Here is a 57,671-nt window from a genome sequence, read left to right on the forward strand (position 1 = left end):
CAATACAATGACGGGATACCGCCAGCAAAAGCCGAGGTTCGGCCTAACCAAGTGTCCGGATTTAGTTGACCACTACAGTTGGCGCTGAAGGGTGCCAAGGTAGAGGGGCAGCAAGCTTCACTGGCTGGTTCGCTGGAAGGAACGCTCAAGGGACGGCTCGATAAAGAGATGAAGCTTGCCGAACTCTCCGATATGGTGCTGACCGCAGCGCTGGAAGGTGATGTGCTGCCGCGCTCGCAGATGAAGCTGAAACTGGCCGGTTTTGCCCGTGCCGAGCTCGACAAGCAGTTGATTACCCTGAGCAAGCTGGTGATGAGTGCTGATGAGGCGCTGTTGAGTGGTGATGGAACCGTGCAGCTTGGCGCTGTCCCCGTAATCACCTTCGATCTCAAGGGGGAGAAGCTGGATTTCGACAAGTGGCTCGCCAAATCGGTACCGACCACGACCGCACAGGCGAAAGAGGACAAACCGGCGGCCGGTGCTTCCAATACCGCTGCAAGTGACAATAAAGCGGTAACCGGCAAGAGCGAAGCCCTCTCCGCGGTTGAACCGGATCTGGGCGCGCTCAAGGGACTGGATCTGGATGGCCGCTTGCAACTCGGCAGCCTGCGTCTGAAAGGGCTGGATCTCGGCGCAGTCGATCTGCAGGTGGCTCTGGCCAAGGGACTGCTGACGCTCAAACAGTTCAGCGCGACCGTGGCGGGCGGTCAGGTAAACGCGAAAGGAGTTCTCGACGCGCGCCAGCAACCCGCCACCTACAAGGTGCACAATCAGGTGACCGGAGTGAACATTCGTCCCTTGCTGCAGACTCTGGCCCAGAGTGATCTGCTGGAGGGCAAGGGCGATCTCGATGTGCAGGTGCAGGGGCGTGGTCTCTCTCCTCTGGCACTGCGCAACGGAATGCAGGGCAAGGTGACCTTGAAGCTGAGCGACGGCGCCCTGCATGGCATCAACCTGCCGGAGATGATCCGCGAGGCGCGGGCCACCCTCACCGGCAAGGGGGCCGAGCAGGTGAAGGAGGCGCGCAAGACCGACTTCAGCGCCCTCACCGCCAGCTTCCAGATTGCCGACGGCATCGCCCGCAGCAACGACATCCAGCTCTTTGCCCCGGCTTTGCGGGTCAAGGGGGAGGGGCAGACGGCGCTGGTGCCGGAGAGCCTCGACTTCCTGTTCCTCACCTCCATTGTCGAGAGCAGCAAGGGGCAGGGAGGCAAGGATGTGGATGAGCTCAAAGAGATAACCATTCCGGTGCGGATCGGCGGTCACTGGCAGGCCCCCAGCTACCAGCTCGACGTAAAGGCACTGCTCAGCAACAACAAGCTGCTGGAGGATAAGGCGCGCAAGGAGGCCGAACGCGGCCTCAAGAAGCTGCTGGGTGACAAGGCCGACAATGAAGCCGTCAAAGGGGTAGCCGACCAGCTGCTCAAGGGGCTGTTCAAATAGGTGACGGTTCATATGGGCTGGCGGGAGCCGCGCCAATGCCGTTAGCGGTTGACCGGATGTCAGCGCCATTGAAAAATGGCGCTGACATTTTTTATGGCGCAGTGACCTGCTGCGCCTTGATCCGGAGTCATCTCGAGTTGAACCCATGCGCCTGATCCTGCTGCTCTGCTCCCTGATCTGCTGCGGCATGGCATATCCCGTGCTGGCCGGGCCGCTGGCGGATCGTCTGGCTGGCGAGCTGGCCAGGCAGGCTCCCGAACAGGCGCTGCCCCTTGACGAGGTACAGCGGCTCGACCGTCGCCTGATTGCTCCCGACTCCCTCTATCCCGCCTGGCAGCGCTATCCGCTGCGCCAGCTGCAGGCCATCTATCGCTACCAGCAGGAGTGCGGGACAGAGAATGACTTGCCCGCCGAGTGGCTGCCGCTGCTGAGGGCGCTTTGTGGCCAAGGAGCTAAGCCCTCGACCAGCTGGTTTGCCGCTCACCCCGTCTATCCGTTGGGTGGCTCCAGCGCTGCCCGCTGGCTGGCAGGTCATCCGGCGGCCGGGCTCGACGCTCTGCTCCATGTGCGGGAGCGGCGAGATCAGTTGGGGCAGCTCGGTGAGCTCGGCGATGACAACCTCGACGCCCTGCTGCGGGGGGATCGCTGGCTGCTGCAATCGGGTCAGCTCTGGCTGCTTGCCGATGGGCAGTGGCGTCGTTATGGCGCAGGGCAGTGGCAACCGCTGGCCGAGCGGCTTGGTGTAACGCTGGATAGTCGTACCGCTGGTACTTGTGAAGAACGAGTCGGAGCGGTCTGCTTCAATACTCGCCCCACGCTTGGCTGGCAGTGGCTGGCGCTGGCCAGCACGCTTGGCTTTATCCTGCTGCTCGGGTGGGCCAGCTGGCAGCGCTGGCGCCTGCTGCGGGAGCGGCGCGTCGCGTTGCAGATGCTGACCCACGAGCTGCGCACTCCCATCATGGCGCTCTCCGGCATCAGCGAGGAGCTGCGCCACGATTTCGACCGGCTGCCCGCTTCCGCCCAGCAGAGCGTGGGGCAACTGCTGGGCAGTGTCGCCCGCCTGCATCAGCTGGCGCAGGCCAGTCGCCACTATCTGGCGGCAGAGACTCTCGAAGATGAGCGGGTGGCGGTTAGTCTCACCGAGTGGCTCACCCTGGCTTGCGAGCGGCATGACGCCATCTTCTGCCTTGAGCGGGAGATGACTCTGGCGCTCCCCTTCTACTGGCTCGATCTTGCCCTCGACAACCTGCTGCGTAACGCCAGCCAGCATGGCCGCGCGCCGGTTCGGATCTGTGCCAGCTGGCAGGCGGGGCGTTTGATCCTCGCGGTCAGCGATGGCGGCGAGCTGCCAAATTACCGGCTCGCCACCTTGCTGCACCGCGGTGCCCGCGCCGAGGGTTTGGGGCTGGGGCTTGCCATCGTGCGCCATCTGCTGCGCCGTCTTGGCGGGCGCCTCACCCTATCCGGCCCGCCCACTACCTTTACCCTGACGCTGCCCTGCCAACTCTGGAGCGACCCCGAATCATGAAGACCATCTTGCTTGTCGAAGACGAGGCGCTGCTGGCGGAGAACCTGCAACGCTATCTGACCCGGGAAGGGTATTGCTGCCTCTGGTGCGACACCCTGACTGCGGCGGAGCAGCAGTGGCTGGCGGCGGATCTGGTGCTGCTGGATCGCACCATGCCGGAGGGGGATGCCCTCGACTGGCTACCCCAGTGGCTGGCGCGCAAGGCGCTGCCGGTGATCGTGCTCACCGCAAGGGTGGAGGTGAGCGATCGGGTGGCCGGGCTCGATGCGGGGGCGCGCGACTACCTGACCAAACCCTTCTCCCACGACGAGCTGCTGGCGCGGATCCGGGCCCAGCTGCGCCAGTTGGGGGATGGCACTCAGGCGCTGGGCGGCTTGCAGCTTCATCCCGCCCGAATGCAGGCGAGCTGGCAGGATGCGGAGGTGAGCTTTACCCCCACCGAGTTTGCCCTGCTCACCCTGCTGGTGCGGATGGCGGGGCGGGTGCTGAGCCGGGAGGAGATCCTCAACCGGGTATGGGGCTATCAGGCGTTTCCCTCCACTCGCACGGTTGATACCCATATTCTGCAACTGCGCCAGAAGCTGCCCGGACTGGCCATCGAGACGGTGCGCGGCATCGGCTACCGGCTGGAGGTGCCAACGTGATGCATGCAACGCGGGCTGGACTGCTGTTGGCTCTAAGCGTCGGCTTGCTAAACGCAAGCTGTGTGATGGCAACCGGTCGCCTCTTGGAAACCGATCGCGCCGACCCGCTGCAACCGGCTACGTTGGCGCTGTTGCAGGGGGATAACCGGCACGCCTGGCAATCTTTGCAGCAGGCATGGCCTGGCCTTAACAGCGATGCCGAGCGCCGTAGTTGGCAGGGGATGCTGGCTGCGCTCAGTGCCCAGCACTGCGGCAAGGATTTCCCGCTCACTCTGCCTGATGGGGTGAGGGAGCTGCGCCTTGAGCTGATCCAGCGCGATGCGCCGCTGTTGCGGGACTATCGGGTGCAGTTGACCGGAGAGGGGTCCATCACCGCCGCTGAACTTGTCGATCCCGCTGGCCACAACCGGTTGGCAGGTGCCCAGTGGGAGGCGGAAGGGAGTGAGGGGGTCAGGGTCGTGGGGGCCGATCTGCCGATGCCTTTACCAGCCGGACTCTATCAGCTGCGGCTGACGGTGGCGGGCCAGCGTTGGCAGGTGGCGCTGCCACTGCCTGCGGTGCAGGATCTGGACTGGCTCTCCCGCTCGCCGCAGGCGGTAGCCAATCCCCCCGCCAATCCCGCTTCCTGTACGCCGCTCTGGCTTGAGCAGACGGTGCTGGCTCGCCCGCAATACTCCCTGCTCTGGTGGAACCGCCTGCCTCTCGATGGCAAGGTGGGTTGGCCTGCCGCCACGCCCGACAGCTGGCGTACCCTTTCGCTGGTGCAGACCCGCCAGCGCGGCCAGCTGGTGTTGCAGCTAAGCCACAGTCAGGCGGGGCCGGTTGAGTAATGGTCGTCGTGATGGTCAGTTGCACGCAATCCTGACATTGGCCTGACAATCGCAGGCGGCCAATCTGCTGAAATGGCGATTCCCGTGTGTTATCAGGAATCACAGACCATGACTCTTCTTTCCGAATTAGCGAGCTGGATCCGCCCGCTGCTGCTGTTGGCACCGCTGTTCTCCCTGCCTGCCGAGGCGCTGACTCTGGCCAACGATCAGTGGCGCATCGAGCTGGATCCCGCCACCCTGGCGGCCGAGGCTGTGCTGCCCTCGGGCCAGCACCTTCTCATCTCCTCTCCCGGCCCGCGTCAGCCGGTCACCGCTCTGCAGCAGGAGGGGGAGCGTGTCAGCTGGCTGACCCGCGCCGATGGCGAGGTACGTGCCTTGGCTCGCCTTGAGGGTAACCGTCTGATCCTTACCCTCAGCCGTGCAACTGCTGGCGAGCTGGTGTGGCCGCGGGTACCGGCAGGGGCGCAGGCGCTGATGCTGCCGATCCACGAGGGATTTCGCATTCCGGCTACCCACACTGCGTGGCGCAAGGCGCTGGCGCAGGAGTATCAGGGGATCAACACCACGGATAATCTGACCCTGCCGGTGGTTGGGCTGGATCACGGCGATCAGCAGCTGGCGATCCTCTTTGCCAACCCCTTCAACAACCGGCTCACCTTTGCCCCCAAGCAAGATGGCATTGCCCTTACGGCGACCCACAGCGTCAATCGCCTCAATCTGGCTGACCCCTATGAGGTGGCGGTGTCGCTGCAACCGGGCAATGACTGGCTGGCGGCGGCCAAGGCCTATCGCAGCTGGTTGCAGGCCCGGGGCGAGCTGGTCTCGCTCGAGAGCAAGCTGGCGGCGGTACCGGATGGCAAGCGGCTGATCGGCGCCTCTCACCTCTATCTCTGGGGCGAGCGACTGCTGGTGCCACAGGATGTGAAAAGCTGGTCCGCGCTGCGCCGCCTGATCCCTGCCGACTGGCTCAAGGGGGAGAGCAAAACGGCGCTGCAAGCGCCCGATCTGGCCCGCAACCGCTACCTGCAAAACCGGGTGCTGTCCGGCGTGGAACAGGCGCTTGCGCAGCGCCATCCGGGTCAGCAACCGGCCGATTTCGCTGCCCGGCGCGCACTGGCGGCCAGACAACTGGGCGCTGCGCTTAACGAGCCGCAGAGTTGGGGGGATGGCAGCTCGGCCAAGATGATCGCCGCTCTCAAGCAGGCTGGACTACCCAGACTCTGGCTGGGGCTGCCCCAGTGGACGGCGGGTTTTGCTGCGCCAGAGGGGATTGAACTTGCCAAAGAGGCGGGTTATCTCATCGCTCCTTACGACTCCTACGATACCGCGCTGCCGGAGGGGAATCGCCAGCCGAGCTGGCTCACCGCCCAGATGGGGCAGGATATTTACCTGCGCTGCGGCATCATGCAGGAGAACGGGCGGCGCAAGAGCGGCTTTCAAAACAGTGGCGTCTACACCAATCAAGCCTGTGTGCGCCCGGTGATGGAGCAGCGAGTGCCCAAATTGCAGCAGGCGAGCCACTACAACAGTTGGTTCCTCGATGTGGCGGCGACCGGCATGGTGTTTGACGATTTCGACTCGGCCAAGCCGACCACTCAGGCGCAGGATGCGCAAAACCGGATGGCCGGGATGGCGTGGATTGCCAAGAGTCAGGGGGTGCTGGTGGGCTCCGAGGAGGGCGGCTCGGTTGCCAACCGCACCGCGGCCTTTGCCCACGGCCCCCAGACCAGCGGCTTTGGCTGGCAGGATCCCGATATGCGCCGCAACAAGCGTTCTCCCTACTATCTGGGGGCCTGGTATCCCGACTATCAGCCTGCGTTCTTCTTTCGCCAGAGCCGCCTCAAGCCCGAGTATCAGGGGCTCTACTTCGATCCGGCGCTGCGGTTGCCGCTGTTCCAGAGCGTCTTTCACGACAGCATAGTGACCACCCACCACTGGACGATGGATAGCCTCAAATTCAGGGAGAGTCGTCAGGTCACCGAACTGTTGCAGCAGCTCTACAACGTGCCGCCCCTACTCAACCTCAGTCTGGATAGCGCCAGTGCGCGCATTCCCTACCTCAAGGGGCTCGATGCCTTCTTCCTCCCGCTGCATGAGCGGCTCTACAACCAGCCCCTCACCGGTTTTCGCTGGCTCGACAAACGAGGAGTGGTGCAGCAGAGCGAGTTTGCCGATAGCACTCGACTGATAGCCAACTTCGGCCCAGCCACCGAGCAGGCGGGGATAAAACTGGCCGCTCAAAGCGTGCTGGCGCTGCTGCCCGATGGCAGCCAGCAGCAGTTTGTCTCGCAACCGGATGGCGCCCGCTAATCTGGCGTTCTGGCTTTTATTTCATTAGAGGATGATGTGGCGGAAATTTTTATGTATAGATGAACGTTCTGCAAAATAAATGAGAGGTAGTTCTGATGATTGAGAGTGAGATGATTAGAGAGGTAAACCATCCGGCGTGGCCGCTGGTCTGGCAGATCTATGGCGAGAGTTTTCCCCGCTACGAGCAGCGCCAGTCACAGCATCAGCCCCAGAAGATGCGGGATCCTCGCTATCACTGCCAAATCTTTTATCAGGACGGCCTGCTGCTCGGTTTCATCTTCTGGTGGGCGTGCGGTGAGCAGATCTATATCGAGCATCTGGCCATCAATCCGGCGCTGCGCGGCCGCAAATACGGCAGCCGCCTGCTGGCCGAATTTTGCGAGCGGGCACGCAAAACCGTCATTCTCGAGATCGATCCGCCAGAGGATGAGATTGCCATTCGCCGTCTGCGCTTCTATCAGGGGCTGGGCTTCTGTCTCAACGACTATGCCCATCTCCACCCGCCCTATCATTCTGATTATCAAGGACATGCGCTGCGGGTATTGAGCTATCCGGGGCTTCTTGAGGAAGAGGCATATCAGCGTTTCAACCAGATGCTGGTGGAGACGGTGATGGATCACGGCTGAGCAACCGTAAGGATGCCGACTTGCCGATAATAGAGGAGCCCGCCTGAAGCAATTCAGGCGGGCCCTTTTTCATTGCCGCTGGCGGTAATTACTCCCCCAGCAGCAGTTGCCAGACCGCCAGCACATGGCCTCGTTCGGTCAGTAACTGATCGTCGCTCACCTTGCGGGAGATCTCCGAGAGGTTGAGGCGATGGCCGAGGTTGCGGATCTCCAGATAGGCCTGCTTCAGCCCCTCCGCCTGCTCCAGGGTCAGCACCCCCGCCATCACGCACTCATCGAAGATGCGCACGTTATCGGACCAGCGGGTGAGGGCATCGGGCTCGCCGCAGGCGTGGGCTAGCACCAGATACTGGGCGATAAACTCGATATCCACCATGCCGCCGGGGGACTGCTTGAGGTCGAACTCGCCAGCCCCCGCTTTCAGCAGGTGATCCCGCATCTTGTGGCGCATCTCGCGCACCTCGCGGGCCAGGGTCGGCAGCTCCCGCTCCTTGGCCAGCACATCGCGGCGGATGCGTGCAAATTCGGCAATGATGGCATCGTCGCCATAGATGGGGCGAGCCCGCACCAGCGCCTGATGTTCCCAGGTCCACGCCTCGTTTTGCTGATACTGCTCGTAGGCCGACAGCGACGAGACCAGCAGGCCGGCGTCGCCGGAGGGGCGCAGCCGCATATCGATCTCGTAGAGAATGCCGGAGGGGGTGCGGGTGCTGAACAGGTGCAGGATCCGCTGGGCCAGGCGCAGGTAGAACTGGCGGCTGTCGATGGGCTTGCGGCCATCTGTGTAGCTGTTGGGGTCGCCGCCGTGCAGGAATACCAGATCCAGATCCGAGCCGTAGCCGAGCTCGATGCCGCCCAGCTTGCCATAGGCCACCACCGCAAAGCCGCGCTGGCCGCTCACTGCCACCTCGGACGGCAGCCCGTAGCGCTCGCTCATCTGGGCCCACGCCTGATTGACCACCTCTTCGGTGATCGCCTCCGCCAGCCAGGTGAGGTGGTCGCTCACCTTCATCAGCGGCAGGGCGCCGGCGATGTCGGCCGCCACGATGCGCAGCAACTGCACCTGCTTGAACTGGCGCAGCGCCTCCATCTGCTGTTCCACATCCTCTTCGGGGATGCGCAGCAGGAACTGCCGCAGCTGGGGCTTGTACTGATCGAGCGGGGTGGGGTGGTAGAGGTGCTGGGGATCGAGCAGCTCATCCAGCAGGATAGGGTAGCGGGCCAGCTGTTCGCTCACCAGATGGCTGGCGTCGCACAGCCGCACCAGCTGGCGCAGGGCGCCCGGATTTTCCGCCAGCAGTTGCAGATAGGCGCTGCGGGTGAAGATGCGGGTCAGCAGCTCGCATACCCGCTCGAACAGGCGGGCGGGTTGCTCACTGGCGACCACCAGCCGCAGCAGCTCCGGCATCAGCCAGTCCAGCGCGATGCGCCCCTGCGGCCCCACCTGACGGCGCTTGTACTCCTCCTTGAAACGCAGCAGGGCACCGCAGAGCGGGGCTGGCTCGACGACCCCTTGAGCAGTCAGCAATTTTTCCAGCTCGGCGGCGTCGAGCTCGGTGCGCCAGAGATCGAGCCAGAGCTGCTCCAGATGGGCGGGTGCCTCTTTCTCTTCCCCCACCACGGCGGCGAACTCCTGATGGACGGCGGCCATCTCCTCATCCAGATAAGCCATAAAGGTGCCCCAGTCGGCAAAGCCGAGGGCGGCGATCAGCCGCTGGCGATCCCGCTCCTCGGTGGGCAGGGTCTGGGTCTGTTGATCGCCGATCTCCTGCAGGATGTTTTCGACCCGGCGCAGGAAACGATAGGCCGTCAGCAAGCGGTCGCAATGGGCGGATTCGAGGGCGCCACATTGGGCGATGGCGGCCAGCGCCTCCGGCAGGTGACGCACCCGCAGTGCCGGTTCACGACCGCCGCGAATAAGTTGCAGCGCCTGGGCGATAAACTCCACTTCACGAATGCCGCCAGCCCCCAGCTTGATGTTGCCCTCCAGCCCCTTGCGGCGCACCTCGGCGGCGATCATCGCCTTCATCTGGCGCAGGCCGTCGATGACGCCAAAGTCGATATAGCGGCGAAACACGAAGGGGCGCAGCATCTCGGCGAGCTCCACGGCGTGCTCGCACTGGGGCCCCAGTACCCGCGCCTTGACCATGGCGTAGCGCTCCCAGTTGCGGCCGTGGTGCTGGTAGTAATCCTCCATGGCGGCAAACGAGATGGCGAGTGGCCCCGCATCGCCAAAGGGGCGTAAGCGCATATCGACCCGGAACACCTGACCATCTTGCGTGGGCTGGTGGAGAGCGTTGATGATGCGCTGGCCCAGCTTGATAAAGAACTGCTGGTTGGCGAGCTCGCGCCGCCCGCCGACCGTGTAGCCGTTCTCGGGGAAGGTGAAGATAAGGTCGATATCCGAGGAGAAGTTGAGCTCGCCACCGCCCAGCTTGCCCATACCGAGAATGAGCAGCGGCTGCGGGTTGCCATTGCCGTCCATCGGGGTGCCCAGCTCGCCACACTGTTTGGCGTAGAGCCAGTCGCGAGCAGAGCAGATGAGGGCATCCGCCAGCTTGGTGAGGTGGATAAAGCTCTCTTCCACCGCCGCATGGCCCAGCAGCTCGCGCCAGGCGATCACCAGCATGCGGCTGCGGCGGAACTGGCGCAGGATACGCTTGAGCGCCTCTTCATCGCTTACCTCGGCGAGCAGGGCAGTCAGATCGTGCTGGTAGGCGGGCCAGCGCTCGGCCTGATCCAGTTCACCCGAGGCGAGCAGCTCGGTCAGCAACGCCGGCTGTTTGAAGAGGGAGTCGGCGACAAAATCGGAGAGACCAAGCAGGGTCAGCAGGGGTTGGCGAACGGGCTCGGGCAGCGAGCCATAGTCGGGGGCCAATTCGATCAGCCGCTGCCACTGACGTTCGGCCTGTTCTTGCAGCAAGGGCGGGAAAGAGTTGATAGACGCAGAGATTGATGCGGAGGGAGAAGCAAAATGCTGGGCCACGGTTGCCGTCCTTGTGGTTCACGACAGGCGGTTAACGACTCGGGGTTAACAAAACTGCCGGTTCAAAATGGTGGCTGCCAATCTAGCACTGTCAGGCCCCCGCGTCACAGCGCAGGGGCGAGAAGCATGATCCGGCAAATAAAAATGGGCTCCCTGTCGGGAGCCCATCGGATTGCGCTGGTCATTATCAGTGGCTATCGACCCAGAAGAACTTGAGGACGAACAGCAGGGCTACCACCAGCACGCAGGGGTTGATCTCGCGCCAGCGGCCGGTACCTGCCTTCATCACGCAGTAGGAGATGAAGCCCACGGCGATCCCCTCGGTGATGGAGAAGCTGAACGGCATCATCACCGCGGTCATAAAGGCCGGTACCGCTTCGGTCAGATCTTCCCACTTCACCCGGGTCAGCTCGGAGCACATCAGCACACCCACATAGATAAGGGCGCCAGCGGCGGCGTAGGCCGGCACCATGGCGGCGACCGGAGAGAAGAAGATCGCCAGCAGGAACAGCAGGCCGACCACGATGGCAGTCAGACCGGTACGGCCGCCGACGGCGACGCCGGAGCTGCTCTCGATAAAGGCGGTGACCGAGGAGGTGCCCATGAAGGCGCCGCCGACGGAACTGACGCTATCCACCATCAGCGCCTGTTTCATGCGCGGGAAGTGGCCCTTGTCATCGGCCAGCTTGGCGCGGTTGGTGACGCCGATCAGGGTGCCGGAAGAGTCGAACAGGTTGACCAGCATAAAGGAGAAGATGATCCCGGCGAGGCTGATATCGAGCGATCCCATCAGATCCAGTTGGCCGAACACCGGCTCGATGCTGGGGGGCATGGAGACAAAGCCCTTGAAGGTTACATCGCCAAACAGCCAGCCCAGACCCGTGGTGACCACGATGGCGATCAGCACGGCGGAGTGGACGCCGCGAGCGGAGAAGATGCAGATCAGGAAGAAACCGAGCAGACCCAGCAGGCAGGGCAGGGAGGTGAGATTGCCCACGGTCACCATAGTGGCCGGGCTGGCCACCACGATCCCGGCGTTGTGCAGGCCGAGCAGGGCGATCAGCAGACCGATACCGGCGGTGATGCCAACCCGCAGGGTGAGCGGGATGTTGCCGATCAGCCAGTAGCGCACCCGCAGCAGGGTGAGGATCAACAGACCCATGGCGCCCCAGAAGATGGTGCCCATACCCACTTGCCAAGAGTAACCCATGCCCGCGACCACCACGAAGGCGAAGAAGGCGTTAAGGCCCATGGCGGGGGCCAGGGCGATCGGCAGGTTGGCCAACAGGCCCATCAGGATGCTGCCGATACCGGCGATGAGGCAGGTGGTGACGAACACGGCCTGGGTGTCCATGCCCGCCGCAGAGAGGATCTGCGGGTTGACGAACACGATATAGACCATGGTCAGGAAGGTGGTGATACCGGCAATCACTTCGGTGCGGGCGGTAGTGCCATGGCCTTGCAGGGCAAACAGGCGCTCAAGCAATCCTTGCCCGGCGGCCTGATTGGCAGCTTGGTGTTGTTGATTCATGTTGGATTCCAATAGGTGACGTGAAATAAGCAGCAGGGGAACGGGCTATCCCATCCATGCGGGGTAAATTGCCCTGTTTCTGGTGGTTAAGTAACCAGACTCGTCCTGATACCGTGACAGCGCGCACATTTTTACACAGGCGGCGCCGTTTACAAACCCCGGATCTGCGAAGCAGATCAATGAATAGAGCAAAAATTCAAACGTTTGCTTTTGGAGCGTGAAAAAAGGTTCTCAGCAGAGAACCTTTTATCGAAAATTGGGGGCTTAAAGGGTCTTGAAGTAGCGCTCGACCAGCTGGGCCAGCACTGAGTCGAGCCGGTCTTGGACTTCACCCAGCTCGCGGCCGAAGCGGCGCAGAAAGAGGCTGGCCTGCTCTTCGGTCAGTTTGCGCCCCTCGATAAAGAACTCCTGCTCCGGCAACTGTTTGTCGTAGCGGGGGATCAGCTCCCAGCTCACCAGTTCGGGCTCCACGGCGGCAAAAATCTTGGCGGCAGCGGCACAGAAGGTCTCTATGTGCTCCTTGCCATCCGGCCCGAGGCAACCCGGTTCAACCCGGATCTGGATGGTGAGTTTTTTCTCTATGGGGGTCGTCATCGTGCTACATCCATGCAAAGGCATCCGTCTAGGATTGTAAGTCAAAAGGCAAGAGAAAGGGGAGCCGAAGCTCCCCTCAACACGCAGTCAGCCTTATTTGGCGATGCGCTTATATTTAGCGCGATGGGGCTGGATCGCCTCGGCGCCGTAGGTCTTCTTCTTCCACTCTTCGTATTCGGTAAAGTTACCTTCGAAGAACTCGATCTTGCCCTCATCCTGATAGTCCAGGATGTGAGTGGCAATACGGTCGAGGAACCAGCGGTCGTGGGAGATGACCATGGCACAACCCGGGAACTCCAGCAGGGCGTTCTCGAGGGCGCGCAGGGTTTCGATATCCAGATCGTTGGTCGGTTCATCCAGCAGCAGTACGTTGCCGCCGGTCTGCAGCAGCTTGGCCAGATGCAGACGACCGCGCTCACCACCGGAGAGTTCGCCAACCCGCTTCTGCTGGTCGGAACCCTTGAAGTTGAAGCGGCCGATATAGGCGCGGCTCGGGAACTCGTAGTTGCCGATGCGCAGGATATCCTGACCATCAGCGACCTCTTCGAATACCGTCTTCTTGTCATCCATGCTGTCGCGGAACTGATCGACAGAGGCCAGCACCACGGTTTCACCTAGCGTGATGGCGCCGGAATCCGGCTGCTCCTGACCCGACATCATGCGGAACAGGGTCGACTTACCGGCACCGTTCGGGCCGATGATGCCGACGATGGCACCCTTCGGAATGGCAAACGACAGATCGTCGATCAGCACCCGATCACCATAGGATTTGCGCAGATTGGCCACTTCCACCACCTTGTCGCCGAGGCGTGGTCCGGGCGGAATGAACAGCTCGTTGGTCTCGTTGCGCTTCTGGTAGTCGTTGGTGTTGAGCTCTTCGAAGCGAGCCATACGGGCCTTGGACTTGGCCTGACGCCCTTTCGGGTTTTGACGAACCCACTCCAGCTCCTTCTCGATGGACTTGCGACGGGCCGCTTCGGAACTTGCTTCCTGCGCCAGACGGGCGTCCTTCTGCTCCAGCCAGGAGGAGTAGTTGCCTTCCCACGGAATACCTTCGCCGCGGTCCAGCTCCAGGATCCAGCCTGCCACGTTGTCGAGGAAGTAACGGTCGTGGGTGATGGCCACAACAGTGCCTTCGTAGTCGTGCAGGAAGCGCTCCAGCCAGGCCACGGATTCCGCATCCAGGTGGTTGGTCGGTTCGTCCAGCAGCAGCATGTCCGGCTTTTCCAGCAGCAGACGGCACAGCGCCACACGGCGGCGCTCACCACCGGAGAGGTGCTTGATCTTTGCATCCCAGGCCGGCAGGCGCAGGGCATCGGCCGCACGCTCCAGCTGGTTTTCCATGTTGTGGCCACCCTGGGCCTGGATGATGGCTTCCAGCTCGCCCTGTTCGCGGGCCAGCTTGTCAAAGTCGGCATCCGGGTCGGCGTAGGCCGCATAGACCTCGTCCAGACGGGCCATGGCGCGCTTCACTTCGCCAACGGCCTCTTCGACCGCTTCGCGTACGGTCTGCTCCGGATCCAGCTTCGGCTCCTGCGGCAGGTAGCCGATCTTGATGCCGGGCTGCGGACGGGCTTCCCCTTCGATCTCGGTGTCGATGCCTGCCATGATGCGCAGCAGGGTGGATTTACCGGCGCCGTTCAGACCTAGCACGCCGATCTTGGCGCCCGGGAAGAAGCTCAAGGAGATGTTCTTGAGAATATGACGCTTGGGCGGCACTACCTTGCCGACCCGGTTCATGGTGTAAATAAATTGAGCCATTGGCTAATTCTCTTCCTTTTCAGCAGGTTAATGTCTTGGCATTAACAGACTGATGTCGTGGTGGGGCCAGGTCGACACAGGTCAACCGGGTTCCAAAAAACCCGTCGATTGTAAACCAACGGACGAGGGGGGGCAAAGGCGGCACCCGGCTATGTCCCCCCTTTGCCAACAGGGTCACGCCTTGCTGCATCAGTCGTGCAATTTGGGCATGATGTGGGCTGCCGTTTTGTTCCGGAGCCCTCATGAACCCATCTCCTCAAGCCCCCCTGCTTGCCACCTTTTTGTGTGCCATGGGATTGGACGGCGCCCTGAGCGAAGCCCTATGCCAACGCTTGCCACGGCAGACGCTGCGCGCCGGTCAGGTGCTGTTGGCGCAAGGGGCAGAGCAGGAAGCTGCCTTCTATATCGAAACGGGCATCGCCCGTGCCTGCCATTACACCCGGGACGGGCAGGAGCGCTGCAAGGAGTTCTACTTCGAGGGGGAGCTCTGCCTGCTTTACGACAGCTGGCTCACGGGGTCGCCCGCTACCAGCTGGAGGCGCTGACGGAGTTGCAGGTGGTGCGGGTGCCAATCGCCCTGCTGGATGAGCCCGTCTGGCAGCCGGTCTGCATGGCCCTGCTGCGTCAGCAGCTCGGTTACAAGGAGCGCAAGGAGGCGTTTTTGCTGCTCCACTCGCCCGAAGAGCGTTATCGGGAGCTCTGCCACACCTTCCCCCACTGGCCTGCACGACTGACCCAAATACAGCTCGCCAACTACATCGGCATCAGCCCGGTCACCCTGTCACGGATCCGCACGCGCATTAACACGGGTTAATGCCGCTCTCCGGCCATCCCCTCATGCTGCGCCATCCAAATGACGGACGAGGGGTGGATGATGTCGCTGTTTCTGTGGTCGCAACTGGTGGTGAGCCAGGCCTTGTTGCTCGATCTGTTGTCGTTTCAGTTGCGGGATCGTCGCAGGATCCTGGCCTGTCTGGCCCTCTCCTGCGCGCTCAATGCCGGTCACTTTGCCCTGCTCTGGCAGTGGTCGGCCGCCTGCCTGTTGCTGCTGGCCAGCGTGCGCTTTCTGGTGAGTATCTGGCTGGTTAGGCGCATCTTGATGTGGTTTTTCATGGGGTTGGCCTGTGCGGCTGCGCTGGCGACCTATCAGGGCGTACTCTCATTGATCGGGCTGCTGGCCAGCCTGCTGCAAACCCGGGCCGCGTTTTGCCCGGATGATCGCCAACTGCGGCGCTGGATGCTGCTCGGCACCCTCTGCTGGCTGGTCAACAACCTGCTGGTGGGCTCACCGGTCGCCGCACTGATGGAAGGGCTGTTTCTGGTCAGCAATCTGGTGGGCTACTACCGCCACTATGGCTTCTATTATTGGGGGCGTGGCCGCCACAGTGAGCGTAGAAAGATAAGTGTGCCACCTTCCGATCGGGCGAGCTCCTGATTTTCCGCTCAGGGCTGTTTGTGACCAGCGAAGTAAAGCACCCGTTTCACATACTCCTGCGTCTCATCATAGGGTGGGATCCCGCCATAGCGCTCCACCGCTTTTTCCCCGGCATTGTAGGCCGCCGAGATCAGTACCCAGTCGCCATCGAAGCGGCGGTCAAGCCACTTGAGATAACTGACGCCGCCCTTGATGTTCTGGGCCGGATCGAATGGACGTGTCACCCCGAATCGTTGCTGAGTTTCGGGGATCAGCTGCATCAGCCCCTGAGCATTCTTGGGTGAAACGGCGCGGCTGTTGAGATTGGATTCGGCGATGGCAATCGCCAGTACCAGCCGGGCATCCACCTTATGGTGTTTGGCGGCGTGACGCAGCATGGTGACCAGCTTTTGCTTGGCGGGGGGCTGGCGGGCAACCCAGGAGTCGACATTGAAGGGGGGGGAGGGGAGCTGTGCCAGATAGCCACCCTGACCGCCACGGATCCCCATGCCACACCTATCCCCCATAGGGGCATTGCCGATGCGGGCGTTGTAGTAGCGGGCAGCCTGTTGGTTACCCAGGCGCATCGCCATGGCGAGATAACTGTTGGCCAGCTTGGCGCTGCGCACCGAGGCTGGGCCGGTGGCGAGCAGGCGGCCGATCCGGAAATAACCTTCTGGATTGCCGGTGCTGGCGGCGACACAGTAGAGGGTGATGGCCTTTTGCAGATTGCCGTGTTGCTGGGCTACTTGACCTTGCTTGATCGCCGTCAGCGCCTTGGGGGCCTGTCTGAAATCCCTGCCTTGTGCCATCGCCCGCGGCGTACCTGCCAGTAACAACGACAAAAAAAGCAGCAAAAACAGTCCGTTTTCGCTGATGTGCCTCATGGGTTATCTCCTGTTTGAGTACAGAAGATATAGAGGAACATGGCTGCTATCGCCACGAACCCAGTGGATCCTGTGGTTATAGCCGGTTGATTTCAGAGAGCAAAACGGTATGGAACTAACGGCATTGCGAGAGTTTCATACCATTTTTCATCGGGTTAGAAGTCGTGGTGATACTCATGCTCATCCAGGTCGGCGGGAGGAAGCGCGCGATAGAAGCTGCCAATTTCGCTGACAACCCAGAGCGAAAGCAGGGCCAGCAGGCTGAGCAGGGGAAGCAGAGAGTGGCTCTGGGTCAGGGCATAGGCCGCAATGGCGGCTCCGGTCAAAAGCAGGGTTCGGATCATGAGGTGGCTCCTTGTCGTCATGGGGGTGTTGCGTGGCCACGGACAGAGCGCCTGGGGTCGGGAGTTGTTCCCGGGTGGCACGAAGCGCGCTGAGTATATCGCGTCATGTCGCTGCCGATCCGTGGTGTCATCACACTTTCCATAGTCATGGGGTTCGTATCGAGTTGGGCCCCGCCAGATACGGGGCCAGTAATGGTTTGACGGTCAGAAGAAACCGCCGTTGTTATCGTCACTGTCGGGCCAGCCGCTACTCTGGCTATCGTCGTCGAGAAAACTGCTGCCAACATCGGGAGGTGAATCCCAGCCGTCCCAGCGCACCGGTTCCGCATCGACCGGATTGGCGATGGGCGCTGGCTCTATGATGTCGATGATCTCCTCGGGCCGGTTGCTGTGAAACAGTCCGCCGATCATGTCGGCCAACATGACGCCACCGGCCACACCCGCGGCGGTTTGCAGGGCGCCCCCTAAAAATGAGCTGGCACGGGACGCGGGCTGGGCAGGAGCGGTTGCCGGTGGAGGCGTAAAGCGCGGGGGCGGGCTGCTTTCGCTACCAAACAGGCCGGAGAGAAAACTGCCGCTGCTCGGGGCGCTCTGGCTGGCTTCCAGCTCCTTGACCCGCTCGTTGAGGCGAGTAAGGGCAGCCTGCTGAAGTAGCAGCGCCTGGGCCATGTAGTAGGGGGCATCGGGCTGCTGGGCCAGATGCTGGCGGATCAGCTGATCCGCTTGTTGGTCTCGCTTGCTATCCCTGGCTTGCGCTTGCTTGAGGCGGTCGAACAGTCCATCGATCAGACCCTGTTCCTGTTGTTGCATCTCAAATCCTCGCTATGGTGCGCAGACAGTGCGTTCAGCCATCCTAAAACCCGCGGGGCATCAGTGGTATCTGATTAACTCATCAATGACCGAGGGGTTACCCGCGCTCGTCAGCGGCGGGCCGATAGTAGTTGAGATACCAGCGGACAAACTCGGCAACCCCCTGCTTGAGGGGCGTGGCGGGGCGTAGGCCGGTGAGGGTGTGTAGCGGCTCGCTGTCGGCCCAGGTGGCGTGCATGTCACCCGCTTGCATCGGCTGCATCCGCTTGATGGCGGGTTTGCCGATGGCCTCTTCCAGCGCCTCGATAAAGTCGAGCAGCCGTATCGGCTGGCCGTTGCCGATATTGAGGATGCGGTAGGGAGCTGCGCTCTTGGCCGCGTTCTGCTCGCTGGCGCGCCAATCGGGATTAGGATGGGGCGGTTGGTCGGTCACAGCGAGGATCCCCGCGACGATGTCGTCGATAAAGGTGAAGTCGCGGCTGAGATCACCGTGGTTATAGACGTCGATTGGCTCGCCCGCGAGGATGGCGCGGGTGAACTTGATGATGGCCATGTCGGGGCGACCCCAGGGGCCGTAAACGGTGAAAAAGCGCAGCCCGGTGGTGGGCAGGCCATAGAGCGCCGAGTAGGCGTGGGCCATCAGCTCGCCGCTCTTCTTGGTGGCAGCGTAGAGGGAGACCGGGTGATCCACCTGCTGCGCAGTGGAGTAGGGCATCTGATCCCCCATGCCATAGACCGAGCTGGAGGAGGCGTAGATGAGGTGCTGGATCCCGTGGTGACGACACCCCTCCAGCACCGTCAGCATACCGGTGAGGTTGCTGTCGGCATAGGCGAACGGATTGCCGATGGAGTAACGCACCCCCGCCTGCGCCCCCAGATGGATCACCCGCTCGAAACCATGACGGGCAAAGAGAGCCGCCATCGCTTCGCGATCTGCCAGCTCCAGCCGCTCGAAGTGAAAATGGGGGAAACTGGCCAGTTGGGCCAGCCGCGCCTCTTTCAGACTCACCTCGTAGTAGTCGTTGAGGTTGTCGAGCCCCACCACACGATGGCCTGCGGCGCACAGCTTGCTGGCCACATGAAAACCGATAAAACCGGCGACGCCGGTAACCAGATAGATCATGGTTGAGTCTCCGGGTTGCTGCTGGTGTTGGCAGGCTGCTTTTTGGCGGGAAGATGTGGCCGCCCGATGGCGTGATAGTCAAACCCGAGTTCGCTGAGCTGGCGCGGCTCATAGAGGTTGCGGCCATCGATGATGACGGGCTGGTTGAGCAGCGCTTTCAGCTGCTGGAAATCGGGGGTGCGAAACGCCTGCCACTCGGTGCAGATCAGCAGGGCATCGGCCCCTTCCAGTGCCGCTTCCTGAGTCGGGCAGAGCAGCAGATCCGGCCGCTGGCCGTAGATATGGCGGGCACGCCCCATCGCCTTGGGATCAAAGGCCTGCACCCGGCCACCGGCAGCCCAGATGGCGGCCAGCAGCGGGCGGCTCGGCGCATCGCGCATGTCGTCGGTGCCGGGTTTGAACGCCAGCCCCCACAGGGCGAAGGTGCGGCCGCGCAGATCCGACCCGAAGCGGGTCAGCAGGGTTTGCGCCATCTTCTGTTGCTGGCGCTGGTTGACCTGCTCGACCGCCGCTAAAAGCGGGGCGTCGCAGCAGACACTCGCCGCGGTATGGCGCAACGACTTGATATCCTTGGGGAAGCAGGAACCGCCATAGCCGCAGCCCGGGTAGATAAAGTGGTAACCGATGCGGGGATCGGCCCCCATCCCCTGGCGCACCGCCTCGATATCTGCACCCAGCTGCTCGGCGAGGGCTGCCATCTCGTTCATAAAGGAGATCTTGGTGGCCAGCATGGCGTTGGCGGCGTATTTGGTGAGCTCGGCGCTGCGCAGATCCATCACCACGATCCGGTCGTGATTGCGGTTGAAGGGGGCGTAGAGGGCGCGCAACTGCTCAAGCGCCCGCTCGCTGTCACAGCCGATGATGATGCGGTCCGGCCGCATGCAGTCGTTGACCGCCGCTCCCTCCTTGAGAAACTCGGGGTTGGCCGCCACCTCGCAGGCGAGGGTCAGCCCCCGTTCGGCCAACTGCAGCTCAATGTGTTCTCTTACTTGCTGCGCTGTGCCGACCGGTACTGTGCTCTTGGTCACCACCAGCTTGGGGCGGCTCATCAGTCGGCCTATGGTGTCGGCCACCGCCAGCACATGTTGCAGATCGGCCGAGCCATCCTCCTCAGCCGGGGTGCCGACGGCGATCAGCAGCAGATCGGCGTGTGCCACGCCAATGGCGGGATCGACCGTGAAGCTCAGGCGGCCGCTGGCCAGATGACTCTCGACTAGCGTGGCCAGCCCCGGCTCATAGAAGGGGATCTGCCCCAGCCTGAGGGCGGCGATCCGCTCATCATCCACATCTACGCAGCAGACCTGATGGCCCACCTCGGCCAGAACGGCGGCCTGCACCAGTCCGACATAGCCTGTGCCAAAAATGGTGACCTTCATGAAAAGTGCCTCGTGCTGTGAATGGGGGGATGGCGCGCTTAAACCGCGGCATGCTGCATCTTGGTGCAGCGAGTGTCAATGCCAGATGACAGGCACCAGAATGGGGCGTTCAAGCCGACTGTTGTGATCCTTTTCACAAAAAATAGACTGGACCCCATAACGAAGCCCTGTGGACAGGGCTCGCAGCCCGCCCGCAACGGCAGGCGACAGACACTCTCTCTTTACTTCGCTTGGATACAGGTTATGGACAACACCTCGATTCGCACTGCCCATCCTATTTATGAGGATGTGCTGGCCCTGCTGACGGCGGCTGGCTTTGTTTCCCTCGGCATCTTTCTGTTTCATCAGGTTGGCCTGCTCACTGGCGGTACTGCCGGGCTGGCGCTGCTGCTGCAAAAGGTGACCGGCATCAGCTTCGGCCTGCTGTTTTTCGGCATCAACCTGCCCTTCTATGCGCTGGCATGGCTGCGGATGGGGCCACGTTTTACCTTCAACACCTTTGTCTCGGTGGCGGCGGTCTCCTACATGACCGATCACCTCAACGGGGTGTTGCAGATCGGCAAGATAGAGCCCCTCTATGCGGCGCTGATCGGCGGCACCCTGATCGGCATGGGGCTGCTCATCATGTTTCGCCACAAGTCGAGTCTGGGGGGCTTCAACATTCTGGCGCTCTTTATTCAGGATCGCTTTGGCATCCGGGCGGGCAAGCTGCAGATGGGGCTCGATTGCGCCATTGTTGTTGCCTCGTTTTTCGTGGTGCAGCCCTGGATCCTGGCGCTCTCCATCGTGGCGGCGGTTATCTGTAATCTGGTGTTGACACTCAACCACAAGCCGGGCCGTTACCAGATTGCCTGACAAGCTGCGGCAGTGGCTCGATATTGCAAGAGTGACCCGATAGCACGAGGCGGCCTGATGGCCGCCTCGTCTGTTTCTACCCTGGCGTTTGTTCGCTGCGCCTAGCTCGCCTGTTCCAGCCTGCTGTCGCCGCTCGTAGTGTTGCCATTGATCGCGCTGCCGCTGATAGCGTGACCACCGACGGCGAGCGGGGTGTGGCAGGCCACCTGATGATGGGCCTCATCACACGCCTCAAGCCTTGGCGCCTTGCTTTTGCACAACTCGGTCGCATGGGGGCAGCGCTGGTGGAAGTGGCAGCCGCTTGGCGGCGAGATGGGGGAGGGCACATCGCCGGTCAGCAGAATGCGCTGGCTGCGCCTGCGCGGGTCCGGCACCGGAATGGCGGAGATTAGCGCCTGAGTATAGGGGTGGCGCGGCGTCAGATAGAGCGACTGAGCATCCGCCAGCTCGACGATCCGTCCCAGATACATCACCGCAATCCGATCCGAGATGTGTTTGACCACCGACAGATCGTGGGCGATGAAAATGATGGAGAGGTTCATCTCCCGCTGCAGGCTGAGCAGCAGGTTGACGATCTGCGACTGCACCGAGACATCGAGGGCCGAGACCGCCTCGTCGCACACCAGCAGCTTTGGCTTGAGGGCGATGGCGCGGGCGATGCCGATCCGCTGGCGCTGACCGCCGGAAAACTCGTGGGGGTAGCGATCCACCGCACTGCCCGGCAGGCCCACTTTTGCCAGCAACTCCTGCACCCAGGCGCGGCGCTGCTCAGTGTTGCCTTTGCCGTGGATGATAAAGGGCTCCTCCAAAATCTGGCCCACGGTGTGGCGGCTGTTGAGGGATTCTGCAGGATCCTGAAACACCATCTGCATCTCCTGGCGCAAGGAGCGCATCTCCTTCGGGCTGAGGGCGGTGATATCGCGCCCCTCGAAGGTGATGGTGCCCGCGGTCGGCTCGAACAGCTTGAGCAGGCTGCGCCCGAGGGTGGACTTGCCGCAGCCCGACTCACCCACCAGCCCCAGGGTCTCCCCCTGCTTGAGATCGAAGCTGATGCCATCCACCGCATGAACCGTATATTGCTTGCGCAGGAAGCCGCCTCCCAGCCGGAAGTGCTGTTTCAGATCCCTGACCGATAACAGAGTGCTCATGGGGTCAACTCCTTCCAGTAGTGACAGGCGACATGGTGGCGCGGATTGAGTTGCTCCACCGCCGGAATGGCGCTGATGCAGAGATCGGTCGCATGGGGGCAGCGGTTGGAGAAGCGGCAGCCAGCGGGCATCTCGTGCAGGGCTGGCACCTGTCCCTTGATGGTCTTGAGCAGGCTCTTGGGCTCATCCTCAAGGCGCGGGATCGAGCTCATCAAGCCGTGGGTATAGGGGTGACGGGGGTGGTCAAACAGCTCGAACACATCGGCCTGCTCTACCGCCCGCCCGGCGTACATCACCACCACTTCGTCGCACAGCTCTGCAACCACCCCCAGATCGTGGGTGATAAAGATGATGGCCATCCCGGTCTGGGCTTGCAGCTCTTTCATCAGTTCGAGGATCTGGGCCTGAATGGTGACATCCAGCGCCGTGGTCGGCTCGTCGCAGATAAGCAGGTCTGGCTCGCAGGAGAGCGCCATGGCGATCATCACCCGTTGGCGCATGCCGCCGGAGAGGTTGTGGGGATAGACCGCAAAGCGCTGGGCCGGTTCCGGGATCCCCACCTTCTGCAGCATGGCGATGGCCGCGGCTTTGCGCTGGGCCTTGTCATACTCGGGGCGGTGGAGGCGAAACACCTCCATCAGCTGCTCCCCCACCGTCTGCACCGGGTTGAGGGCCGTCATCGGCTCCTGAAAGATCATCGAGATGCGGTTGCCGCGCACCTTGTACATCTGATCCGGCGCAAGTGACAGCAGCTCCTCCCCCTGAAAGCGGATGGAACCGGCGACTACCTGACCGTGGGGCTTGGGCAGCAGCCCCATGATGGCGAGTGAAGTGACACTTTTGCCACAGCCAGACTCGCCGACGATCCCCAGCGTCTGACCGGGGGTCACCTTGAAGCTGACCCCGTCGAGCACCTTGATCTTGCCGTCATCGACGGCGAACTCCACCTCGAGATCGCGTACTTCGAGGATTGGGGCTGGGTGCTGGCCGTTATCAACGGCGAACTCCCCCCCGTTATCCGGTACGTCAAGAATGGGGGCCTGAGTGTTGGGCATAACGGCTGCTCCCTTCGCAATGGCCTGAATATCAATGACGTGCATAGGTCTTGTCGAGCAGGTTGATGGGCGCCAGCGCCTCCCCTGCCTCCTTGGCGTTGCGGGTCTCTTCCTTCACCTTGGGATCGAGCCAGAGCAAACCGCCGCTACTGTGAGGATAACCATCCATCGGCCAGTAGAGCAGATCCGGTGTGTTCTTGGTGGCAGGCACCTCCGGCAGCATCACATAACGCCAGCTGCTGGCCCGTACATAGTTGAGCTGCACCCCGGGCACGAAGATGGCGAGATCATAGATGCGCTGCTGGATCTGCTGGGAGAGCTTGGCCCGCTTGGCCATGTCGAATTCGACGTTGTAGGCGTCGATCAGCGCGTCCAGCTCCTTGTCCGCTACGTTGAACAGGTTGTTGGTCTGCGGCTTGTTGGCGTTGGCGGAGTGGAAAAACTCCCAATATTGCGGATAGAGACCGCCGCCGCCCCAGCCGAGCCAGGCCGCTTCGTGTTTCTTCTCCAGCATCACCTTGAAACCGGTGGCGCCATCCACCAGATTGAGCTCCAGATCCAGACCCGCCTTCTTGGCCTCCTCTTTCAGCACGGTCAGGCGCTTGGAGTGCTCCTGACTGGTGTAGGTGAGCGCCAGCGTCAGCCGCTCACCCTTCTCATTTTGCAGGATGCCGTCAGGCCCCGGCTTGTTATAGCCGCCCTTGGCAAAGTACTCCCGCGCCTTGCCGATGTCATAAGCCCGCTCCGGCAGCGTGATGTCAGTGAACTCGCCAAAGCCCGAGTCGAAGGTGGTGGCTCTGTCGTAGTCGCCGCGCAGCACGGTCTCGATCATCTTGTCGATGTTGAAGGCGTGCTGGATGCCGAGGCGCACGTTTACGTCCGCCAGCTTGGGGTTGGCCACATTGAGGTGCACCCCCTGACCGCCCTGTTTGGTATCGGTCATGGCCATTACCTTTTGCACGTAGCCTTTTTTGTACTCCGGGGTGACCGCTTTTTCATGCCACCAGTTGGGCAGGATCATCTCGAAGGTATCGATCTCCCCTTTCAGGAAGTGGCGGAAGGCGATGTTGTGGTCGCGGATCACCTGCACCTTGATGGTGTCGATGTTGAATCTGTGCTGGTTATAGCGATCGTCTTTTGCCCACCAATCCTTCTGCTTACTGAAGGTAACCGACTTGCCCTTCTTGACGTCGCTGATCACGTAGGGACCTGTGGTGGGCACCACGGCCCAGTTGTACTGCTTCACCCAGTTGGGGGGCAGCTTGTAGTAGTGCTTGGGCTGGGGCCACAGCTCGGTGGTGTTGAGCAGGTCCATCTTGGCCTTGCGGTTGCCCGCTTTGACCATAATGGTGTGGTCATCGATCTTCTCTACCGCGACCACTTCAGTGGTGTAGTAGTTGTTGAACCAGGGCCCCTTGATGTGTTTGGAGCGCATCATCTCGTAGCCGAAGGTGTAGTCATCGGCATTGACCGGCTTGCCATCCGACCATTTGGCGCGGGGATCCAGCTTGAAGTAGACGGTCTGGCTGTCTGGCGCGATGGCCCAGTGGGTCGCCAGCGAGGGAATGGGGTTACCGGTATTGGGGTGGAAGCTGATGAGCCGCAGCTGGTTATCGAGAATAAAGGAGCGGAACGAACCGTTGGAATCAGGCCCCACGGTGCGGAACGTCAGCGGAAAGCTCTCCACAAACATATTGAGGCTGCCGCCCGACAGCGCCTTGGGGGAGGCGAACACAGGATCCGTGTCGTTGGTCTCCCATTTGAGATCCGCGGGCAGGCTGGCCGCCCAGACCCAGGATCCGTTTACCAGCACAAAGAGAGCACCTATCCATTTGATTTTATTTTTCATGTTTGACTTCCAGGTCTGGCCCCTGCACTGGGGGTCTTGATTGATAACGGGATTATCCCTTGCTCCCGGGACCGCCGATGGCGGCGGCCCGTCCTTCATTAATCACTGTTTGTTACCCGAAGCCAGCCGATGCACTGGCATCGGCTGGCTTATTGGTAACGGGTAAATTTGCGCGGGTCGAACGCTTCGCGGATCGCCTCACCGATAAAGGAGACCATGATCAGCACCAGACTCACCGCAGCCACCACTGAGCTGACTATCCAGATGGCATCCAGATTGTTGATGCCCTGGGAGAGCAGCTCTCCCCAGCTCGGGGTTGGTGGTGCCAGCCCGAAGCCCAGATAGTCGAGTGCCGTCAGGGTCGAGATATTGCCCACCACGGCGAACGGCGCCAGGGTGACGATCATCATCAGGGTGTTGGGCAGGATGTGGTTGAAGATGATCCGCCCGGTGGTCGCCCCTTGTGCCCGCGCCGCCATCACATAGTCCCGCGCCCGCTCCTTGTAGGTGAGGGTGCGCATATACCAGGTGATCCCCATCCAGCCGAACAGCACGTTGATGGCGACAAACAGGCCGAAGTTGGGCTTGGCCAGCGACACCAGGATCATGATGACGTAGAGAAACGGCACCTGGGACCAGATCTCGATAAAGCGTTGCAGGATGAGATCGAAGCGGCCGCCGAGAAAGCCCATCAGACAGCCGATGGTTACCCCGATGGCGTAACTGGCCGCCAGCGCGATAAAGGCAAAGCCGATGGCGATGCGAAAGCCGTAAACCAGTCGCGCCAGCACGTCTCGGCCGCTGGTGTCGGTGCCGAGGAAGTGGCGCTCAGCCGCGCTGGGGGCGTAGGGTGGGTAGGCATCCTCCTTGAAATCCTGCTCGTAGGGGTTCCAGGGCACCGGCGGCAGCAGCACCCAGTCGCCCTGGCCCTCTGCGGCAAATTTGGCCTTGAGCTGGCGGTAGTTGGTCTCGTATTCGTAATCGAGCCCGAACTGCTGACCGGGGATCACATCGCCATAGGTGGGGAAGTGCAACTGGCCCTGATAGCTCACTATCAGCGCCCGGCTGTTGACCAGCAGCTCCGCCAGCAGGGAGAGCAGCACCAGGGTGGTGAAGATGATGAAGGAGTAGTAACCGCGCTTGATCGACTTGAAGCGCTTGAGTTTTTTCAAGGTAACCGGATTGAGCTTCATGGTCAGTCTCCAAATCGCACGCGGGGATCAACAAGGGCAACGCAGATATCGGAGACGATATAGCGTGATATCAGCATCGGCATGGCAATAGAGGTCTGGTTCATGGTCAGTCTCCAAACCGCACGCGCGGATCAACGAGGGCAACGCAGATATCGGAGACGATATTGCCTATCAGCATCAGCATGGAGGTGATGGCCAGAATGCCCATGACGGTGGGGTAATCCCGCTCGACGATAGCCTCGTAACCGAGCAGGCCGATGCCGTCGATGTTGAAGATGGTCTCGATGAGGAAGGAGCCGCCAAAGAAAACGGTGAGCACAGACCCCAGGTGACTGGCGATGGGGATCAGGCTGTTGCGCATGGCATGGTCGGTGACCGCCTTGCGAAACGGCAGTCCCTTGGCTACGGCGGTACGCACATAATCGGCCGACAGGTTCTCCATCAGGCTGTTTTTCATGGTCATGGTGAGGATGGCGAAATCGCCGATGGCGTAGGCGATAAGCGGCAGCAGGGCGTGGGCAAAGACAGTGCGGATCTGATCCCAGCTGCTCTCCATGTACTCAAAGTCGTCTCCCGGAAAACCGCCCATCGGCAGCCACTCCAGATGGAAGGCGAAGAGGGTGATGAGGAAGATCCCCACCACGTAGGCGGGCAGGGCATAGGCCATGTAGATAAGCATGGAGCTCAACGAGTCGAAGCGGCTGTTGTGCCTGAGCGCCTTCGCCACCCCCAGCGGAATGGAGACCGCATAGCTCAGCAGAAAGGTTGCCAGCCCGAAGAAGGCGGTAACGGGGAGCCGCTCCTTGATGAGATCCCACACCGGCTCGTAGTAGCGGGTCGATTCGCCCAGATCGAGTACCACCAGTTTCTGCAGCCACTCCCAGTAGGCGACCAGCATGGGCTTGTCGAGGCCATAGAAGGCCTTGAGCTCCTCGATCTGCTCATCTGAGAGGGCCTGCGCCCCCTTGCTGCCGCTGGAACGGCCGGATTCATTCTGGGAAACCTGGGCTTGCAGCAGCATGCGTTCGACCGGTCCGCCCGGCACGAAACGGGTGATGGTGAAGACGAGCAGGGTGATACCGAGAAACGTCGGAATGATCAAAAGCATCCGGCGTAGGAAATACGACAGCATGGTGGAACCTCGTCCTTGTTGTTCTTTTTTGCGGCCAGTCCAATCCGGTGACGGGCCTGTCCTTCCTGGCATTACGCACTGGATTGGTTGCCAAACAGCAGACAATCCGCTTGGCCACTGTAAAAGCTCTGCAACAAAAATCAAGTACAAGGAAATGGAAAACTGGGACAAATGACCCGCTGAGACCAAAAGCACCGAAAAATGACGTTTTTTATCTGAAAAGTGAAAATCAAAACAAAACGCTACTGCTCAACATTATTTTAAAAAATATAAACAGCTGTTTGTTTGAGTTTTTAGTGTTTTTAAGTTGTTGATTTACAATGTTTTCGCTTGGGTGGTGAAATTGAAGGAAAACGATATCATCTCGACGATTTTAACTGTTATCCCCATGGGAGCGGTCAGGTTCAACCCTCATGAAGTTAGTGTTTTATTCTTATTAAGGCCGATAAATCAAAATAAGATATAAACGGACAGCACGTTAACTAATAAGTTCATCAAATTTTAATTCAGCGCCATTTACGCCATTTAACAATGTTTTTACATTGCGCGGATTGTTTTTGGCAGAATTATTCACTAATTATGCCGGTCAAAATTAATACACTCCGCTTATTCTACGCCTGACCTCGCCACACCCCTGCTCCATTGACGTCGCTAGTCAAAGATTGATAAGCCTTACACATCGCTCCAAAGAGGGCGGTATCAGGAAGCAAACAATAAACAACCAGGAAGGATATAAGCGATGCTTAGGAAGAGCAGAATCTCTGCTGCGATTGCGTTCGCCTTGGCGAGCCTTGCGGCGGCCCCATCCGTATCTGCCGAAGAAGGGCAGAACGTCGAAAAACTGCAGAAAATCAAAGTCACTGGCTCTCGTATCTCCCGTGTTGATGTTGAGACTGCACAACCTGTGCAGGTGATGAGCAAAGCCGATATCGAAAGAAGTGGTTTAACTTCTGTTGGTGATATCCTGCAGCGTATTCCAGCTATTTCAGGTCAGGCCCAAAGTACATCTGTTAACAACGGTGGCAATGGTACGGTTACGGTAAATCTGCGAGGTTTGGGCACGCAAAGAACGTTGGTGTTGGTGAATGGCAGACGAATGGTGTATGGCGGCTCTGGCGCGAATTCATCTGTTGACCTGAATACTATTCCTGTTGCAATCATTGAGCGTGTTGAGATCCTTAAGAATGGAGCATCTTCCATTTATGGTGCTGATGCAGTAGGCGGTGTGGTTAACATTATCACCAAGACTGGATTTGATGGGTTTGAGCTGAATGGTCAAATTGGTCAAACCAGTAAATCCGATGCAGAAGCTCACGATGTGAACATGGTTGCCGGTGGTTCAACTGATGTTTCTAACTATGTTTTCTCTGCAGGTCTCGTTGAAGAAAAAGAAGCAATGGCCGGAGCCCGTTCTTTTTCAAATGTTGATTATGAGCATGACGGCGCGGGAGGCCAGTATATTGGTGGCAGTAGCCGTGTCCCTTGGGGCTATTTCAAAACTAGTCAAGGGGTTTTGACAAAGGGGCCTGAAGGCAGTGCAACCCTTCGTCCATATGATTCTGTTGCTGACTCATATAATTATGCTCCGGCAAACTACTTAAAAACACCAAGCAAGCGCTGGTATACATCCTTTTTTGGAGATCGCTCTCTGGGGCAATTGGGTGTGCTGGGGGAAACAAGGTTTTTCTCTGAAGCTTCTTATTTAAATCGTCAATCAGATTATTTATTGGCCGCGACACCATTGGCTTCAGGTACTGATGGTCTGAATCCCATCTCGAAAGATAATGCATTTAATACAACTGGTGAGGATATATCTGACTGGCGGTATCGTACTATTGAAGCGGGTGGTCGAAATAGGATGTTTGACTCATCAACTAGCCGATTGGTATTAGGCTTTGATGGGCAACTTGAAAACTCCTGGACTTGGGATACAGCGTTTGTGTATGGCAAGACCAAAACGACTGAGTCTGAACAAAATGTGTTTATGAAGGACCGTATTAATAATGCCATCGGCGCAACATCTGCTGATGGCAAGCAGTGTCTTGACTCTGGTGGAAAAGTAATTGCTGGTTGTGTGCCTTGGAACTTGTTTGGTGGTGGCTTAAGCCAGGAAGCGCTCAAATATGCGAGTTTTACCCGTAATGACAATGGCTCAAATGAGCAGCAGTCATTGGAGTTTAACTTGTCTGGTGATTTGCTAGAGTGGCAAGCAGGCACTATCGGGTTTGCTACCGGCTATCAGGTACGCAAGGAAAGTGGCGAAACTAATCCAGATGCATTGGTATCCCTTGGTAATGCAACTGGTAATGCAGAAACAGCCACCAAGGGGAGTTATGACGTTAACTCTTTGTATGGCGAGTTGATCGTTCCATTATTGTCAGATAAGCCTTTCGTAGAGTCTTTGGAAGCGAGTGTTTCTTCACGCTATGACAATTACAGCTCATTTGGTGACAATATCGCAATGGGTTATAGCATTACCTATCGCCCCTATAGTGACCTGATGTTGCGTGGTACTTATTCGGATGTATTCAGAGCACCGACAATTTCTGATCTCTATAGCGGTAAATCACAGAGCTTTGATCCATTGACAGACCCCACCGGTCAAGATGATGATCCGCAAAAGCCAGTTTACTACGGTGGTAATAGCGAGCTAAAACCAGAGCAAGGATATAGTACTTCTTTGGGGGCGGTATATTCACCTTCGTATATAGAGAATGCATCTCTGACAGTCGATCTCTGGTCGGTTAAACTGGATGACGTCATTGATGTTGTTAATCCTCAGTATATGTTGGATCAGTGTTTTTCTAGTGGCCAGTTCTGCGACAAGATAGATCGCGCGCCAGATGGAAAAATAATGGGGATCGATGCCACCTATGCAAATTTGAATTCGTTGGAAACCAATGGCGTAGATTTTAATGTTAAATATGCCTACGATTTCGATTTTGCAATGCTTGCTGCTAACTGGGAAAACTCATATTTAAAGAAATATGAGGTGACTCAGCCAAATGGTGAAACACTGGATTATGCGGGCACATTTGTTAGCGACCAAATTGGCAACTATTCAAAGTGGCGCTCAACAATGTCACTGGATCTGTTTAATGAAAAAGTGGGAGGGAGTTGGTCTGCTCGTTATATTAAAGGTGTTACTTATACGGCAGATGACATAGATTTTAATGTCCCGAGTATGGTTTACCATGATTTGAATGCGCGTTATCAGGTGACTAAATCCTTGCGTTTGACCACTGGGATTAATAACGTGTTTGACAAAACACCACCACTTATCTTGAATGCGCTGTCAGCGAATACAGATACCGTTACTTATGATGTGCTCGGTAGAACTTATTACCTGAGAGCGAACTACAAGTTCTAATCAACCCTGTTGATATACAACCTCAGCCGGCCCGGTCGGGCCGGCTGTGCCCAACGTCCAAGGAAGTTACGGAGATAGGGTAATCCTATGAAGACAAGGACCATTACAATGAAGAAAGCGCTCCTTGGCAGCCTGGTTTCGGCCGCCTTGTTGACCAGCTTCAATCTGAGTGCCGCCACTGCCAGTCAGGCCGTGGACGCTCAAGCCGCCACCGACAACGCATCCAAAGTTTCCCAGCAGAAGATCGACAGCTATGCCGAATCTGCCGAATCCGCATTGGCCCAGTACAAGGCCGCCCTGCGTCAGGTCGACAGTCTGCGCACCTACAACGAGCAGGTGAGCAAGATGGTCGAGTCCCAGAGTGCCGAGCTGGCGTCGATGCAAAAGCAGATCGCCCAGATTGATCAGACCAGCACCGAAGTCGTCCCCCTGATGCTCAAGATGATCGACTCCCTCGAGCAGTTTGTGGCGCTGGATCTGCCGTTCCAGAAGGTCGAGCGCGAGGACCGCGTGGCAGCCCTGACCGACCTGATGAACCGGGCCGATGTCACCATCTCCGAGAAGTACCGCAAGATCCTGGAGGCCTACCAGATCGAGGAGGGCTTCAGCCGCACCATCGAATCCTACAAGGCGAGCCTGGACAAGGATGGCAGCGAGAAGACCTACGAGTTCCTGCGGGTTGGCCGCATCGCGCTGCTTTATCAATCCCCGGATGGTCAGGAGACCGGCATGTGGAACAAGCAGACCCGCCAGTGGGAAGAGTTGCCCCAGGAGTATCGCAGTGCGGTTGAACAGGGCCTTCGCATCGCCAAGAAGCAGGCGCCTCCCGCGCTGATCAAGCTGCCGGTTCAAACTGCGGAGAAAGCATCATGAAAGGAATCAAACTTGCTATTGCCTCCCTGATTGCGGGAGCAACCCTGGTCACCCTGCCGGTGACCGCCGCCGAAAAACCGTTGGATCTCAATGCGTTGCTGAACCAGGTCAAGGCCTCCAGCCTGAGCGAATCCCAACTCAACAAGGAGCGGGAAGCCCGCTTCCTGGCTGACAAGAACGAACAGGGGGCGCTGCTGGCCAAGGCCAAGGCCGAGCTGGCTGCCGAAACCGCCAAGGGCGAGCAGCTCAAGGCGACCTTTGATGCCAACGACAAGCAGCTGACCGAACTGACCGAAACCCTGCGCCAGCGTTCCGGCAACATGGGCGAGATGTTCGGCGTACTGCGTCAGTTCGCCGGTGAGTTCAAGGGGATCTTCAATGCCTCCGCCCGTCGGGTCGAGCATCCGGAACAGACCGCGCTGCTGACCCGTCTGGCCGAGAGTAAAGAGCTCCCCTCCAGCGACGATCTGGAAGCGTTCTGGACCACCACCCTCAGCCGCATGGTGGACGGTGGCAAGGTGAGCCAGATCCCGGCGACCGTGGTCTACGGCGAAGGCAACCAGGCCGAGAAGACGGTCACCCAGATCGGTGAGTTCAACACTGTCTCCGAAGGCAAGTACCTCACCTTCGTGCCGGAGACCGGCAAGTTCGAGCAGCTTTCCCGTCAACCTGACAAGGGGGTGCTGGAACCGATCGCCGAGTTTGAACAGGGCGGTGACGGGGTCAAACCCATCTTTATCGACCCGTCTCGCGGCGTGATCCTCTCTCTACTGGTGCAGTCACCGACACTCAAGGAGCGGATCGATCAGGGTGGTGAAGTGGGTTACGTCATCATGGTGCTCGGTGTGCTCGGTACCCTGCTGGCCATCTTCTGCGGTATCCGGCTGTCGTTGATCGGCTCGTCCATGCGCAAGCAGCTGAAATCCGATCAGATCATCAAGGGCAACCCCATTGGTGACATGCTGGGAGCCTACCAGAGCCATCGCGGTGACAACATCGAGGATCTGGAGTCCAAGCTCGACGAGATCATCCTGCGCAACGTGCCCAAGTTCGAGAAGGGCATCAGCATCATCAAGCTGATCGCCTCCGTCGCGCCGCTGCTGGGCCTGCTCGGTACCGTTGTGGGGATGATTGCCACCTTCCAGGCCATCACATTGTTCGGTACCGGCGATCCCAAGCTGATGGCGGGCGGTATCTCCGAGGCGCTGGTGACCACCATGCAGGGTCTGGTCGTCGCCGTGCCCATGCTGTTCCTCTACACCATTGTGCAGACCCAGAGCCGTCGTCTGATCCAGGTGCTGGAAGAGCAGAGCGCCGGTTTCGTCGCCCGTTATCAGGAACGTCTGCACGCCTCCAAAGCCGCAGCGTAAGGAGTCACCCATGTGGTTCTGGTTGATTGAAGAAGTCGAGTCGGTCCGCCGGTTTTTGGGATTGGGGGGCGATGTACTGGTCGCCCTGTTCTTCCTGACCCTGATGATGTGGGCCCTGTTGCTGGAGCGCTGGTTCTACTTCATGGCGGTCTACCCCAAGCAGGTGAAGCAGACCAAGGCCACCTGGCTGGCCCGCACCGATCATCTCTCTTGGTCTGCCAAGCAGATCCGGCGCGAGCTGGTCTCACGGGTTGCCATGGCGGTGGACAAGGGGATGCCTGTCATCAAGGTGCTGATCGCTCTCTGCCCGTTGATGGGGCTGCTCGGGACCGTGGTGGGGATGGTGCAGGTGTTTGACACCCTGGCCATCACCGGCACCGGTTCGCCGCGGGCGATGGCATCGGGGATCTCCAAGGCAACGGTACCGACTATGGCGGGCATGATCGCCGCCCTTTCCGGCCTGTTTTTTGTCAACCAGCTCGATCACAAGGCCAAACTGGCGGTGCAAAAGCTGGAAGACAACCTGAAACACGGTTGATGCAGGATGCATACCCCCGGCGAGGCATGGCCTGCCGGGGGCACAGAACAAGCAAGGAGTTTCTGCTATGAGAAAACGTTACAGCGACAGCGGTGCTGACGAGGCGGCTATCGATTTGACCCCCATGCTGGACATAGTGTTCATCATGCTGATCTTCTTCATCGTCACCACCTCCTTCGTCAAGGAGTCCGGTGTCGAGATCAACCGTCCCAGTGCCAGCACGGCCGAGACGGTGAAGAAGGGCAATATCATGGTCGCGGTGCGCGAAAACGGTCAGGTCTGGGTCGACAAGCGGGTGGTCGAGGTGGGGGCGGTGCGCGCCAACATCGAGCGGCTGCGGGCCGAAAACCCGGAGAGCGCCGTGGTGATCCAGGCCGATAACGAATCCCGTTCCGGTCTGGTGGTGCAGGTCATGGATCAGATCCGCATGGCCGGTGTCCAGAACATCTCCATCGCGGCAGACAAGAGCAGCTGATGCCGGAGAGAGACCTATGAGATACCTGATATCGTTGGCGGTCTCCTGTGTGGTGGTGTTCTTTCTGTTTCTGGGAATGAACAAGCTGATCACACCGGATCACCGGGAGCTGGTGGAGAAGGATGACGTCGCCATGACCGATTTCATTCGCATCAAGCCCCAGGAGACCCTGCAAGAGAAGCAACGGGAGCTGCCCAAACCGCCGCCGCCGAACCGTCCGCCGCCCCCTCCCGAGATGGAGGTGGCCAGCACGGATCGGCCGCAGATGGAGAGCTCTCCCATGGATATGCCCAAGCTCGACATTCCGGTCAACATCGGTGGCGGCAACGCCCTCGGTGCCTACAGCACCGGTGGCGGCGGTGGCGGGATAGGTGGCAACAACGGCGCCATTCCGCTGGCCACCTTCGAGCCCATGATGCCCCGCAAGGCGGCGCTGGCGGGTCTGGCCTCCGGCAAGGTGCTGGTGGAGTTCACCGTCACCGAGCGCGGCACCGTCAGCAACGTGCGGATCGTCAAGGAAGAGCCTCGCAGCTATGACCTCGGCAAAGAGGCGCGCAAAACCATCGCCAAGTGGACGTTCAAACCGGCCATGGTGGATGGCAAGCCGCAGGCGAGCCGTATGCAGCAAGAGATCGAGTTCGCGGTCAACTAAGGAAGGTGGCGATGAACAAGTTACACAAGATGATCCTCGCCCCGGTCGCCATGGCGGTGCTGCTCAGCACCGCCAGTTGGGCCGCCGAGCAGCCGGCCCTGTCGGATCGGGCCTATCGGGCGGTCAACAAGGCGCAGGAGCTGATCACCGAGAAGAAATACGGCGAGGCCAATGCCAAGCTGCAAGACGCGCTCTCCGGCGCGGGCGAGCGGGTTTACGACAAGGGGGTCATATTGCAGACTCTCGGTTTCGTGGCCGCCCAGCAGGAGAAATACGGTCAGGCGACCAAGTACTTTGCCGATGCCATCGCGACAGGCGGCTTGCCGCCACCGGTGGCCCAGCAGGTGCGCTACAACCTGGCCCAGCTTTATATGGCGGAGGGTAATTATCAGGGCTCGATCAAGACCATGAAGGAGTGGTTTGCCAACCAGGGCAAGGATGACAAACCCAACTCCCATGCCTATATCACGCTGGCCAACGCCCACGTGCAGCTCAAGCAGTACCGTGACGCGATCCCGGCGGTGGATCAGGCGATCAAGCTGTCGGCAGGTAAAGCGCCGGAGTCCTGGTATCTGCTGAAGATGGGGGCTCACTACGAGCTGAAACAGTACAAACCGGCGACCGAGGTGCTGACCTCTCTGGTCAACATGTTCCCGGAGAAGAAGAAGTACTGGACCCAGCTGTCGGCCATGCATATGCAGGCAGGCAACGATGCCAAGGCGCTGGCGGCGCTGGAGTCGGCCTACAACCTCGGCATGTTGACCGAGGCCGCCGAGCTGCAGCGCCTCGCCAACTACCTCGCCTTCACCGGCATTCCCCATCGCGCAGCGCGGGTGATGGAGAAAGGGATGAAGGATGGGGTGATTGAGCAGAGCGCAAGCAACTACAAAACCTTGGCCAACTATTGGCATCAGGCCAAGGAGCTGGATCCGGCCATCGACACCCTGGCCAAGTCCTACCAGCTGGCCCCGAGCGCCGATCTGCAGCTGAAAATGGCGCGCATGATGATCCAGAGCAAACGCTATCAGGATCTGGTGGCGCTGGCCGCCAAACCGGCCGCCAATGCCAATGGTGAACAGCGTGCTGATCTCAAGTTCCTGACCGGGGTCGCCTATTTTGAGCAACAAAAGCCGAAGGAGGCCCTCAACGCCTTCACCCAGGCGGCTCAGAATGGCAACGTCAGCGGGCGGGCATCCCCCTGGATCAGCTTCCTCAAGGAGCAGAGTGGCGTGGGGGAGGCGGCCGTCCAGTAATTCCAATGACAACTACCTGTAGTCCCTTTTATGGTTGCCTGGTGGCGCCATTAACCGCTCTTTGGAGCGGTTTTTTTTATGGCTGTAGCCTGCACTGGCTGGTGGTCCAAGTGCTGTTTTATCCCTTTTCATGCAAATAAAGAGCCTCCGTCAACATTGGCTTATCTCCCCCGATGCGACAAACGTTTTAGCTAGGGCTGCAACCGTGACACAAGGTGGCGCAGCATTGTGGTTGACGGGGGCTCGGGTGGCCCGCTGACAGGCGGGCAGTGCCATTGATCTTTCTCTTTGCTGCGACTTGCCAGGTGGGCTTTTGCCCTGTTGATAAGCGTCACACCGAAAACGGCTACTTTTAACAAGAAAAGCAACATATGGAAGTTGAAATTTTGGCCGACTCAGGAAAGAATGCGCGCTCGGTTATTGGCGTCGTGGGGCAGGTTGACCCGCCACCGGCAGACCGAGGATGAGACGGCCCCCGGCCCATTTGGTACAGGAAACCACACAGGAATTTTATGAATCCCCTTCGCACTGCCGCTTCGGCCCTTTTATGCACTTTTGCGCTGGTCAGCCAGCAGGCTGCCGCCGTCGAGTACCGTCTGCCTGCGGCCAACAGCCGCCTGATCGGTGAAAACCAGGAATACGTGGTGCCTGCGGACAACCGTCCGCTGGAGCAGATCGCTGCTGACTTCCAGCTGGGTCTGACCAACATCATGGAAGCCAACCCGGGCGTTGATCCCTATCTGCCGAAAGCGGGTAGCACCCTGATCATCCCCCACCAGCTGATCCTGCCCAACGCGCCCCGCGAAGGGATCGTCATCAACGTTGCCGAGATGCGTCTCTACTACTACCCGAAAGGGAAGAACGTGGTGGAAGTGCTGCCCATCGGCATCGGTCAGCTGGGAGTAAACACCCCGGAGAACTGGATCACCAAGGTAGAGCGCAAGCGCGCCAACCCGACCTGGACCCCGACCGAGAACATCCGTCGCCGCTATGCCGCCCAGGGCAAGACTCTGCCGGCAGTATGGCCGGCTGGCCCGGATAACCCCATGGGTCTGCACGCCCTCTATATCGGCAACCTCTATGCCATCCACGGCACCAACGCCACCTTCGGTATCGGTCTGCGGGTGAGCAGCGGTTGCGTGCGTCTGCGCGCTGACGACATCAAGTATCTGTTCGACAACGTGCCGGTCGGCACCCGCGTCCAGTTCGTCAACCAGCCGGTCAAGACCACGGTCGAGCCGGATGGCGGTCGCTACATGGAAGTACACGAGCCGCTGTCGCGCACCGAGGAGGAGTTCAACTCCACCGCCTCCGTGCCGCTCCCGATGACACCGGCCATCACCCGCTTCATTGCTCACGCCGAGTCTGACTCCAACGTGGTCAAGCAGGTGCTGGAACAGCGTACCGGTATGCCGACCCGCCTCAATCCCTGATTGAGCAAGTTGGCGGTGCCGCGCGCGCTGGCTGAATAAAGAAAACGGCGACCAGATGGTCGCCGTTTTTTATGGATAAAAACCAATTTTGTTGTTCCGGTTTTTTGGGGGGCATACAAACAACACTGGATATCTAACTAGCTGTTCCGAATAGTAGATCACTGGAGGAAGGGGAAAGATGTGATTTAAGTAGGAACTGTCCTTATCCATTACACGAAGAGCGAATCTCAGCTGTTGAGATAAAAAAATACCCGATGCTGCGCATCGGGTATTTTTGTGGCTGTCCACGTCATCCTTCCGGCTGAGCAGCTACTCGATAGCGCCATACCAAAAGCAGATGTTCTGCCAGTAAGATTCTTACAGACCCAACTTCTTGTGCAGGTAGTGGATATTGGTGCCACCGTGCTGGAAGTTTTCGTCTTTCATGATCTCTTTTTGCAGCGGTACGTTGGTCTTGATCCCTTCCACCACCAGCTCGTCCAGCGCATGACGCATGCGGGCGATGGCAATGTCACGATTCTCGCCGTAGCAGATCAGCTTGCCGATCATCGAATCGTAGTGGGGCGGTACCTTGTAACCGGCATAAATGTGGGAGTCCCAACGCACGCCCAGACCACCCGGCGCGTGGAAGCGCTGCACCAGACCCGGAGAGGGCATGAAGGTGGCCGGATCTTCGGCGTTGATCCGGCACTCGATGGCATGACCACGGATGCGGATATCCTGCTGGGTGATCGACAGGGGTTGGCCGGCGGCGATGCGCAGCTGCTCCTTGATCAGATCGATACCGGTAACCATCTCGGTGACCGGATGCTCCACCTGGATACGGGTGTTCATTTCAATGAAATAGAACTCGCCGTTTTCGTACAGGAACTCGAAAGTACCCGCACCGCGGTAGCCGATCTCGATACAGGCGCGCACACAGCGCTCGCCGATGAACTTGCGCATTTCGGCAGTGATGCCGGGCGCCGGCGCCTCTTCCACCACTTTCTGGTGGCGACGCTGCATGGAGCAGTCACGCTCGCCCAGATAGAGGGCGTTGCCCTGGCCGTCTGCCAACACCTGAATTTCGATGTGGCGCGGGTTTTCCAGGTACTTCTCCATATAGACCATGTCGTTCTTGAAGAACTGGCCAGCTTCGGATTTGGTCAGCGCGATGGCGCCCGCCAGTTCCGCTTCATTGCGCACCACGCGCATACCACGACCACCACCGCCACCGGCAGCCTTGATGATCACCGGATAGCCGATGCGCTTGGCAATGGCGGCGTTGTGCTTGGCGTCGTTGTCGACGGGGCCGTCAGAGCCCGGTACGCAAGGTACGCCCGCTTTCTTCATCGCTTCGATGGCGGAGACCTTGTCACCCATCAGGCGAATGGTCTCGGCGCGCGGGCCGATGAAGATGAAGCCGGATTTTTCGACCACTTCGGCGAAATCGGCGTTCTCGGAGAGGAAGCCGTAACCCGGGTGGATGGCCACGGCACCGGTTACCTCGGCGGCGGCGATGATCGCTGGGACGTTGAGGTAGGATTCAGTACTGGCCGGTCTGCCGATACAGATGGATTCGTCGGCCAGCAGCACATGTTTGAGCTCCCGGTCGGCGGTGGAGTGAACGGCCACTGTCTTGATCCCGAGCTCTTTACAGGCGCGCAGGATCCGCAGGGCAATTTCACCGCGGTTGGCGATGACTACTTTGTCCAACATGGGTGGCGATTTCCCTTATTCGATGATGAACAGCGGCTCGTCAAATTCGACGGCCTGACCATTTTCAACCAGGATCGCTTTGATCACACCGGCCTTGTCAGACTCGATTTGGTTCATCATTTTCATGGCTTCGACGATGCACAGGGTGTCGCCGACATTGACTTGCTGACCCACTTCCGCGAACGGCTTGGCATCCGGGCTGGAGGAGCGGTAGAAGGAGCCAACCATGGGGGAGCGCATCAGGTGACCGCTCGGGGCGGCATCTGCGGCCGGTGCGGCGGCAACCGGGGCGGCAGCGGCAGGTGCGGCAACCGGAGCGGCTTGCTGCATCATCATCTGCGGCATGGCGGTGGTCACCTGACCGGAGAAGTTGCGGCTGATGCGAACGGACTCTTCACCTTCGGAGATCTCCAGTTCGGCAATGCCGGACTCTTCAACCAGTTCAATCAGCTTCTTGATTTTGCGGATATCCATTAGCATTCTCTTTCTTCTTTATCTGATCAGTGATTATCAAGCCGCGCGCAGATGGTGCACGGCCGCGGTTAAAGCGAATTGGTAGCCATCGGCCCCCAGACCACAAATGACCCCTTTGGCGACATCAGACAGATAGGAGTGATGACGGAACGGCTCCCTGGCATGGACGTTTGACAGGTGAACCTCGATAAAAGGGATGGCGACACCCAGCAGCGCATCGCGAATGGCGACGCTGGTGTGGGTGAAGGCGGCTGGATTGATGATGATAAAATCCACCTGGCCCATGGCCTGATGGATGCGGCCGACCAACTCATGTTCGGCATTGGATTGCAGATGTTCCAGAGTGACACCGAGTTCGCTGGCGTTAAGCTTCAGATCGGCGACGATCTCATCAAGCGTCTTGCTGCCGTAGATACCCGGTTCCCGTTTGCCCAGCAGATTCAGGTTTGGTCCGTTGAGCAGGAGAATTCGGTGATTTTGCGACATATTGAGTACATCCTCGATGATAATGCTGCTATCTATCAGCTATCTTGTGGACTACCAGAAATCTAGCCATTTTCTGCGCAAATCGGTGTGCCCTGGCACACAGATTTCGCAATTATATTGATTTCGTGAAAATTAGCAGCATTTTACTGGTCTAATCTCTACATCTGGCTATTTATTGCACGTTTTGGTCGGCAAGGCCCCTTAGCTACCGCCTTGCTGTTTGCTGGCAGATAAGAAACGACAAAGCCGGCACAGGGCCGGCTTTGTTGAGCAACAAACGAAGCGGGATTAGGCTGCTTCCGACTTCTCGCGAATGAGTTTGTCTACTACCCCCGGATCCGCGAGGGTGGAGATATCCCCCAGGCTGTCGGTCTCGCCGGTGGCGATCTTGCGCAAGATGCGGCGCATGATCTTGCCTGAACGGGTCTTCGGCAGCCCCTCCGCCCAGTGAATGACATCTGGCGTAGCGATGGCGCCAATCTCCTTGCGCACCCACTCCTTCACCTCTTTGTGCAGCTCGCGGCTCGGCTCTTCCCCGGCGATCAGGGTGACATAGGCATAGATACCCTGACCCTTGATCTCGTGAGGAACCCCCACCACCGCGGCTTCAGCGATCTTGGGATGGGCCACCAGCGCCGATTCAATTTCGGCGGTACCCATGCGGTGGCCAGAGACGTTCAGTACATCATCCACCCGACCGGTGATCCAGTAGTAGCCGTCCTCGTCGCGACGGGCACCGTCGCCGGTGAAGTAGCGGCCCGGGAAGGTGGAGAAGTAGGTCTGCTCGAAGCGCTCGTGATCGCCGAATACGGTGCGCATCTGGCCCGGCCAGGAGTCGGTGATCACCAGGTTACCCTCGGTGGCCCCCTCCAGCGGCTCGCCCATGTTGTCGACCAGCGCCGGTTGCACCCCGAAGAAGGGACGAGTCGCCGAGCCCGGTTTCAGGTCGGTGACGCCGGGCAGCGGCGTAATCAGGATGCCGCCGGTCTCGGTTTGCCACCAGGTATCGACAATGGGGCAGCGCTCATCGCCAATGGTGCGGTAGTACCACTCCCAGGCTTCCGGGTTGATGGGTTCGCCCACCGAGCCCATGATGCGCAGGCTCTGGCGTGACGTGCCGGTGACCGCTTCGTTACCCTTGGCCATCAGGGCACGGATGGCGGTTGGTGCAGTATAAAGGATGGTGACCTTATGCTTGTCCACCACCTGACTCATGCGGTTGGTGGCCGGGTAGTTGGGCACCCCTTCGAACATGATGGTGGTGGCACCGTTGGCAAGCGGCCCGTAGACCAGATAGGAGTGGCCGGTGACCCAGCCCACATCGGCGGTACACCAGTAGATATCCTCTTCGTGGTAGTCGAACACATATTTGAAGGTGAGGGTGGCGTAAACCAGATAGCCGCCGGTGGTGTGGAGGACCCCCTTGGGTTTGCCGGTGGAGCCGGAGGTATAGAGGATAAACAGCGGATCTTCGGCGTTCATCGCCTCGGGCGGACAGTCGCTGCTGACGGCGGCGGTCGCTTCATGCCACCAGATGTCGCGGTGGTTGTGCCAGGCGACATTGCCGCTGGTGCGCTTGAGCACGATCACCTTGTTGACCTGGGTTTCCGGGTTGGTGAGCGCTTCATCCACATTCTTCTTGAGCGGCACCGGACGGCCACCGCGCAGACCTTCGTCGGCGGTGATGACGATGCGCGAGCCCGAGTCGATGATGCGGCCAGCCAGCGCTTCTGGCGAGAAGCCGCCGAATACGATGCTGTGTACTGCGCCGATGCGGGTACAGGCCAGCATGGCGATGGCGGCTTCGGGCACCATCGGCATATAGAGGCAGACCACGTCGCCGCGGTGAACCCCTTGTGCTTTCAATACGTTGGCAAACTTGCACACTTCGCTGTGCAGTTCGCGGTAAGTGAGTTTACGATCTTCAGCGGGGTTGTCCCCTTCCCAGATGATGGCGACCTTGTCACCCCGTTCGGCGAGATGGCGATCGAGACAGTTGGCAGAGACGTTGAGCTGGCCATCTTCAAACCACTTGATGGAGACATGGCCCGGATCGTAGGAGGTGTTCTTGACCTTGCTATAGGGTTTCATCCAGTCGAGAATTTTTCCCTGCTCTCCCCAGAAGGTATCGGGATCCTCGACGGAGGCCTGATACATGGCGGCGTAGTCGCCCTTGTCGAGCAGTGCATTGCTGCTGATGTGGGGTTTGACCGGGTAGACCTTGCTCTCGCTCATCACTCACTCCTTTGAATACATACTTTTAATAATTAAGTAACAACTTATACCTTTGGCTGATGGGGGCAATTAGACTTTTGGATAGACAGCAACATTTGGTTACAGGGTTATGGGTGACACTCACGCAGTGAGTCGGTAAAAAGGAGGACTTCGATGGATGGAGGTAGTTATGTTTTCTCTATTGCTCTGTGCATCCCTGTGGCAGTTTGATACGACTGTTCTTGCAGACAAGCCTCCCAAAGAGTTTGCGATTACACACCAGGAGCCTTCACAGACTGTGCGGGAGCGGGTTGCTGATCAGCTTGGTCATGCATGGCAGGACAAAAAGTCGGGAACCAAGTTTTCCCTCAGTGAGCCAGGATCCCGTTACTCTGGCGACTCACCGCTCACTCGCATGGCTAATGACCGGGATAATGGCGGTGTTCCTACCCTGACGTTTGGAAAATAGTTTGATTGGCCGTTTGTTTCCTTGGTATCGCTAATGTTGAACGTTTTGGCAATCCAAGCGTTCGTGCATCTGTTCTACATGCAGTGGTTTGCTGAACAGATAACCCTGTCCTTCGCCGCAGTTGAGTGACTGCAAGAAGGCGTGTTGTGCCTTGGTTTCAATCCCTTCGGCGGTGACCTCCATATCCAGACTGTCGGCCAGATTGATGATGGTGCGGCAGAGCTCCCGACTGTTCTTGTCTTCCGGTAATGCCTGCACAAACGCCCGGTCGATCTTGATGCGATCGATCGGCAGGGTCTTGAGCAGACTCAGTGACGAGAAGCCGGTACCAAAGTCATCGATGGCAATCTGCACGCCGAGATTTTTCAGGCGAGTAAAGAGATCCAGACTCTGTTCGACTCGCTGGATGATGCTCTCAGTCACCTCGATCTCCAGCCGTTCTGGCGGAAATCCTGTCTCGGCCAGAATAGCGGCGACCCGTTCAACATAGCCCGGGGAGCGCATCTCCCGCACCGACACATTGACCGACAAGCGAGGCACCGGCAGTCCGGCGGTAAGCCAGTGTTGTCCCTGCTCGCAGGCGTTGCGCATCACCCACTCCCCAATTTTCTCGATCAGGCCGCACTCCTCCGCCACCGGAATAAAACGGGTCGGCGCTATCATCCCCTCATTGGGGTGCTGCCAGCGCAGCAGGGCTTCCAGTCCGCTCAGGTGGCCGTTGGCCAGATTGGTCATGGGTTGATAGAAAATGCAGAGCTGTTCGAGCTCCAGGGCCTTGAGCAGACCCTGTTCAATTTGCATCCGCTCGCGGGCTCGAGCCGCCATGCAGGGGGTATAGAACTGGAAGCCGTTGCGCCCCTGACTTTTCGCCTCGTACATGGCGCTGTCGGCGGCGCTGACCAGGGTTTCCGGGCTGTCTGCATGATCCGGATAGATGGCGATACCGATACTTGCCGAGATTGCCACCAGCTCATGGGCCAGCTCAACCGGTTCACGCAACACGGTCAGCAGGGTATTGGCGAGGGTTGCCAGCTCGTCAGGCTCCTCCAGATAGGGGATCAGCACCAGAAACTCGTCTCCCCCGAGGCGGGTCGCCAGATCGTTGTGCTGCAGGCAGCCGCGGATCCGCTCTGCCAGCCGCTTGAGCAGCTCATCGCCAACTCCGTGGCCCAGGCTGTCGTTGATCAGCTTGAAGCCATCCAGATCGATAAAGAGCAGCCCCAACCGTTTGCGATTGAGCTGCGCGGTTTTCAGCTCAAGGGCCAGCCGCTCCTGCAACAGATGACGATTGCCCAGCTCGGTCAGGGGATCGTGATATGCAAGGTGATTCAGCTCGGCCTCCACCTTGCGAATGGCGCTGATGTCGGAGAGGGCGATCACATAGTGAGTGGTGTTGTTGAAGTTGTCATAGACAGCGCTGATCTGCTGCCAGGAGGAGAAGTAGCTGCCATCCTTGCGCAGACAAACCATCTCGCCATGCCAGGCGTTGTTGCCGGGGCGCAGGTGATACCAGGGATAGTCGAGGTCGGTGTAGCGCCTGGGATGCATGATGATATCCGGGGTGCGGCCTATCACCTCCTCGGCATTGTATTGGGTCAGCATGGTGAAGGCCGGGTTGACCGACAGAATATGGTGCTCGCTGTCGAGGATGATGATCCCCTCGGCGGTGGTATCGAATACCACGTTGGCCTGATGGAGCCGCTCCTCCTGACGGCGGCGGGCGGTGGCATTGTGAATGACCCCCATGACCCGGTGGCCGACCGACTCGGTGGCGGGGACATGGTCGGCATGAATATCGACCCAGTGGCGCTCGTTGAGCGCGGTGAGGTAGCTCAGGGTGAGATGGATGGGGTCATGACTTTGCAGGGCGGCCTTGAGCTGGCTGCCAGATTCCGGTTCAAAACAGTCGACGAACGCTTGCAGCCCGCCGTGGAACTGGTTGGCCTCGATGCCCAGCAGCGGCTCAATCTGGCCGTCGAACAGCAGTCTGTCTTCCGCAACGTGCCACTCCCACACCCCGATTTGGGCCGCTCGCATTGCCAGTTGCAGCCGTTGTTCGGTTTCGTACTGCTCGGTGATGTCCCGTACGATGGCGAGGATGCCGTTCAGCTCCCCTTTCTCATCACGCATCGGGCTGTAGGTGGCCTGAAAGCGGCGGGAGCTGTTGTCGTACGCCGCGGTTTGGCCCGTGATGGCGATATCCACGTAGGGCATGCCGCTGCGCATGATCTGCTGAAACATGGGCTCCAGCGTCGGTGCCAGCTTGGGAACCACTTCTCTGAGGTGCTTGCCCTGATGCTCCTCGATGCTTTTGCCATTGATGTCGGCCAGCACCTGGTTGACTTTACGGTAGCGAAATTCGCAGTCAAAGACGCCGATCCCCAGAGGGGCATTATCCATCAGCTGTTCCAGGACGGTGTGATCTGACAGCTGGGTCAACATTGCCTCGGTGTCGGCGTTGAAAAGCTTCCCATCCATGATGACCTCGGCATTGATTGTTTTATCACTTGCATCAGTTGTCAGTATGGCACGAACTGTTTGGCCGGGAGTCAAGCGGAGTTATCTGGTTGTTTTGACGGCAAGAATAGGCAGAAAAACCTGATAAAAAGGATGGAAAAAGGGGCGAGTGGTTATCCCTTCTGGCGACCAAACGCCTGAATACCGCGTACAAATACCAGCCAGCCGATCAGATGGAAGGGGAGGGCAAGCAGATAGAGCAGCAGGAAGTGCGACTCGCTGCCACTGCTGTTGATGAAGTCGATCCAGGCGGCCAGCAGCGCCAGCATGCCGGCGATCTGGAAGCGGCGGCGCAACACCACCTCGACGCCGAGATTGGCAAGGTAGAGGGTGAGCAGGATGCCGGCAAAGCCTGTGAGCTGGGCGGTGCCGTAGAGCTCGCGATCCGGGTTGAACAGCAGCGCGATCAGGGGAGTAATGCCCTGATCCAGCGGGATCAGGGCCAGCAGCCAGCATGCAATCAGAAGCAGGGCTGTCTTCATCGCGGCCTCAGTCGGCGGACGGTGCCGGTTTGACCAGAGAGAGGTAGTTGGCATCCATCTTGAGGAAGACCCCCAGCAGACGGGCACTGGCGCCGTAGAAGCCAAACCGGTCGGCGGAGCGACAGGCGCTTTCAAACTTGTCGAACCAGTCCAGCAGATGGCCGTGCAGCAGCGCTTCCTGCTCGTCGAGCCAGCGTTCCCGCTCGGCTGCACTCTTGGCTTCCGCCGCACGGATGATGAGATTGCCCATCAGATCCAGCTCGATGGCCAGATGATCCGCAGGCTCTTTGTATTTGTCGCTGACATTGATACCAAGGCGATCGAGGCGGGCCTGCATCTCGGCCATCGGGGCCTGCATCAGCAGCTTGGCATCGCCACGGTAGAGCGATTCGTAGGGCAGGGCGCCCTGCTTGGGATCCACCAGAAACAGCCCGGCGAAGTCGGCGGCCAGTTCCAGCTGGCGATCCGGGCGCACCAGCAGGCGGGCGATGGCATCGTTGAGCTCGGCCACGGCTTCGCGCATCGGATCCAGGGTGGAGAGGCTTTTCAGGAAGCTTCGCACATCATAGGTGTCATATTCGGCGATCTGCTCATCACTGAGTTCGGCGGCGAACAGGGTGGAGAACCACCAGTAGAGTTCGGCCCGGCGTTCGCTGGTAGCCATAAATTCCTGCATTTTTCCTCCGTGGATGGCAATCGGGAGCCTTGATGGCTCCCGATTCTAACGACTTTAAAAATAAAGGAAACTCAAGGGGGCGCTTTCGTCCCCCCCCCCCCCCCGGGGTCAGAGTGCCGGGAACATGGGGTCGATGCCCTTTGCCGATTCCGGCGCGCCGAAGGCAGTGACGGCGGGTGCCTGTCCGCGGAACTTCTCGATCTCTACCAGCGCGGTATGGGCCGTGGTAGCCTGCGCCAGGCTGGAGGAGCCGATGTCGGCGGTCAGCACGTTGGGATCGCCGTAGGTACAGAGCGTACCCACCTTGCCACCCTCTTGCGGGCCATACCAGGCTCCTTCCTGAATGCGCACCACGCCGGGAGCGTAGTCATCGCTTACCACCAGACCGGCCAATACCTGACCGCGGCCGTTGAACACCCGCACCAGATCGCCGTCCTTGAGGCCGCGGGATTTGGCATCCTGCGGATTCATGTAGACAGGTTCGCGACCCTGCACCGTGTAGGTGGTGCGGTAGTTGTCGGAGGAGCAGAGCTGGCTGTGCAGCCGCTTGTCCGGGTGGCAGGATTGCAGGTGCAGCGGGTACTGTTTGCTGCCCGGCCCGCCGTGGGAGCGCTCGTAGGGTTCAATCCATACCGGGTGGCCCGGGCAATCCCCATAGCCGTAGTCGGCGATGGTCTTGGAGTAGATCTCGATAAGGCCGGACGGGGTACCGAGCGGTTCCAGATCCGGCTCCTGACGGAACGACTCGTGGCGCACCCAGGGTTGGCACGCCGGGAAGGTGACGAAGCCCTCGCCGTGCCAGAACTGGCTGAAACGGGGCAGACGAATGCCGATGCCGCGACCCTGCAGGCGGGCGTCGTCATAGATGCTCTGGATCCACTCCAGCTTGCTCTTGCCACCGGTGAACTCGGCCTCGCGACCGAAGCGACGGCAGAGATCTGCGAAGATGTCGTAGTCATCGCGCGCCTCGAACAGCGGCTCCACCACCTTGTACATGGCCAGAATGCCCGCGTTGGAGTGGGAGCCCCACTGTTCGATGTCATCCCGCTCATAGGTGGTGGTGGCGGGCAGCACGATATCGGCAAAACGGCAGCTGGCGGTCCACTGGTGATCGATGCTGACCACGGTTTCCAGCTTGCGCCAGGCCGCGACCATCTTGTTGCGATCCTGCTGGTGGTGGAACGGGTTGTTGCCGCAGAACACCGCCATCTTCATGTGGGGGTAGGTGATGGTCTGGCCGTTGAAGGCGATCTGCTTGCCCGGATTGAGGATGCAGTCGACGAAACGGGCTACCGGAATGAATTTGGAGTAGCCCTTCCAGTCGCCGTCATGGAGCGGCTTGACCCCGGGAATGACCGAGCTGAAACCGGACATGATGGGGCCGCTGGAGGTGATGGTGCCCGCTCCGTTGTAGTGCCAGCCAAAGCCGTAACCGCCCCCCGGCAGGCCGATCTGGCCAAGCATGGAGGCCAGTACCACCAGCATCCAGGCGTACTGCTCGCCGTGGTGCATGCGCTGCACACACCAGCCGCCGATAAGCTGGGTACGACCACTGCTCATGGCGCGGGCCAGCTCGCGGATGGTCTCGGCTGGTACGCCACAGATGGCCGCGGCCCACTCGGCATCCTTCACCTGGCCATCGCTGGTGCCCAGCAGGTAGGGCAGGAACTTGTCAAAACCGGTGGTGTAGTTCTTCAGGAACGCCTCGTCGTGGCGCTTCTCGCTGTAGAGGGTGTGGGCGATGCCCAGCATCAGCGGCACGTCGGTTTGCGGATTCAGGGTCACCTGATCGCAATTGAGGTACTTCTGGGTCTTGGATTTGACCGGATCGACGCTGATCACCCGGATCTCGCCCTTGGCCACCTTCTTTTTCAGCTGTGCCCAGTAGTCGTAGACGCTGTGATCCGGCACCAGCCAGCCCACCTGCAGGTTCTTGATGGGATCGGAGCCCCAGATAACGATGGTTTTGCTGTGCTCCAGCACCAGGGGCCAGGAGGTCTGCTGTTCATACACCTCCATGGCGCCCGCCACGTGGGGCAGGATCACCTGGGCGGCACCGGTGGAGTAGTCACCGGCCTTGGCCAGATAGGTGCCGTGCAGGTTCATGGCGCGCCCCAGCATGGCGCCAGCGGAGTGCAGCTTGCCCACAGACTGCCAGCCGGAGTGACCGGCATAGAGGGCGCTCGGGCCATAGGTCTTCTGCACCCGCTCCAGCTCGTGATAGAAAAAATCGAGCGCCTGAGACCAGGTGACCCGCACGAAGCGGTTTTGGCCGCGTTCGCTGGTGTCGGACTGGTGGCCCTTGCGCAGCCAGTCCAGCCGCACCATGGGGTAGCGAATGCGGGATGGGTTGTAGACCACCTCACTCAAGGCCTTGAGCATCTCGGTGGGGTGCTTGTCGTGCTCGAACGGCAGGGTCTCGACCCAGCGGCCATCGACCACCCGGGCGCGGAAGGCGCCCCAGTGGGAACCGGACTGCACCAGTTTTTCGCCGGACTCGGCGGCCATCACGGCGCGACCAAGCAGGGAGGGGCCGATCAGGGCAGAGGCACCGCTGGCCAGCAAGCCGCCCAGAAAACCACGACGGGAAATATTGATCATCTTGTTATTCCTCTCTCGGATCCGGAACTCGAATCCGGAATTAGTGGCTGCCCTGACCACCGGTATCGGCGGCATGGTTTTGCAGGTATTTGAGCAGGGTGCGCTCCTCTTCCTTGCTCAGGCGATAGTAGGCTGACATCGCCTTGAGCCCCGAGATCCAGCCGTTGGCGGTGAAGTGAGCCGGATCCGGTGCGCCGTGGCAGGAGTTGCAGGTGGATTTGTACATCTCGCCGGCGTAATCCCAGATCGGCTTGAGCGAGGATTCAAAGCCCTTGCCATCGACCCAGGCCTGTACCTGAACCTGTTCCCACTTGATATGGGTGGATCTGTCTGTCTCCTGCTTGAGCACTTTCTCGCTCGCTTTCAGTTCGTCACGGATGGTGGCGACGAAGACCCGCTTGCCCATGTATTCGCTCAGCACCCGTCCCTTGCCGTCGCTCTCGCGCCACCCTTCGATGGTCACCTTGAGGCGATCGCCGCTGCGGTCCACCACGTCGATGCGGGAGGCGGGCAGCAGTTTGCCGACCGGGTCGCTGCTCTGTTCGCTGGCATAGAGATCTTTTTCACCCAGGTTGTAGAGGGTCTCGGCGGCTGGCGCCTCTTGCGCGTCGTTGACCAGGGTGGCGTAAGTGGCCCGGAAGCCGCCCGCCATGTTGGGCAGTTCGTGGGCGATGCCCTTGTGGCACTCGATGCAGTTCATGTTCTTCGCCGCCGCATCTTTCATCGCCAGCGCTGCCGCCGGGGACTGCTTGGCGTGATCCATGTTGTCGTAGCTGTGGCAGGACTTGCAGGTCTTGGAGTTCTGGCTGCTCATCCGTGCCCACACCTTCTCGGCCAGATGCAGGCGCCGATCTTCGAACTTCTCCTGAGTGTCGATGCTGTGGCCTATGTACTCCTGATAGAGGTCGTTGGCCGCCTCCATCTTGCGGGCCACCTTGCCGACAAAATCCTTCGGCTGGTGACAGTCGGTACAGACCGCCTGTACCCCTGAGGCATTCTTGAAGTGGATGGACTCCTTGTACTCCGGATAGACGGTGTCTTTCATGGAGTGGCAGGAGATACAGAATTCGAGGCTGCTGGTTTTCTCAAAGCCATAGTGCAGGCCGACGGTGCCCGCGAGGGTAACGCCGACGCCCACCAGAAGCAGCGCCAGTACCGACCAGCGGCGGCTGGGGGTGCGCAGGAAGTGCCACAGTTTTTTCATCATGCTCTCTCACATCACTTTTTTGATGGGAGCCATGATAGGGAGGCGTTGTGAACAGGGCTGCCGCCACAAATTAATGAAATAGGGGTATTTATGACAAAATGTGAATAGAATAATCCTCCCTTGTCGACCATCGTGAACCCTGCCCATGAGCTACCACATTCTGGTTGTTGAAGATGATGCGGTTACCCGCGAGAAGCTGACCGGCTATTTCGAGCGGGAGGGCTATCGGGTGACGGCGGTCGAAAACGGCCAGGAGATGCGCGCCGTGCTGGCGGAGCAGACGGTCGATCTGGTGATGCTGGATATCAACCTGCCGGGGGAAGATGGTCTGCTGCTGACCCGTGAACTGCGGGCGCGCAGCACGGTGGGGATCATTCTGGTCACCGGCCGCAGTGATGCGGTAGACCGGATTGTCGGCCTCGAGATGGGGGCCGACGACTATGTCACCAAGCCGTTCGAGCTACGGGAGTTGCTGGTGCGGGTCAAGAATCTGCTGTGGCGGATCTCGCTGGCGGCCGCTGCGTCGAGCGAGCCTGCGGTGGCTGACGATGCGGTGCGCTTTGGCCCCTGGCGTTTTGACATCCCCCGTCGCCAGCTCAGCAAGGACGGAGTGCCGGTGCGCCTGACCAAGGCCGAATATGAAGTGCTGGTGGCCTTTGTCGCCCATGCCGGGCGGGTGCTCAGTCGGGAGCGGATCCTGACCCTTATCAGCCATCGCGGCGATGGCCCGAGCGATCGCACCATAGACGTGTTGATCCGGCGGCTGCGCGGCAAGATGGAAGCGGATCCGCGGGATCCCCAGCTGTTTGTCACCGTCCATGGTGAAGGCTATCTGTTTGCCGGTGAGATAGCCTCCTGACCCCGTTGCGGTGGCCTTGACCTGTTTGACCGGGTATCAGACTGGCGGGCGGGTATCAAATTGCGGGCAGTCATCGCCAATCTGGTGCCAGGGCGCCTTGGAGCCGACAAAGATGTGAAACGCGGGTCGCTGGCTCGGCACGTCGTCCAGTACCCCCAACCGCAGATTGATCTTGCCGCTGCTGCTCTTCTGGCTGAACAGGCTGGAGCCGCAGTGACGGCAGAAGGCTAGGGTGGTCTCTGCCGATTTCCGGTAGCGGCCGATGGCCTCTTCCCCCTTCACTATGGTGACCTTGTTGCCATCCAGTCCGCCGACCGAGGCATAATCTCCCCCTGAAAACTTGCGACATTCGCTGCAGTGGCAGTTCCCCATATAGTCGAACTGATCCGGCAGGGTCAGGGCGACGGCGCCGCACAGGCAGCTGGCATGTAACTCTTTCATCTCTTCTCCTTGAGTGTGCTGATCGGATTTGGAACGGCTATTCGACCCGATAGACGGGGCGAAAAGCGCCATCCGAGAGGGAATCGGCGGGGTCGGCCAGTGGTGCAGATAGCGTCAGAATGGGTGGCCCCATCACCCGAGGGCACTGCTCGGCACTGGCATCAGGGTGTTGCAGCAGGCAGACCGCCTGAGCGACCGCAAGGCGCCCCTGCAGCCGCATCTGATCGCTGTTGGCGGCGAGGATCTTGCCCCGGCGCAGGCCCCGCTGTACCCCGTGGCTGAAGTAGGTGCTCAGCACCCGGGGCCTGTCGAGATGGCGCTGTGACAGTTCGTTGACGGCCACTTCGGCGGCGATGGCGCCTCCCACCAGATAGTCGAGGTCGGGATAGCGGGCTAGCGTCTGCTGCACCAGGGTGCGCTGGATTTCCCGGCTGTTGTCGCCGCGCTCGGTGGTGACCAGCTTGATGGCGCTCCCCTTGATGGCGTCGGCAAAGCCCGGCTCGACGAAGTTGTTGCCGCCGCTTGCCTGCGGGCCGGGGAAGAGGGCGACCGAGACCGGCTTGCTGCCGGCGGGGTGGCGCTGCGCCAGCCAGTGGCCGATTTGCCAGCCCATCTGGTACCAGGAGACCCCCACCTTGGCCTGCACCAGACCGCTGGGCAGATCGTTGACCAGACCAAAGACCGGCAGCGGCGTGGCCTTGATGGCCTCGCGCAAGCCCTGATAGCTCACCGCGCCGAGCAAGATGGCGTCGCTCCCTTCCTGCAGGCAGCGCTGCAACTGCTGGCGCTGCTCGGCGAGGGCACCGTAACCCCCTGCTTCGTGGATCTGCAACTTGACTCCCAGCCGCTTCGCCTCGTTCACCATGCCCTGATTGACCGAAAGCCAGTAGGCGTCGCGCAGATGGGGGTAGAGGGCACAGAGGGTTAGCGATTTGGTTGCAGCGGCGGGTTCCTGCCACTGCTGGCGCAGCGGCTGGCCGCTGAATTCGCCGCCGGGCCAGATATCGACTGCAAAGGCGAGGGCGGCGCGAGGCAGCGTGAGCAACCACATGAGCAACAACGGGGAGAGATAGACGCTTCGCATGGCCAGGGGTTTTGTTAAAGTGTTGGGCCATATTATCCGGTCAAAGCCGACCACAACCAAGGGACTTCCCGTGAGAATCTTTTCCGGCCTGGGTGGCAAGTTGCTGCTGGCCTTCTCCCTGATGGCGTTGTTGACCCTGAGTGCCTCCCTGCTGGGTTGGGTGGGGCTTAGCCATCTGCGCCAGCTGGAGCAAGGGGTGCAGCAGACTCTGGCCGATCAGGAGCTGGCCCGCACGCTCTCTCGCCTCAGCGGCGAGATCCAGAGTGCGTCGCGGCTGCTGGCCACCGCAACCAGCGAGCAGGAGCGGGAACATCAGGGACGCTTGCTCACCCTGCAGGGGCAACAACTGCAACAGGTGCTGGCGCAACTCGGCCGTGGGCAGGGTTCAACAAGCCTCGATCAGCTCAGTCAGAGCATCATCGGCAATCTGGGCCAGCAGGGCTGGCTGGTGGGAGAGCGGTTGACCCTGATGACGCAGGGTGAAGCGCAGCGTGCCCGTCTGGTGGCGGCAGCCGGGCAGATCGCCGAGCTGGCGCGCAGCCAAATGGAGAACGCCGAAACCGTGATGGTGGCAGGGTTGGGCTCCCTCTATCAACAGCAAGGGAGGCAGGCGACCCGGACGCTGGACCGCCTGCTGGAGCAGGATCTCGACTGGCTGGAGCAGATGACCGAGCTGCGTCATCGCACCCTGATGCAGCAGCAGCGCATCGAGGAGATGTGGCGCAGCGAACAGCAGGAACAGTTGCAAACGCTATTGCAAGAGGGGCAGCGGGAGCTGGCCATCTTGCAACTGCGGGCCGGGGCTGTGACCGATCCGGCTCGCCGTCAGGCGGTGGAGCAGGCGCTGACTGTGCTGGCGCAGAGCGACAAGCTGGTGCAACTGCGCAGCGACTGGCTCGGCAAGGGGGAGGCGCTGAGGGTGCTGGCCAATGCCAATGAGGCCCTGATGAGCAGCCTCAACCAGCAGGTCGGAGAGCTGGTCAGCCGTGCCCGCGATTCGCTGGGGCAGAGCCAGCAGGCGCTAAGTCAGCGCCTCAGGCTGCTGGAGCAGGCGTTGATGGGCATTGGCTTGCTCACCCTGCTACTACTGATGCTGTTGATGTGGCGCATGGTCTACGGCCGGATCGTCTGGCCGCTGCAACGGGCGGTGGCGGGGATGAGCCGATTGGCACGCGGGGATCTGGCCCCCCTTGAGCCGATCGCCAGTACCGGGCGCGATGAGCTGGCGGAGTTGGGGCGGGCCCTGCAGGTGTTTCGTGACAATGCGGTGGAGCTGGGCCGTTATCAGCGCGAGCTGGAGTCGCGGGTCGAGGAGCGCACCGGCCAGCTCAGCCACGCCAACGAGCGGCTCAATGAGGAGGTGGAGAAGCAGCGACAGGCCCGCGCCGAGGCCGAGCAGGCCAACCGGGCCAAGTCGGTGTTTCTCGCCACCATGAGTCACGAGATCCGCACCCCCATGAACGGCATTCTCGGGGGCCTGACGCTGCTGGAAGATACCCACCTGAGCGATATCCAGCAGCGCTATCTGGCCGCCATCGAGCACAGTGGAGAATCCCTGCTGGAGATCCTCAACGACATTCTCGACTACTCCAAGATAGAGGCGGGCCATGTGGAGGCGCGCCGCGAGCCCTTCCCCCTGTTCCTGCTGGTGGATGAGCTCAGCGCGTTGTTTCGGCCAAAGGCAGCGGCCAAGGGGGTCACCCTGTCGCTGGAATATGCGCCCGGGCTGGCGCCTGTGGTCGAGGGGGATCTGGGCAAGCTGCGCCAGGTACTCGGTAACTTGCTCGGCAATGCGGTCAAGTTTACCGCCCGTGGCCAGATTACCCTGACGGTGGCGCCTCTTGCCTGCCAAGGCCCTTGCGCCGAGCCCTGCATCCGCTTCGTGGTGCGCGATACCGGCCCCGGCATTCCGGCCGATGAGCAGGAGGCGGTGTTCGAGGCGTTTCGCCAGCGCAAGCGTGATATAGGCCATCAGGGCGGCACCGGGCTGGGACTGGCGATCAGCCGCAAGCTGGTGGCCGCCATGGGAGGCGAGCTGAACCTTGTCAGCGAGCCGGGCAAGGGGTGTGAATTCAGCTTCAGCCTGCCCTTGCAACGCTCGAGTGCTCAATTGCCCGCCGAGGCGCAACCGCTGCATCTTGGCCAGTCCCGTGACATCCTGCTGGTGGAGGATAACGAGATCAACCGGCTGGTGGCGCACGGCATGCTGACCCGCCTCGGCCATCGCGTCACCCTGGCGGAGGATGGTCGCAGCGCGCTGGCGCTGGTGACCGAGCGCCCCTTCGAGCTGGCGTTGCTCGATATCAATCTGCCCGATATGGACGGCATGAGCCTGCGCGAGGATCTGGCCGCCATTAGCGAGGAGATGCATGAGCGGTCGCTGCCTGCCATCGCCATCTCGGCCCAGATGTATCCGGAGGATATCCGCCACTGCCTTGCCGCCGGGTTTGTCGATTTTGTCGGCAAGCCGGTGCGGCTGGCGGTGCTGGCCAATGCCATCGATCAACTATTTCGGCAAGAGGGCGCGGCTATTGAGCCGCGGGTGCAATTATCAGCAGCTGTGCCCCCAACTAACCAGCCCGAGTGGACCAATCCGGTGCTGGATGCCGATCTGCCCCTGCTCGGCATGGCGCGGATCCGCCAGCTGGTCGCGCTGTTTGAGTCGCAAGGGCGGGTGTTGGTAGATAAGTTGGCTCAGGGTGAGGGGAGTGAGCAACGTCAGCTAGCGCACAAGCTCAGGGGGAGTGCGCTGGCGCTGGGGTTGACCGAATTTGCCAGCCACTGTGCGGCTCTTGAGGCGGGAGGCGGGGAGCCTGCGACAATCGGGGCGCAATTTGACGCGGCGGTGAACGGGTTGCAGCAGTGGTTGGTGGCCAACAGGGATGCGCCGTTCTGATCCCTGCTGGCGATGTACAACGTTCAGAGGGGGTGGCCAGCCCCTGCGCCGTTATTCTATTTCGCGAAACAGTACCTGCTTGCACTTGGCACAGACCCATTCCCGGCGAAAATCGGTCAGGTGCACCATGCCCACCTCCAGCAACTCGTGGTGGCCGCAGTGATAACAGAAGATGATGTCGCCATCGACTGATTCAGGGTGGGCCGCCAGATAGTCGGCTTTGGTTGGGAGCTGCTCCCACGAGGTGGTGGGGAGATGTTTGCGTTGGCTGGTGTAGTAGACCCAGTAGAACAGAAAAAAGACAGCCAGGATCACGAATGTCAGCAGATGGTCCATCTTGAACTCCTCCGGTTAGGTGCAGCCCCTCGGATGCATGGCTGCAATCAGCTCCATCATCATTAAATTTGTTTCGAATGAATATGTTACAAGATGGTTCAAGACAGCGTTGTGATCCCCTTCGGGTTTTGCCCGCCTGCAGCGGGATGAAAAATGTGCCGTTTGGCGGAGCAGCCAGGGTATTGAACGGGGAGGGAATCTTGTTTTTTACAACATAAATTCAACATTTTTTTAGGTGGTTGGACTGTCTCTTTGATCCAGCTCACGTTACAATGCCCGAGCCCACTTCACCTAACGCGCAAACGATTTTCAGGAGAGAAACGGATGTTGAAACGTGACATGACCATCGCCAATTATGATCCGCAATTGTGGCAGGCCATCACAGACGAAACCCGTCGTCAGGAAGAGCATATCGAGCTGATTGCGTCTGAGAACTACACCAGCCCCCGTGTCATGGAAGCCCAGGGCTCCCAGCTGACCAACAAGTACGCTGAAGGTTACCCCTCCAAGCGTTACTACGGTGGTTGCGAGTATGTGGATGTGGTCGAAACCCTGGCTATCGAGCGCGCCAAAGAGCTGTTCGGTGCCACTTACGCCAACGTGCAGCCGCACTCCGGCTCCCAGGCCAACAGCGCCGTTTACATGGCTCTGCTGCAGCCGGGCGACACCGTACTGGGCATGAACCTGGCCCACGGCGGTCACCTGACCCACGGCTCTCCGGTCAACTTCTCCGGCAAGCTCTACAACATCGTGCCTTACGGTATCGATGAGTCCGGCAAGATCGACTACGACGACATGGAACGTCAGGCTGTCGAGCACAAGCCGAAGATGATGATCGGTGGCTTCTCTGCCTACTCCGGCATCGTTGACTGGGCCCGCATGCGCGAAATCGCCGACAAGGTCGGTGCCTACCTGTTCGTCGACATGGCTCACGTGGCTGGTCTGATTGCCGCTGGCGTCTACCCGAACCCGGTTCCCCACGCTCACGTGGTCACCTCCACCACTCACAAGACCCTGGCCGGTCCGCGCGGTGGTCTTATTCTCTCCGCCGCTGACGACGAGGAGCTCTACAAGAAGCTCAACTCTGCCGTCTTCCCGGGTGGTCAGGGTGGCCCGCTGATGCATGTCATCGCCGGTAAAGCCGTTGCCTTCAAAGAGGCGCTGGAGCCCGAGTTCAAGACCTATCAGGCCCAGGTCGTGAAAAACGCCAAGGCGATGGCGGCTACCTTTATCGAGCGCGGTTACAAGATCGTCTCCGGCGGTACCGACAACCACCTGATGCTGGTTGACCTGATCGGTCGCGAGCTGACCGGTAAGGATGCTGACGCTGCGCTGGGCAAAGCCAACATCACCGTCAACAAGAACTCCGTGCCCAACGACCCGCGCTCCCCGTTCGTCACCTCCGGTGTGCGGATCGGTACCCCGGCCATCACCCGCCGCGGTTTCAAGGAAGCCGAGTCCATCGAGCTGACCCACTGGATCTGCGACGTATTGGACAACCACGACAACGATGCCGTGCTGGCCACCGTACGCGAGAAGGTGCTGGATATCTGCCGCCGCTTCCCGGTTTATGGCTAATAAGCCAGACCATCCGGTTTGAGACCAATGCCACCTTCGGGTGGCATTGTTTTTTCTGGCTTTTACCGGTTTTGGATGGCCGTGCTACACTGGCCGACCTAGATCCTGGCCCGCCGGGCCGGTCCCTGTTCCATTAACGCCGGAGGTCCGATGCATTGCCCATTCTGTAGTGCGGTTGATACCAAGGTGATCGATTCCCGTCTGGTGGCAGAAGGCCATCAGGTGCGCCGCCGTCGTGAGTGTCTGCTCT

At 60.0% G+C, this 57,671-nt stretch carries 45 protein-coding genes and 2 pseudogenes (1 of these 47 running past the window's edge); 21 read left to right on the forward strand and 26 right to left on the reverse strand.

From position 1 onward, the window contains the following. Positions 1-72 precede the first annotated feature (72 nt). The 6 genes and pseudogenes from NOM06_RS01955 to NOM06_RS01980 form a co-directional block, all read left to right on the forward strand. Positions 73-1,443, forward strand: a pseudogene (locus NOM06_RS01955) (AsmA family protein); the annotation flags it as partial. A 145-nt stretch (positions 1,444-1,588) separates the two neighbouring features. After that, a complete protein-coding gene (locus NOM06_RS01960; protein ID WP_255909484.1) occupies positions 1,589-2,971 on the forward strand; it encodes a DUF3404 domain-containing protein in 1,383 nt (460 codons plus the stop codon). Beyond that, the gene (locus NOM06_RS01965) at positions 2,968-3,615 is read left to right on the forward strand and encodes a response regulator transcription factor (RefSeq protein ID WP_139740450.1); all 648 of its coding nucleotides are present in this window, start codon (positions 2,968-2,970) and stop codon (positions 3,613-3,615) included. The genes NOM06_RS01960 and NOM06_RS01965 overlap by 4 nt, the downstream gene beginning before the upstream one ends. A 65-nt stretch (positions 3,616-3,680) precedes the next feature. Further along, entirely contained in the window at positions 3,681-4,445 is a 765-nt protein-coding gene (locus NOM06_RS01970; RefSeq protein WP_255909486.1) for a DUF2861 family protein, read from the forward strand. Positions 4,446-4,553: 108 nt separating this feature from the next. Beyond that, positions 4,554-6,755 carry a glycoside hydrolase gene (locus NOM06_RS01975; protein WP_255909489.1) on the forward strand — a complete coding sequence of 734 codons (2,202 nt, stop codon included), beginning with the start codon at positions 4,554-4,556 and terminating at the stop codon, positions 6,753-6,755. Positions 6,756-6,850: 95 nt separating this feature from the next. Further along, positions 6,851-7,381 (forward strand): GNAT family N-acetyltransferase, encoded by a 531-nt coding sequence (locus NOM06_RS01980; protein ID WP_255909500.1) that lies wholly within the window; start codon positions 6,851-6,853, stop codon positions 7,379-7,381. 88 nt (positions 7,382-7,469) lie between these two features. Here NOM06_RS01980 and glnE read toward each other — a convergent pair whose 3' ends face one another. The 4 genes from glnE to ettA form a co-directional block, all read right to left on the reverse strand. Beyond that, positions 7,470-10,367 (reverse strand): bifunctional [glutamate--ammonia ligase]-adenylyl-L-tyrosine phosphorylase/[glutamate--ammonia-ligase] adenylyltransferase, encoded by a 2,898-nt coding sequence (gene glnE, locus NOM06_RS01985; RefSeq protein ID WP_370688892.1) that lies wholly within the window; start codon positions 10,365-10,367, stop codon positions 7,470-7,472. A gap of 187 nt (positions 10,368-10,554) precedes the next feature. Continuing rightward, positions 10,555-11,898, reverse strand: coding sequence for an NCS2 family permease (locus NOM06_RS01990; protein ID WP_255909502.1), 1,344 nt, complete (start codon positions 11,896-11,898; stop codon positions 10,555-10,557). Positions 11,899-12,162: 264 nt separating this feature from the next. Continuing rightward, the gene (locus NOM06_RS01995; RefSeq protein WP_184234283.1) at positions 12,163-12,492 is read right to left on the reverse strand and encodes a hypothetical protein; all 330 of its coding nucleotides are present in this window, start codon (positions 12,490-12,492) and stop codon (positions 12,163-12,165) included. Between the two features lie 93 nt (positions 12,493-12,585). Further along, positions 12,586-14,253 (reverse strand): energy-dependent translational throttle protein EttA, encoded by a 1,668-nt coding sequence (gene ettA, locus NOM06_RS02000; RefSeq protein ID WP_005358378.1) that lies wholly within the window; start codon positions 14,251-14,253, stop codon positions 12,586-12,588. 242 nt (positions 14,254-14,495) lie between these two features. Here ettA and NOM06_RS02005 point away from each other — a divergent pair. After that, positions 14,496-15,067 (forward strand): annotated as a pseudogene (locus NOM06_RS02005) (Crp/Fnr family transcriptional regulator). A 57-nt stretch (positions 15,068-15,124) separates the two neighbouring features. Then, positions 15,125-15,688, forward strand: coding sequence for a YgjV family protein (locus NOM06_RS02010; protein ID WP_255909504.1), 564 nt, complete (start codon positions 15,125-15,127; stop codon positions 15,686-15,688). Between the two features lie 8 nt (positions 15,689-15,696). Here the strand turns inward: NOM06_RS02010 and NOM06_RS02015 are convergent, their stop codons facing one another. The 5 genes from NOM06_RS02015 to NOM06_RS02035 form a co-directional block, all read right to left on the reverse strand. Beyond that, complete coding sequence (locus NOM06_RS02015) at positions 15,697-16,554, reverse strand: lytic transglycosylase domain-containing protein (RefSeq protein WP_255909506.1); 858 nt, start codon at positions 16,552-16,554, stop codon at positions 15,697-15,699. Positions 16,555-16,709: 155 nt separating this feature from the next. Continuing rightward, complete coding sequence (locus NOM06_RS02020) at positions 16,710-16,898, reverse strand: hypothetical protein (protein WP_139471954.1); 189 nt, start codon at positions 16,896-16,898, stop codon at positions 16,710-16,712. Between the two features lie 204 nt (positions 16,899-17,102). After that, positions 17,103-17,708, reverse strand: a complete 606-nt coding sequence (locus tag NOM06_RS02025; RefSeq protein ID WP_255909508.1) for a DUF2076 domain-containing protein — start codon at positions 17,706-17,708, stop codon at positions 17,103-17,105. A gap of 97 nt (positions 17,709-17,805) precedes the next feature. Continuing rightward, on the reverse strand, positions 17,806-18,831 hold the full coding sequence (locus NOM06_RS02030; protein WP_255909510.1) for an NAD-dependent epimerase: 1,026 nt from the start codon (positions 18,829-18,831) through the stop codon (positions 17,806-17,808). Beyond that, positions 18,828-20,207 (reverse strand): UDP-glucose/GDP-mannose dehydrogenase family protein, encoded by a 1,380-nt coding sequence (locus tag NOM06_RS02035; RefSeq protein ID WP_255909512.1) that lies wholly within the window; start codon positions 20,205-20,207, stop codon positions 18,828-18,830. Before NOM06_RS02035 ends, NOM06_RS02030 begins: the two co-directional genes overlap by 4 nt. Positions 20,208-20,450: 243 nt before the next feature. On the opposite strand from NOM06_RS02035, the gene NOM06_RS02040 reads away from it, so the two are divergent. Then, the gene (locus tag NOM06_RS02040) at positions 20,451-21,062 is read left to right on the forward strand and encodes a YitT family protein (protein ID WP_005349421.1); all 612 of its coding nucleotides are present in this window, start codon (positions 20,451-20,453) and stop codon (positions 21,060-21,062) included. A gap of 101 nt (positions 21,063-21,163) precedes the next feature. Here NOM06_RS02040 and NOM06_RS02045 read toward each other — a convergent pair whose 3' ends face one another. The 5 genes from NOM06_RS02045 to NOM06_RS02065 form a co-directional block, all read right to left on the reverse strand. Then, a complete protein-coding gene (locus NOM06_RS02045) occupies positions 21,164-22,210 on the reverse strand; it encodes an ABC transporter ATP-binding protein (protein WP_204481122.1) in 1,047 nt (348 codons plus the stop codon). Further along, positions 22,207-23,265, reverse strand: coding sequence for an ABC transporter ATP-binding protein (locus tag NOM06_RS02050; RefSeq protein ID WP_255909514.1), 1,059 nt, complete (start codon positions 23,263-23,265; stop codon positions 22,207-22,209). The genes NOM06_RS02045 and NOM06_RS02050 overlap by 4 nt, the downstream gene beginning before the upstream one ends. A 31-nt stretch (positions 23,266-23,296) precedes the next feature. Continuing rightward, complete coding sequence (locus tag NOM06_RS02055) at positions 23,297-25,114, reverse strand: extracellular solute-binding protein (RefSeq protein ID WP_255909516.1); 1,818 nt, start codon at positions 25,112-25,114, stop codon at positions 23,297-23,299. A gap of 149 nt (positions 25,115-25,263) precedes the next feature. Continuing rightward, positions 25,264-26,307 (reverse strand): ABC transporter permease, encoded by a 1,044-nt coding sequence (locus NOM06_RS02060; protein ID WP_005343430.1) that lies wholly within the window; start codon positions 26,305-26,307, stop codon positions 25,264-25,266. 106 nt (positions 26,308-26,413) lie between these two features. After that, complete coding sequence (locus NOM06_RS02065) at positions 26,414-27,439, reverse strand: ABC transporter permease subunit (RefSeq protein ID WP_255909518.1); 1,026 nt, start codon at positions 27,437-27,439, stop codon at positions 26,414-26,416. 739 nt (positions 27,440-28,178) lie between these two features. Between NOM06_RS02065 and NOM06_RS02070 the strand changes: the two genes are divergently transcribed. From NOM06_RS02070 to NOM06_RS02105, 8 genes are all read left to right on the forward strand, one after another. Continuing rightward, positions 28,179-30,809 (forward strand): TonB-dependent receptor, encoded by a 2,631-nt coding sequence (locus NOM06_RS02070; protein WP_255909520.1) that lies wholly within the window; start codon positions 28,179-28,181, stop codon positions 30,807-30,809. Positions 30,810-30,917: 108 nt separating this feature from the next. Further along, entirely contained in the window at positions 30,918-31,682 is a 765-nt protein-coding gene (locus NOM06_RS02075; protein WP_255909522.1) for a DUF3450 domain-containing protein, read from the forward strand. After that, the gene (locus NOM06_RS02080) at positions 31,679-33,052 is read left to right on the forward strand and encodes a MotA/TolQ/ExbB proton channel family protein (protein ID WP_255909524.1); all 1,374 of its coding nucleotides are present in this window, start codon (positions 31,679-31,681) and stop codon (positions 33,050-33,052) included. Before NOM06_RS02075 ends, NOM06_RS02080 begins: the two co-directional genes overlap by 4 nt. A gap of 10 nt (positions 33,053-33,062) precedes the next feature. Next, on the forward strand, positions 33,063-33,590 hold the full coding sequence (locus tag NOM06_RS02085; RefSeq protein ID WP_005338936.1) for a MotA/TolQ/ExbB proton channel family protein: 528 nt from the start codon (positions 33,063-33,065) through the stop codon (positions 33,588-33,590). A gap of 67 nt (positions 33,591-33,657) precedes the next feature. Next, the gene (locus NOM06_RS02090; protein ID WP_005338933.1) at positions 33,658-34,065 is read left to right on the forward strand and encodes a biopolymer transporter ExbD; all 408 of its coding nucleotides are present in this window, start codon (positions 33,658-33,660) and stop codon (positions 34,063-34,065) included. 16 nt (positions 34,066-34,081) lie between these two features. Next, positions 34,082-34,717 carry an energy transducer TonB gene (locus tag NOM06_RS02095; RefSeq protein ID WP_231719498.1) on the forward strand — a complete coding sequence of 212 codons (636 nt, stop codon included), beginning with the start codon at positions 34,082-34,084 and terminating at the stop codon, positions 34,715-34,717. Between the two features lie 11 nt (positions 34,718-34,728). Further along, on the forward strand, positions 34,729-35,970 hold the full coding sequence (locus NOM06_RS02100; RefSeq protein WP_255909526.1) for a lipopolysaccharide assembly protein LapB: 1,242 nt from the start codon (positions 34,729-34,731) through the stop codon (positions 35,968-35,970). 512 nt (positions 35,971-36,482) lie between these two features. Next, positions 36,483-37,403, forward strand: a complete 921-nt coding sequence (locus NOM06_RS02105; RefSeq protein WP_005338927.1) for a L,D-transpeptidase family protein — start codon at positions 36,483-36,485, stop codon at positions 37,401-37,403. Between the two features lie 357 nt (positions 37,404-37,760). Here the strand turns inward: NOM06_RS02105 and accC are convergent, their stop codons facing one another. From accC to torC, 9 genes are all read right to left on the reverse strand, one after another. Beyond that, a complete protein-coding gene (gene accC / locus NOM06_RS02110) occupies positions 37,761-39,101 on the reverse strand; it encodes an acetyl-CoA carboxylase biotin carboxylase subunit (protein ID WP_005338910.1) in 1,341 nt (446 codons plus the stop codon). A gap of 15 nt (positions 39,102-39,116) precedes the next feature. Continuing rightward, positions 39,117-39,575 carry an acetyl-CoA carboxylase biotin carboxyl carrier protein gene (accB, locus tag NOM06_RS02115; protein WP_005338908.1) on the reverse strand — a complete coding sequence of 153 codons (459 nt, stop codon included), beginning with the start codon at positions 39,573-39,575 and terminating at the stop codon, positions 39,117-39,119. A gap of 36 nt (positions 39,576-39,611) precedes the next feature. Beyond that, the gene (gene aroQ, locus NOM06_RS02120) at positions 39,612-40,061 is read right to left on the reverse strand and encodes a type II 3-dehydroquinate dehydratase (RefSeq protein ID WP_005338907.1); all 450 of its coding nucleotides are present in this window, start codon (positions 40,059-40,061) and stop codon (positions 39,612-39,614) included. 288 nt (positions 40,062-40,349) lie between these two features. After that, positions 40,350-42,296, reverse strand: a complete 1,947-nt coding sequence (gene acs, locus NOM06_RS02125; protein WP_255909528.1) for an acetate--CoA ligase — start codon at positions 42,294-42,296, stop codon at positions 40,350-40,352. A gap of 478 nt (positions 42,297-42,774) precedes the next feature. After that, a complete protein-coding gene (locus NOM06_RS02130) occupies positions 42,775-45,222 on the reverse strand; it encodes an EAL domain-containing protein (protein WP_370688893.1) in 2,448 nt (815 codons plus the stop codon). Positions 45,223-45,374: 152 nt separating this feature from the next. Continuing rightward, a complete protein-coding gene (locus NOM06_RS02135) occupies positions 45,375-45,743 on the reverse strand; it encodes a hypothetical protein (RefSeq protein ID WP_069554383.1) in 369 nt (122 codons plus the stop codon). A gap of 7 nt (positions 45,744-45,750) precedes the next feature. Beyond that, the gene (torD, locus tag NOM06_RS02140) at positions 45,751-46,419 is read right to left on the reverse strand and encodes a molecular chaperone TorD (RefSeq protein ID WP_255909530.1); all 669 of its coding nucleotides are present in this window, start codon (positions 46,417-46,419) and stop codon (positions 45,751-45,753) included. Positions 46,420-46,527: 108 nt separating this feature from the next. Continuing rightward, positions 46,528-49,020 (reverse strand): trimethylamine-N-oxide reductase TorA, encoded by a 2,493-nt coding sequence (torA, locus tag NOM06_RS02145; RefSeq protein WP_255909532.1) that lies wholly within the window; start codon positions 49,018-49,020, stop codon positions 46,528-46,530. Between the two features lie 40 nt (positions 49,021-49,060). Further along, the gene (gene torC, locus NOM06_RS02150) at positions 49,061-50,227 is read right to left on the reverse strand and encodes a pentaheme c-type cytochrome TorC (RefSeq protein WP_255909534.1); all 1,167 of its coding nucleotides are present in this window, start codon (positions 50,225-50,227) and stop codon (positions 49,061-49,063) included. A 145-nt stretch (positions 50,228-50,372) separates the two neighbouring features. Here torC and torR point away from each other — a divergent pair, with 145 nt between their 5' ends. Continuing rightward, positions 50,373-51,086 (forward strand): two-component system response regulator TorR, encoded by a 714-nt coding sequence (gene torR / locus NOM06_RS02155; protein ID WP_139740023.1) that lies wholly within the window; start codon positions 50,373-50,375, stop codon positions 51,084-51,086. Positions 51,087-51,122: 36 nt separating this feature from the next. Here the strand turns inward: torR and NOM06_RS02160 are convergent, their stop codons facing one another. Beyond that, positions 51,123-51,527 (reverse strand): GFA family protein, encoded by a 405-nt coding sequence (locus NOM06_RS02160; RefSeq protein ID WP_005338893.1) that lies wholly within the window; start codon positions 51,525-51,527, stop codon positions 51,123-51,125. Between the two features lie 37 nt (positions 51,528-51,564). Then, positions 51,565-52,611 carry a TMAO reductase system periplasmic protein TorT gene (gene torT, locus NOM06_RS02165; RefSeq protein WP_255909536.1) on the reverse strand — a complete coding sequence of 349 codons (1,047 nt, stop codon included), beginning with the start codon at positions 52,609-52,611 and terminating at the stop codon, positions 51,565-51,567. Positions 52,612-52,681: 70 nt separating this feature from the next. Here torT and torS point away from each other — a divergent pair, with 70 nt between their 5' ends. Continuing rightward, complete coding sequence (torS, locus tag NOM06_RS02170; protein WP_255909538.1) at positions 52,682-55,507, forward strand: TMAO reductase system sensor histidine kinase/response regulator TorS; 2,826 nt, start codon at positions 52,682-52,684, stop codon at positions 55,505-55,507. A 51-nt stretch (positions 55,508-55,558) separates the two neighbouring features. Here the strand turns inward: torS and NOM06_RS02175 are convergent, their stop codons facing one another. Continuing rightward, a complete protein-coding gene (locus tag NOM06_RS02175; RefSeq protein WP_042060069.1) occupies positions 55,559-55,843 on the reverse strand; it encodes a hypothetical protein in 285 nt (94 codons plus the stop codon). 324 nt (positions 55,844-56,167) lie between these two features. On the opposite strand from NOM06_RS02175, the gene glyA reads away from it, so the two are divergent. Together glyA and nrdR are read left to right on the forward strand one after the other, a co-directional pair. Next, positions 56,168-57,421, forward strand: a complete 1,254-nt coding sequence (gene glyA, locus NOM06_RS02180; protein WP_005338884.1) for a serine hydroxymethyltransferase — start codon at positions 56,168-56,170, stop codon at positions 57,419-57,421. 150 nt (positions 57,422-57,571) lie between these two features. Further along, positions 57,572-57,671 carry the beginning of a transcriptional regulator NrdR gene (nrdR, locus tag NOM06_RS02185; RefSeq protein WP_005338880.1) on the forward strand. It continues 350 nt past the right edge of the window, so only the first 100 of its 450 coding nucleotides appear in the window; it begins with the start codon at positions 57,572-57,574; its stop codon lies beyond the right edge, outside the window.

The sequence above is a fragment of the Aeromonas sp. JL9 genome (genome assembly GCF_024436075.1).
Taxonomy (GTDB): Bacteria; Pseudomonadota; Gammaproteobacteria; order Enterobacterales; family Aeromonadaceae; genus Aeromonas; species Aeromonas veronii.

Bases quoted from the DNA above. Each gene is read 5' to 3' on its own strand.
- NOM06_RS02130 (WP_370688893.1), bottom strand. From the start codon at position 45,222: ATGGATGGGAAGCTTTTCAACGCCGACACCGAGGCAATGTTGACCCAG.
- glyA (WP_005338884.1), top strand. From the start codon at position 56,168: ATGTTGAAACGTGACATGACCATCGCCAATTATGATCCGCAATTGTGG.
- NOM06_RS02095 (WP_231719498.1), top strand. From the start codon at position 34,082: ATGAGATACCTGATATCGTTGGCGGTCTCCTGTGTGGTGGTGTTCTTT.
- NOM06_RS02175 (WP_042060069.1), bottom strand. From the start codon at position 55,843: ATGGACCATCTGCTGACATTCGTGATCCTGGCTGTCTTTTTTCTGTTC.
- NOM06_RS01970 (WP_255909486.1), top strand. From the start codon at position 3,681: ATGGCAACCGGTCGCCTCTTGGAAACCGATCGCGCCGACCCGCTGCAA.
- aroQ (WP_005338907.1), bottom strand. From the start codon at position 40,061: ATGTCGCAAAATCACCGAATTCTCCTGCTCAACGGACCAAACCTGAAT.
- torA (WP_255909532.1), bottom strand. From the start codon at position 49,020: ATGATCAATATTTCCCGTCGTGGTTTTCTGGGCGGCTTGCTGGCCAGC.
- acs (WP_255909528.1), bottom strand. From the start codon at position 42,296: ATGAGCGAGAGCAAGGTCTACCCGGTCAAACCCCACATCAGCAGCAAT.
- accC (WP_005338910.1), bottom strand. From the start codon at position 39,101: ATGTTGGACAAAGTAGTCATCGCCAACCGCGGTGAAATTGCCCTGCGG.
- NOM06_RS02075 (WP_255909522.1), top strand. From the start codon at position 30,918: ATGAAGAAAGCGCTCCTTGGCAGCCTGGTTTCGGCCGCCTTGTTGACC.
- NOM06_RS02025 (WP_255909508.1), bottom strand. From the start codon at position 17,708: ATGCAACAACAGGAACAGGGTCTGATCGATGGACTGTTCGACCGCCTC.
- NOM06_RS02100 (WP_255909526.1), top strand. From the start codon at position 34,729: ATGAACAAGTTACACAAGATGATCCTCGCCCCGGTCGCCATGGCGGTG.
- NOM06_RS02160 (WP_005338893.1), bottom strand. From the start codon at position 51,527: ATGAAAGAGTTACATGCCAGCTGCCTGTGCGGCGCCGTCGCCCTGACC.
- NOM06_RS01965 (WP_139740450.1), top strand. From the start codon at position 2,968: ATGAAGACCATCTTGCTTGTCGAAGACGAGGCGCTGCTGGCGGAGAAC.
- NOM06_RS02060 (WP_005343430.1), bottom strand. From the start codon at position 26,307: ATGAAGCTCAATCCGGTTACCTTGAAAAAACTCAAGCGCTTCAAGTCG.
- NOM06_RS02065 (WP_255909518.1), bottom strand. From the start codon at position 27,439: ATGCTGTCGTATTTCCTACGCCGGATGCTTTTGATCATTCCGACGTTT.
- NOM06_RS02105 (WP_005338927.1), top strand. From the start codon at position 36,483: ATGAATCCCCTTCGCACTGCCGCTTCGGCCCTTTTATGCACTTTTGCG.
- NOM06_RS01980 (WP_255909500.1), top strand. From the start codon at position 6,851: ATGATTGAGAGTGAGATGATTAGAGAGGTAAACCATCCGGCGTGGCCG.
- NOM06_RS02070 (WP_255909520.1), top strand. From the start codon at position 28,179: ATGCTTAGGAAGAGCAGAATCTCTGCTGCGATTGCGTTCGCCTTGGCG.
- NOM06_RS02080 (WP_255909524.1), top strand. From the start codon at position 31,679: ATGAAAGGAATCAAACTTGCTATTGCCTCCCTGATTGCGGGAGCAACC.
- torD (WP_255909530.1), bottom strand. From the start codon at position 46,419: ATGCAGGAATTTATGGCTACCAGCGAACGCCGGGCCGAACTCTACTGG.
- NOM06_RS02085 (WP_005338936.1), top strand. From the start codon at position 33,063: ATGTGGTTCTGGTTGATTGAAGAAGTCGAGTCGGTCCGCCGGTTTTTG.
- NOM06_RS01975 (WP_255909489.1), top strand. From the start codon at position 4,554: ATGACTCTTCTTTCCGAATTAGCGAGCTGGATCCGCCCGCTGCTGCTG.
- NOM06_RS02040 (WP_005349421.1), top strand. From the start codon at position 20,451: ATGGACAACACCTCGATTCGCACTGCCCATCCTATTTATGAGGATGTG.
- NOM06_RS01990 (WP_255909502.1), bottom strand. From the start codon at position 11,898: ATGAATCAACAACACCAAGCTGCCAATCAGGCCGCCGGGCAAGGATTG.
- NOM06_RS02020 (WP_139471954.1), bottom strand. From the start codon at position 16,898: ATGATCCGAACCCTGCTTTTGACCGGAGCCGCCATTGCGGCCTATGCC.
- NOM06_RS02135 (WP_069554383.1), bottom strand. From the start codon at position 45,743: ATGAAGACAGCCCTGCTTCTGATTGCATGCTGGCTGCTGGCCCTGATC.
- NOM06_RS02055 (WP_255909516.1), bottom strand. From the start codon at position 25,114: ATGAAAAATAAAATCAAATGGATAGGTGCTCTCTTTGTGCTGGTAAAC.
- NOM06_RS02050 (WP_255909514.1), bottom strand. From the start codon at position 23,265: ATGCCCAACACTCAGGCCCCCATTCTTGACGTACCGGATAACGGGGGG.
- ettA (WP_005358378.1), bottom strand. From the start codon at position 14,253: ATGGCTCAATTTATTTACACCATGAACCGGGTCGGCAAGGTAGTGCCG.
- NOM06_RS02015 (WP_255909506.1), bottom strand. From the start codon at position 16,554: ATGAGGCACATCAGCGAAAACGGACTGTTTTTGCTGCTTTTTTTGTCG.
- NOM06_RS02035 (WP_255909512.1), bottom strand. From the start codon at position 20,207: ATGAAGGTCACCATTTTTGGCACAGGCTATGTCGGACTGGTGCAGGCC.
- NOM06_RS01995 (WP_184234283.1), bottom strand. From the start codon at position 12,492: ATGACGACCCCCATAGAGAAAAAACTCACCATCCAGATCCGGGTTGAA.
- NOM06_RS02030 (WP_255909510.1), bottom strand. From the start codon at position 18,831: ATGATCTATCTGGTTACCGGCGTCGCCGGTTTTATCGGTTTTCATGTG.
- torR (WP_139740023.1), top strand. From the start codon at position 50,373: ATGAGCTACCACATTCTGGTTGTTGAAGATGATGCGGTTACCCGCGAG.
- NOM06_RS02010 (WP_255909504.1), top strand. From the start codon at position 15,125: ATGATGTCGCTGTTTCTGTGGTCGCAACTGGTGGTGAGCCAGGCCTTG.
- accB (WP_005338908.1), bottom strand. From the start codon at position 39,575: ATGGATATCCGCAAAATCAAGAAGCTGATTGAACTGGTTGAAGAGTCC.
- NOM06_RS02045 (WP_204481122.1), bottom strand. From the start codon at position 22,210: ATGAGCACTCTGTTATCGGTCAGGGATCTGAAACAGCACTTCCGGCTG.
- NOM06_RS02090 (WP_005338933.1), top strand. From the start codon at position 33,658: ATGAGAAAACGTTACAGCGACAGCGGTGCTGACGAGGCGGCTATCGAT.
- torC (WP_255909534.1), bottom strand. From the start codon at position 50,227: ATGATGAAAAAACTGTGGCACTTCCTGCGCACCCCCAGCCGCCGCTGG.
- NOM06_RS01960 (WP_255909484.1), top strand. From the start codon at position 1,589: ATGCGCCTGATCCTGCTGCTCTGCTCCCTGATCTGCTGCGGCATGGCA.
- torT (WP_255909536.1), bottom strand. From the start codon at position 52,611: ATGCGAAGCGTCTATCTCTCCCCGTTGTTGCTCATGTGGTTGCTCACG.